46 protein-coding genes, 1 tRNA gene and 1 pseudogene (1 of these 48 only partly in view) are annotated in these 56,941 nt (G+C 75.2%); 19 read left to right on the forward strand and 29 right to left on the reverse strand.

Annotation, left to right across the window (positions count from 1 at the left end):
• Positions 1-66 precede the first annotated feature (66 nt).
• From AC3WT4_RS11710 to AC3WT4_RS11745, 8 genes are all read right to left on the reverse strand, one after another.
• Positions 67-1,497, reverse strand: coding sequence for a hypothetical protein (locus tag AC3WT4_RS11710; protein WP_492315502.1), 1,431 nt, complete (start codon positions 1,495-1,497; stop codon positions 67-69).
• Entirely contained in the window at positions 1,497-1,829 is a 333-nt protein-coding gene (locus tag AC3WT4_RS11715) for a PadR family transcriptional regulator (RefSeq protein WP_034651541.1), read from the reverse strand. Before AC3WT4_RS11715 ends, AC3WT4_RS11710 begins: the two co-directional genes overlap by 1 nt.
• A gap of 213 nt (positions 1,830-2,042) precedes the next feature.
• Complete coding sequence (locus tag AC3WT4_RS11720) at positions 2,043-3,077, reverse strand: Ppx/GppA phosphatase family protein (protein ID WP_492315503.1); 1,035 nt, start codon at positions 3,075-3,077, stop codon at positions 2,043-2,045.
• Between the two features lie 21 nt (positions 3,078-3,098).
• Positions 3,099-3,626 carry a DUF501 domain-containing protein gene (locus tag AC3WT4_RS11725; RefSeq protein ID WP_492315504.1) on the reverse strand — a complete coding sequence of 176 codons (528 nt, stop codon included), beginning with the start codon at positions 3,624-3,626 and terminating at the stop codon, positions 3,099-3,101.
• Between the two features lie 41 nt (positions 3,627-3,667).
• Complete coding sequence (locus AC3WT4_RS11730) at positions 3,668-4,489, reverse strand: FtsB family cell division protein (protein ID WP_492315505.1); 822 nt, start codon at positions 4,487-4,489, stop codon at positions 3,668-3,670.
• Positions 4,490-4,681: 192 nt separating this feature from the next.
• Positions 4,682-5,968, reverse strand: coding sequence for a phosphopyruvate hydratase (gene eno / locus AC3WT4_RS11735; RefSeq protein WP_021483383.1), 1,287 nt, complete (start codon positions 5,966-5,968; stop codon positions 4,682-4,684).
• A 207-nt stretch (positions 5,969-6,175) separates the two neighbouring features.
• Complete coding sequence (locus AC3WT4_RS11740) at positions 6,176-6,991, reverse strand: nucleoside triphosphate pyrophosphohydrolase (protein ID WP_492315506.1); 816 nt, start codon at positions 6,989-6,991, stop codon at positions 6,176-6,178.
• A gap of 107 nt (positions 6,992-7,098) precedes the next feature.
• Positions 7,099-9,294, reverse strand: coding sequence for a carbohydrate-binding module family 20 domain-containing protein (locus AC3WT4_RS11745; RefSeq protein WP_492315507.1), 2,196 nt, complete (start codon positions 9,292-9,294; stop codon positions 7,099-7,101).
• A 245-nt stretch (positions 9,295-9,539) separates the two neighbouring features.
• On the opposite strand from AC3WT4_RS11745, the gene AC3WT4_RS11750 reads away from it, so the two are divergent.
• A complete protein-coding gene (locus tag AC3WT4_RS11750; protein ID WP_043659410.1) occupies positions 9,540-9,758 on the forward strand; it encodes a PLD nuclease N-terminal domain-containing protein in 219 nt (72 codons plus the stop codon).
• 12 nt (positions 9,759-9,770) lie between these two features.
• On the opposite strand, the gene AC3WT4_RS11755 is transcribed toward AC3WT4_RS11750, so the two are convergent.
• Complete coding sequence (locus AC3WT4_RS11755; RefSeq protein WP_257418781.1) at positions 9,771-10,211, reverse strand: FAD synthase family protein; 441 nt, start codon at positions 10,209-10,211, stop codon at positions 9,771-9,773.
• 255 nt (positions 10,212-10,466) lie between these two features.
• Here AC3WT4_RS11755 and AC3WT4_RS11760 point away from each other — a divergent pair, with 255 nt between their 5' ends.
• Positions 10,467-11,171 carry an arsenate reductase/protein-tyrosine-phosphatase family protein gene (locus tag AC3WT4_RS11760; protein WP_051028577.1) on the forward strand — a complete coding sequence of 235 codons (705 nt, stop codon included), beginning with the start codon at positions 10,467-10,469 and terminating at the stop codon, positions 11,169-11,171.
• Between the two features lie 7 nt (positions 11,172-11,178).
• Here the strand turns inward: AC3WT4_RS11760 and mfd are convergent, their stop codons facing one another.
• Positions 11,179-14,943 (reverse strand): transcription-repair coupling factor, encoded by a 3,765-nt coding sequence (mfd, locus tag AC3WT4_RS11765; RefSeq protein ID WP_492315508.1) that lies wholly within the window; start codon positions 14,941-14,943, stop codon positions 11,179-11,181.
• Between the two features lie 110 nt (positions 14,944-15,053).
• A complete protein-coding gene (locus AC3WT4_RS11770) occupies positions 15,054-16,397 on the reverse strand; it encodes a lipopolysaccharide biosynthesis protein (protein ID WP_492315509.1) in 1,344 nt (447 codons plus the stop codon).
• 209 nt (positions 16,398-16,606) lie between these two features.
• Between AC3WT4_RS11770 and AC3WT4_RS11775 the strand changes: the two genes are divergently transcribed.
• Both AC3WT4_RS11775 and AC3WT4_RS11780 read left to right on the forward strand, forming a co-directional pair.
• Positions 16,607-18,124 carry a tyrosine-protein kinase domain-containing protein gene (locus AC3WT4_RS11775; protein WP_108049107.1) on the forward strand — a complete coding sequence of 506 codons (1,518 nt, stop codon included), beginning with the start codon at positions 16,607-16,609 and terminating at the stop codon, positions 18,122-18,124.
• Positions 18,121-19,428, forward strand: coding sequence for a hypothetical protein (locus AC3WT4_RS11780; RefSeq protein ID WP_492315510.1), 1,308 nt, complete (start codon positions 18,121-18,123; stop codon positions 19,426-19,428). The genes AC3WT4_RS11775 and AC3WT4_RS11780 overlap by 4 nt, the downstream gene beginning before the upstream one ends.
• A 60-nt stretch (positions 19,429-19,488) precedes the next feature.
• Here AC3WT4_RS11780 and AC3WT4_RS11785 read toward each other — a convergent pair whose 3' ends face one another.
• The 3 genes from AC3WT4_RS11785 to AC3WT4_RS11795 all read right to left on the reverse strand — a co-directional run bounded on the left by AC3WT4_RS11785 (position 19,489) and on the right by AC3WT4_RS11795 (position 25,653).
• The gene (locus AC3WT4_RS11785) at positions 19,489-23,808 is read right to left on the reverse strand and encodes a LamG-like jellyroll fold domain-containing protein (protein ID WP_492315511.1); all 4,320 of its coding nucleotides are present in this window, start codon (positions 23,806-23,808) and stop codon (positions 19,489-19,491) included.
• 127 nt (positions 23,809-23,935) lie between these two features.
• Entirely contained in the window at positions 23,936-24,676 is a 741-nt protein-coding gene (locus AC3WT4_RS11790; protein WP_492315512.1) for a hypothetical protein, read from the reverse strand.
• A complete protein-coding gene (locus AC3WT4_RS11795; protein ID WP_400113355.1) occupies positions 24,673-25,653 on the reverse strand; it encodes a glycosyltransferase in 981 nt (326 codons plus the stop codon). The genes AC3WT4_RS11790 and AC3WT4_RS11795 overlap by 4 nt, the downstream gene beginning before the upstream one ends.
• A gap of 205 nt (positions 25,654-25,858) precedes the next feature.
• Between AC3WT4_RS11795 and AC3WT4_RS11800 the strand changes: the two genes are divergently transcribed.
• The 4 genes from AC3WT4_RS11800 to AC3WT4_RS11815 are packed head-to-tail and all read left to right on the forward strand — an operon-like array spanning position 25,859 to position 29,970.
• On the forward strand, positions 25,859-26,620 hold the full coding sequence (locus AC3WT4_RS11800) for a CDP-alcohol phosphatidyltransferase family protein (protein WP_108051178.1): 762 nt from the start codon (positions 25,859-25,861) through the stop codon (positions 26,618-26,620).
• Positions 26,621-26,625: 5 nt separating this feature from the next.
• Positions 26,626-27,657, forward strand: coding sequence for a glycosyltransferase family protein (locus tag AC3WT4_RS11805; RefSeq protein WP_492315551.1), 1,032 nt, complete (start codon positions 26,626-26,628; stop codon positions 27,655-27,657).
• A complete protein-coding gene (locus tag AC3WT4_RS11810; protein ID WP_492315513.1) occupies positions 27,654-28,973 on the forward strand; it encodes a phenylacetate--CoA ligase family protein in 1,320 nt (439 codons plus the stop codon). Before AC3WT4_RS11805 ends, AC3WT4_RS11810 begins: the two co-directional genes overlap by 4 nt.
• Complete coding sequence (locus AC3WT4_RS11815; RefSeq protein WP_108051174.1) at positions 28,957-29,970, forward strand: glycosyltransferase family 2 protein; 1,014 nt, start codon at positions 28,957-28,959, stop codon at positions 29,968-29,970. Before AC3WT4_RS11810 ends, AC3WT4_RS11815 begins: the two co-directional genes overlap by 17 nt.
• Here AC3WT4_RS11815 and AC3WT4_RS11820 read toward each other — a convergent pair.
• The 8 genes and pseudogenes from AC3WT4_RS11820 to AC3WT4_RS11855 all read right to left on the reverse strand — a co-directional run bounded on the left by AC3WT4_RS11820 (position 29,901) and on the right by AC3WT4_RS11855 (position 37,972).
• The gene (locus AC3WT4_RS11820) at positions 29,901-31,079 is read right to left on the reverse strand and encodes a glycosyltransferase (protein ID WP_108051172.1); all 1,179 of its coding nucleotides are present in this window, start codon (positions 31,077-31,079) and stop codon (positions 29,901-29,903) included. The genes AC3WT4_RS11815 and AC3WT4_RS11820 overlap by 70 nt on opposite strands.
• Positions 31,076-32,200 carry a glycosyltransferase gene (locus AC3WT4_RS11825; RefSeq protein WP_492315552.1) on the reverse strand — a complete coding sequence of 375 codons (1,125 nt, stop codon included), beginning with the start codon at positions 32,198-32,200 and terminating at the stop codon, positions 31,076-31,078. Before AC3WT4_RS11825 ends, AC3WT4_RS11820 begins: the two co-directional genes overlap by 4 nt.
• A 39-nt stretch (positions 32,201-32,239) precedes the next feature.
• Positions 32,240-33,361 (reverse strand): annotated as a pseudogene (locus tag AC3WT4_RS11830) (DUF1972 domain-containing protein); the annotation flags it as partial.
• Positions 33,362-33,523: 162 nt separating this feature from the next.
• Positions 33,524-34,126 carry an aminoacyl-tRNA hydrolase gene (gene pth / locus AC3WT4_RS11835; protein ID WP_108051168.1) on the reverse strand — a complete coding sequence of 201 codons (603 nt, stop codon included), beginning with the start codon at positions 34,124-34,126 and terminating at the stop codon, positions 33,524-33,526.
• A 121-nt stretch (positions 34,127-34,247) separates the two neighbouring features.
• Positions 34,248-34,874, reverse strand: a complete 627-nt coding sequence (locus AC3WT4_RS11840) for a 50S ribosomal protein L25/general stress protein Ctc (RefSeq protein ID WP_043656011.1) — start codon at positions 34,872-34,874, stop codon at positions 34,248-34,250.
• 349 nt (positions 34,875-35,223) lie between these two features.
• Positions 35,224-36,366, reverse strand: coding sequence for an acyltransferase family protein (locus AC3WT4_RS11845; RefSeq protein ID WP_074807962.1), 1,143 nt, complete (start codon positions 36,364-36,366; stop codon positions 35,224-35,226).
• A gap of 161 nt (positions 36,367-36,527) precedes the next feature.
• Entirely contained in the window at positions 36,528-37,259 is a 732-nt protein-coding gene (locus tag AC3WT4_RS11850; RefSeq protein WP_492315514.1) for a GOLPH3/VPS74 family protein, read from the reverse strand.
• Positions 37,260-37,354: 95 nt separating this feature from the next.
• Positions 37,355-37,972, reverse strand: a complete 618-nt coding sequence (locus AC3WT4_RS11855) for an SIMPL domain-containing protein (RefSeq protein ID WP_286186267.1) — start codon at positions 37,970-37,972, stop codon at positions 37,355-37,357.
• Between the two features lie 137 nt (positions 37,973-38,109).
• On the opposite strand from AC3WT4_RS11855, the gene AC3WT4_RS11860 reads away from it, so the two are divergent.
• Complete coding sequence (locus AC3WT4_RS11860; protein ID WP_492315515.1) at positions 38,110-40,797, forward strand: hypothetical protein; 2,688 nt, start codon at positions 38,110-38,112, stop codon at positions 40,795-40,797.
• 3 nt (positions 40,798-40,800) lie between these two features.
• Here AC3WT4_RS11860 and AC3WT4_RS11865 read toward each other — a convergent pair whose 3' ends face one another.
• The 3 genes from AC3WT4_RS11865 to AC3WT4_RS11875 form a co-directional block, all read right to left on the reverse strand.
• Positions 40,801-41,784, reverse strand: coding sequence for a ribose-phosphate diphosphokinase (locus AC3WT4_RS11865; protein WP_021483711.1), 984 nt, complete (start codon positions 41,782-41,784; stop codon positions 40,801-40,803).
• Between the two features lie 68 nt (positions 41,785-41,852).
• Positions 41,853-43,532 carry a bifunctional UDP-N-acetylglucosamine diphosphorylase/glucosamine-1-phosphate N-acetyltransferase GlmU gene (gene glmU / locus AC3WT4_RS11870; protein ID WP_492315516.1) on the reverse strand — a complete coding sequence of 560 codons (1,680 nt, stop codon included), beginning with the start codon at positions 43,530-43,532 and terminating at the stop codon, positions 41,853-41,855.
• Positions 43,533-43,562: 30 nt separating this feature from the next.
• Positions 43,563-43,634 (reverse strand) — tRNA-Gln (locus AC3WT4_RS11875).
• Between the two features lie 319 nt (positions 43,635-43,953).
• On the opposite strand from AC3WT4_RS11875, the gene AC3WT4_RS11880 reads away from it, so the two are divergent.
• The 9 genes from AC3WT4_RS11880 to AC3WT4_RS11920 all read left to right on the forward strand — a co-directional run bounded on the left by AC3WT4_RS11880 (position 43,954) and on the right by AC3WT4_RS11920 (position 52,839).
• Positions 43,954-44,556 carry a TetR/AcrR family transcriptional regulator gene (locus AC3WT4_RS11880; protein ID WP_074807977.1) on the forward strand — a complete coding sequence of 201 codons (603 nt, stop codon included), beginning with the start codon at positions 43,954-43,956 and terminating at the stop codon, positions 44,554-44,556.
• 166 nt (positions 44,557-44,722) lie between these two features.
• Positions 44,723-45,328: a hypothetical protein gene (locus AC3WT4_RS11885; protein WP_492315517.1), complete on the forward strand. Its 606-nt coding sequence runs from the start codon at positions 44,723-44,725 to the stop codon at positions 45,326-45,328.
• Between the two features lie 149 nt (positions 45,329-45,477).
• On the forward strand, positions 45,478-46,464 hold the full coding sequence (locus tag AC3WT4_RS11890; RefSeq protein WP_175008925.1) for an ATP-binding cassette domain-containing protein: 987 nt from the start codon (positions 45,478-45,480) through the stop codon (positions 46,462-46,464).
• Entirely contained in the window at positions 46,461-47,675 is a 1,215-nt protein-coding gene (locus tag AC3WT4_RS11895; protein ID WP_492315518.1) for an ABC transporter permease, read from the forward strand. The genes AC3WT4_RS11890 and AC3WT4_RS11895 overlap by 4 nt, the downstream gene beginning before the upstream one ends.
• Positions 47,676-47,830: 155 nt before the next feature.
• A complete protein-coding gene (locus AC3WT4_RS11900; protein ID WP_083385168.1) occupies positions 47,831-48,331 on the forward strand; it encodes a MarR family winged helix-turn-helix transcriptional regulator in 501 nt (166 codons plus the stop codon).
• A 63-nt stretch (positions 48,332-48,394) separates the two neighbouring features.
• Positions 48,395-49,729, forward strand: a complete 1,335-nt coding sequence (locus AC3WT4_RS11905; RefSeq protein WP_074807992.1) for an MFS transporter — start codon at positions 48,395-48,397, stop codon at positions 49,727-49,729.
• A 143-nt stretch (positions 49,730-49,872) separates the two neighbouring features.
• The gene (locus AC3WT4_RS11910) at positions 49,873-50,820 is read left to right on the forward strand and encodes an ATP-binding cassette domain-containing protein (protein WP_492315519.1); all 948 of its coding nucleotides are present in this window, start codon (positions 49,873-49,875) and stop codon (positions 50,818-50,820) included.
• Entirely contained in the window at positions 50,817-51,638 is an 822-nt protein-coding gene (locus AC3WT4_RS11915; RefSeq protein ID WP_492315520.1) for an ABC transporter permease, read from the forward strand. The genes AC3WT4_RS11910 and AC3WT4_RS11915 overlap by 4 nt, the downstream gene beginning before the upstream one ends.
• Positions 51,639-51,822: 184 nt before the next feature.
• On the forward strand, positions 51,823-52,839 hold the full coding sequence (locus AC3WT4_RS11920) for a TetR/AcrR family transcriptional regulator (protein WP_492315521.1): 1,017 nt from the start codon (positions 51,823-51,825) through the stop codon (positions 52,837-52,839).
• A 69-nt stretch (positions 52,840-52,908) separates the two neighbouring features.
• Here AC3WT4_RS11920 and AC3WT4_RS11925 read toward each other — a convergent pair whose 3' ends face one another.
• The gene (locus tag AC3WT4_RS11925) at positions 52,909-53,511 is read right to left on the reverse strand and encodes an NADPH-dependent F420 reductase (protein ID WP_492315522.1); all 603 of its coding nucleotides are present in this window, start codon (positions 53,509-53,511) and stop codon (positions 52,909-52,911) included.
• Between the two features lie 118 nt (positions 53,512-53,629).
• On the opposite strand from AC3WT4_RS11925, the gene AC3WT4_RS11930 reads away from it, so the two are divergent.
• Positions 53,630-54,115, forward strand: a complete 486-nt coding sequence (locus tag AC3WT4_RS11930; protein WP_175008932.1) for a MarR family transcriptional regulator — start codon at positions 53,630-53,632, stop codon at positions 54,113-54,115.
• Between the two features lie 59 nt (positions 54,116-54,174).
• Here AC3WT4_RS11930 and AC3WT4_RS11935 read toward each other — a convergent pair whose 3' ends face one another.
• The 3 genes from AC3WT4_RS11935 to AC3WT4_RS11945 all read right to left on the reverse strand — a co-directional run.
• Complete coding sequence (locus AC3WT4_RS11935) at positions 54,175-54,501, reverse strand: hypothetical protein (RefSeq protein WP_074808004.1); 327 nt, start codon at positions 54,499-54,501, stop codon at positions 54,175-54,177.
• The gene (locus AC3WT4_RS11940; protein WP_108050079.1) at positions 54,498-56,351 is read right to left on the reverse strand and encodes an ABC-F family ATP-binding cassette domain-containing protein; all 1,854 of its coding nucleotides are present in this window, start codon (positions 56,349-56,351) and stop codon (positions 54,498-54,500) included. The genes AC3WT4_RS11935 and AC3WT4_RS11940 overlap by 4 nt, the downstream gene beginning before the upstream one ends.
• Before the next feature lie 97 nt (positions 56,352-56,448).
• Positions 56,449-56,941 carry the 3' portion of a carbohydrate ABC transporter permease gene (locus AC3WT4_RS11945; RefSeq protein WP_286186122.1) on the reverse strand. It continues 485 nt past the right edge of the window, so 493 of the gene's 978 nt are visible here — the last part of the coding sequence; its start codon lies off the right edge, out of view — the gene reads right to left on this strand; its stop codon occupies positions 56,449-56,451.

Genomic DNA, 56,941 nt, shown 5'->3' on the forward strand with positions numbered 1-56,941 from the left:
GGTTCGTGTGTGTGTGTTTCCCCCCCCCCCCCCCCCCCCCCCCCCCCCCCCCCCCGGGCCCGCTGGTCAGCCGATCGCGCCGACGACGGGCGTCGGGCCGGTCGGCGCGGGCGGCACCCCGCCCGCGGGCGGGGTCGCGGGCTCCTGCGACGGCGCGGGGTCGGTCGCCTCGCCCTCCGGCGTCTCGTCGGCCGGCGCCTCGCCCGTACCGCCCGTGCCCGACGACGTCTCCCCCGCCCCCACGCTCGACGGCACCGCGGTCGGTGCCTGGAGGAACGGCCACGGCATGTCGCGCGTGCGCGTCCCCGTCGCCGGGACGGGGCGGCCGTCGCCCTCGCGGTACTCGACGTCCTCCTCGGCGACCGCGCGCAGCGGGTAGACGTTCCACCGCTCGCGCCCGTCCGTCGCCAGGGCGGGCTGGAAGTACCACGTGCCCTCGACGTCCGGCACCGCCCACGGCCCGGAGGCACCCTCCTCGGTGACCGTGCGGACCTGGCGGCCGCGGTCGTCGAAGACCTGGACGTCGCGGAGCGGCTCGCCCGCCGCGTCGTAGACGAAGAGGTTGGACACCTGCGCACCGTCGACCCACACGCCCGCCGTGCCCGGGGAGTCGCCGCTCCCGAACGACACGCTGCTCACGAGGCCGCTGCTCGCGTCGCTCCGGCCCTGCTCGTAGCCGCGGTCCCACGCGTACGGGCTCGACGCGCTCGCCGAGGCGGCGACGAGGACGGCGGGCACGGCCGCGACGGCCGCGGCGACGGACAGCGGGCGGCCGACCTTCCGCAGCCCGCGCGTGGGGAGCCAGCGGCCCCTGCCCCACTGCACGCTCACGACGACCGCGAGCAGCACGACGACGCGCGCCGACAGGTCCGGCGGGAGCACGGCCACCGGGTACCCCGCGACCAGGGCGAGCAGGAGCGTCGCCACGACCCAGCCGCGCAGGATCCACCACGCGGGCGTGAGGGCGCGCAGGAACTCCGTCGTCGAGGCCCACTGCGGCGACGAGGTGACGGGCTGCCACCCCGCGCGCCAGTCGGCCGCGAGCGACGCGCCGAGGGCACGCACCCGGCGGCGCACCCCGGGCCGTGGGCCCCGGGTGCCGTCCGGGGCGACGGCGGGAGGGAGACCGGCGGCGGCGCGCAGCTCCGCGGCGTACTCGGCGGGCGGGCCGAAGAACGCGACGAGATCGAGGCCGATGTCGTCGAGCGCCTCCGGGGCGCCCGTGCCGACCGCGCCGTCGGGACCGCCGCCCGGAGCGTCGTCGGGACCGTCGACGGCGGGTGCCGACCCTGTCGTGCGGCGCGGGAGCGCCCCGGGCGCGTCGACGACCGCCTCGGCGAGGTCGGCCTCGAGCCCGTCGGCGAGCTCCTCGACCTGGTCCGGCCGCAGGTCGGCGAGGTGCGCGCGCACCTGCTGGGCGTAGGCGTGGACGTGCCCGTAGAAGGCCCGTCCGACGGGCGCGCCGGCGGGCGGCTGCGCGGGGGTCGTCGTGCTCATCAGGCGGCCACCTCTCCGGTCCGCAGCAGCGCGGACACGGTGCCCGCGAACGTCTGCCACTCCTTGCGGTGCAGGTCGAGCATGGCCCGGCCCTGCGGGTTGATCCCGTAGTACTTGCGGTGCGGCCCGGCGTCGGACGGCACGACGTAGGTGGTCAGCGCCCCGCCCGCGTACAGGCGCCGCAGCGTCCCGTACACGGACGCGTCCCCCACGTCCTCGAGCCCCGCCGCGCGCAGGCGTCGCACGACGTCGTACCCGTACCCGTCCTCGGCCTCGACCGCGGCGAGCACCGCCGCGTCGAGCACCCCCTTGAGCAGCTGCGTGGTGTCCATCCGTCCCTCCGTCGGGCGTGGCCCCGGTCCGTCCCGGTGCTCGGCCACCGGGATCACGGGATGCACACTACCGCGCGATGCGCAGTACCGCGCACACGACACGCTCCTCCCCCGGAGACGCCCGAGCCCGGGTCGCGGGCGCCCGGCGGTCCGGGTGCGGCACGACGCCGGGCTCGGCGGTCGGGCGGGGAGAGCGGGCCGGGTGTCCGCAGGTCAGGCGAGCGACCAGGCGATCCCGTCGAGGATGTCGTGCTCGCTCGTCACGACCTCGGTGAGCGACCCGCCCGCGGCGGCGACGTCGTCGCGCACGCGGCGCACGACCTCCGACCACACGAGCGCGCCCGCGCCGATGACGTCGACGCGCCCGGGGTGCATGAACCCGAGGGCGGTGCGCTCGGCGCGCGTGCGGTGCACCAGGTCGTCGCACGCCGCGAGCACGGTGTCGACGGGCAGGACGGACCCGTTGATGCGGTCGCGGTCGTACCGCGCGAGGCCGAGCGCGTGGGCCGTGACCGTCGTGACGGACCCGGCGAGGCCGACGAGCGTCGCCGCCTGCCCGAGCGGCACCACGCGGGCCGCGTCGTCGAGCGCAGCCCGCACGTCCGCACGGGCCGCTGCCTCCTCCGCGGGGGTCGGCGGGTCGGAGCGCAGGTGCCGCTCCGTCATGCGCACGCACCCCACGTCCATCGAGTACGCGGCGTCGGGCGTCGTCGTGCCGAGCACGAGCTCCGTCGAGCCGCCGCCGAGGTCCACCACGACGTAGGGGCCGGGGCGCACGGCCGCGACGGTCGACGTCGCCCCGCGGAACGACAGCGCGGCCTCCTCCTCGCCCGAGACGACCTCGGGCTCGACGCCGAGCGCGTCGAGGACGCCCGCGACGAACTCGTCACGGTTCTCGGCGTCCCGCGTGGCCGACGTCGCCACGAAGCGCGTCCGCGTCGCGCCCAGGTCGTCGATCACCTGCGCGTAGCGGCGCGCGGCGTCGAGCGTCCGCGCGAGCGCCTCGGGGGCGAGCCGCCCCGTGCGGTCGACGCCCTGGCCGAGCCGGACGACCTCCATGCGGCGGTCCAGGTCGACGAGCGTCCCGGCCTGCGGGTCGACGTCGGCGACGAGGAGGCGGATCGAGTTGGTGCCGCAGTCGATCGCCGCCACGCGCGACGCGCCGGGCGGGACGGGGGCGGGCGAGGTGGCCGGCGCGGCGGTCGCGCCCGGATCCCGGGTGAGAGGAGAGGTGGAGCCTGAGGTCATGCGTCCAAGCGTGCCACGCGGTCAGCAGGTGCAGCGGTCGGGGCGCCACACGTCGCGCACGCGCTCGAGCGCCTCGTCGCCCAGCGGGTTGACACCCGGGCCGGCCGCGAGCGCGTGACCCACGAGCACGTGCAGGCACTTCACGCGCGTGGGCATCCCGCCCGCCGAGATGCCGTCGATCTCCTCGACGTGGCCGAGCGCCTCGCGCTGCGCGAGGTAGTGCTCGTGCGCGCGCCGGTAGGCGGCGGCGAGCTCCTCGTCCTCGGTGAGCCGCTCCGACATCTCCTTCATGACGCCGTTCGCCTCGAGGGTCGAGGCGGCCGCGACCGCGCCCGGGCTCGTGAGGTAGAACGTCGTGGGGAACGGCGTGCCGTTCTCGAGCCGCGGCGCCGTGCGGACGACGAGCGGCCGCCCGCACGCGCACCGCGCGGCGATGCCGACGACGCCGCGCGGCGTGCGCCCGAGCTGCTCCGTGAGCGTCTCGAGGTCACGCTCGGTGACGACGGCGTCCGGGTCGTCGGCGGGGATGGCCAGGCGGGCGTCGGGCACAGGACTTCCTTCGGGTCGGTCGACGGCGTCGGGGCGACGCCTCACCCATTCTCCCCGCTCGGCGGCGCGTCCTCGTCGCCGGCCGGGTCCTCGCCCGCGGGCGGGGTCCCGTCCGACGTCCCCGCGTCCTCACCGGCGGCCGGGCGCGGCCCGCCCGCGACCTGCACCGACTCCCAGATGGCCTCGTACCAGGGCGTGCCCTCCGCATACCCCTGGACGGGGCCGTCCGTGATCGTCCGTCCGGTCTGCGGGTCGGTGTCGTCGACCACCGTCTCCGGGTCGAGCACGCGCCACGGCCGCTCCCCCGGCATGACGAAGTTGAGACGGTCCCGCGCCTCGCGCTCGACGTACGCCTGGTCGTCCCAGCGGGCGAGCTCGGCCTCGAGCTCGGTGTGCTCGGCCTGGGCCTGCTCGAGGCCGGCGCGCAGCTCGCGCAGCTCCCCCGTCTGGTTGACGTACGCGCGCAAGGTCGGCAGCAGGAGCACCGCGGCGAGGAGCACGACGACGGACAGGACCAGGGTCCGGACGGTCACCACCTCGGGCAGGAGGAACCCGTAGCGGCTCCGGCGCCGGTCCTCCGGCGCGGGGCCGGCGGCGCGGCGCGTCGACGTCGGCCTGCTCGGCCGCGCGGCGGGTCGGCGCGCGCCGGACGACGACGCGGTCCGGGCGGTCGAGCCACCGGCCGCGGGCTTGGCCGAGGAGCCCGACGTCGTCCGCGGGGCGCCCGGGGACGCCGCGCGCGGGCTCGCGGACCCGGACGACGTGGAACGCTTCGTGGGCTTCGTCCCGGACGTGCCGCGCGCGGGCCCGGAGCCCGGCCGCGCGGGGGCACCGGGGCGCGGAGGACGACGCGAGGACGGCATGCCCCGATTGTGCTGCCGCGAGACGCGGCACGCCGGGAGCACGCGCGGTGCGCCCGCGAACGTGAGGCGATCGACACGACTTCTTCACCCGCCCGGACGCGCCGGAGCCCGGCGGGCCGACGAGCGGCCCTCCGGGCTCCGGGTGCCGGGTCTCCCCGGCGGGGTCGTGCGCGACCGACGGTCAGCCGCAGGTCAGCCCTGCACCGTCCAGCGCGGGAACGCGCCACGGCCGGCGTAGCGGGCGGCGTCGTCGAGCGCCTCCTCGATGCGCAGGAGCTGGTTGTACTTGTTGATGCGCTCGCCGCGGGCGGGGGCGCCCGTCTTGATCTGGCCGGCGTTCGTCGCGACGGACAGGTCGGCGATCGTCGTGTCCTCGGTCTCGCCCGAGCGGTGCGACACCATCGCGGTGAAGCCGTTGCGCTGCGCGAGCTCGACGGCGTCGAGCGTCTCGGTGAGCGTGCCGATCTGGTTGAGCTTCACGAGGAGCGAGTTCGCCGCCTTGAGCTCGATGCCCTTCGCGAGGCGCTCCGGGTTGGTGACGAACAGGTCGTCGCCGACGATCTGGACCCGGTCGCCGACCTCGGCGACGAGCTGCGACCAGCTGTCCCACTCGTCCTCGGACAGCGGGTCCTCGATGGAGACCAGCGGGTAGTCGCGCACGAGCTGCTCGTAGTACGCGATCATCTCGGCCGGCGTCTTCGCGCCGCCCTCGAACTGGTAGGCGCCGTCCTTGAAGAACTCGGTCGACGCGACGTCGAGCGCGAGCGTCACGTCGGTGCCCGGCGCGAAGCCGGCCTTCTCGATCGCGACGAGGATGAGGTCGAGCGCCTCGCGGTTGCTCGCGAGGTTCGGCGCGAAGCCGCCCTCGTCGCCGAGGCCGGTGGCCAGGCCCTTCTCCTTGAGCACGGACTTCAGCGCGTGGTAGACCTCGGCGCCGGTGCGCAGCGCCTCGCGGAACGAGGACGCGCCGATGGGGGCGACCATGAACTCCTGGATGTCCACGTTCGAGTCCGCGTGCGACCCGCCGTTGAGGATGTTCATCATCGGCACGGGCAGGACGTGCGCGTTCGGGCCGCCGACGTAGCGGTACAGGTCGAGGCCCGCGCTCTTCGCCGCGGCCTTCGCGACGGCGAGCGAGACGCCGAGGATCGCGTTCGCGCCGAGCTTGCCCTTGTTCGGGGTGCCGTCGAGGTCGATGAGGGCGGCGTCGATGAGGCGCTGGTCCTCGGCCTCGAAGCCGATGAGCTCCGGGGCGATGTCGTCGATCACGGAGTTCACCGCGCCCTCGACGCCCTTGCCCAGGTAGCGGGACTTGTCGCCGTCACGACGCTCGACGGCCTCGAACGCACCGGTCGACGCGCCCGACGGCACTCCGGCGCGGGCGAACGTCCCGTCGTCCAGGACGACCTCGACCTCGACGGTCGGGTTTCCGCGGGAGTCGAGGATCTCGCGCGCTCCAACGGCTTCGATGCTGGCCACAGGTGCTCCTTCGGGGCAGGGCTGCGGGCGCTTCGAACGGTGGTGGCAGACCCGGGCAGGGAAACCCGGGACGCCGCGTGCGCGCCCGCGACGATGGTGGGTTTACGACCACAGCCTAGTGCCCGGTTGTGACCTGCGCCGCTGCGTCCGGTCCGTGGGCCTCGGGTCGGGGACCTGCGCGCCGACGATCGGGACGAACGTCCCGCCTCAGCCCTGCCCCGCCGGGCCCCCGTCCGCCCCGGTCTCCGCCTGCACTTCTGCCGACGTCGCCTCCGACGTCTCGGCCGCGACGATCCGCGCCTCGACGCGCCGCAGCTCGCCGCGCAGCGCGGCCTCGGCGTCGAGCCCGTCCGCCTCCGCACGGGCCACGAGCGCGAGCAGCTCGCGCCCGAGGCGCTCGTCGGGCGTCGGGCCGGCGCCGTCCTCGCCGGCCGCCGCGGGCCCGGTGCCCGACGGCGCCGCGAGCGCCGCGCCGACGACGTCGCCGAGGCCGCCGCGCCCGGCGCGGGACAGGACCTTCTGCGCGCGGGCGAGCGCCCCCTGCGTGTGCGAGATGCCCTCGAGCACCGACGAGCGCTGCTTCTCCGCCTTCTTGATCGCGTCCCACTGCCCGTGCAGGTCGGTCGCGTCGGCGTCCGCGAACACGTGGGGGTGGCGCCGCACGAGCTTCGCCGCGAGGTCGGCGGCGACGTCGTCGACGGTGAACGGGTCCGGCTCCTCGCTCGCGATGCGCGCGTGGAACAGCACCTGGAGGAGCAGGTCGCCGAGCTCCTCGCGCATCCCGGCGCGGTCGTCGGTCTCGATGGCGTCGGCGAGCTCGTGCGCCTCCTCGAGGAGGTACCGCACGAGCGAGGCGTGCGTCTGCTCGCGGTCCCACGGGCACCCGCCCGGGGAGTAGAGGCGGTCCATGACGGCGACGACGTCGCGCAGCGGGTCGGTCGCGGTGCCGGGCGCACGGTCGTGCGCGCGGTCGTGCGCGGGCTCGTGCGGGTGCGGGGCAGCCGAGGGCTCGGGGGCGGTCACCGCCTCATCGTAGGTTCGCCGGGCGTGCGGATCCCGCGCGCCGAGCACGCGGTCGTGGCCCGGTGGACGGGCAGCGACCGCGTGCTCGGCGGGTCAGCGGGCGCGGGTCACGACCGCCAGGTGTCCGACAGCGTCACGGAGCCGTCCGCACCGACCGTCGCCGTGCGGTTGCCGCCGCTCTCCCAGACGACGTTCCCGCCGCCGTCGCGCTTGACGTACTTGTACTGGAACGTCGTGCCGGCCGGGAGGTCGACGCGCGCGGTCCACACCGGGTAGGCCGACGACGACAGCGGCACCCCGTTCGCGGGCGCCCAGGAGCCGAGCGCGGGGATGCTGCCGACGACGTGGACCGTCTGGCCCCACGTGGTGGAGGCGGTGACGGAGAACGCCGCGTCGCCCTGCCCCTCGACCGGCCCGCCCGGCCCGCCCGGGGACCCGCCGCCGTCGCACGGGTTGCCCGCCGTGACCGTCCCGCCGGAGACGGCGACCGCGGCGCCGGACAGGGAGTAGTCCTTGCCGCCGTTGCTGTCCCAGGCGCCCGAGCCGTTCGTGAAGGCGGCGGTGACGGTCGCGGCGGCGCCCGTCGCCCCGCTGGGCAGCGTGATCTGCCGCGAGACCCAGCCTGTGCAGGCCGCGGCCATCGGGACCCCGGGGACGGCGGTCCAGGCGCCCGTGCCGACCTTGTAGTGGACGTTGTACGCGTTCCAGCCCTTGTCGGTCGCGTAGTAGACGGTCGTCGCGCCCGTCGGGTCGACCGGCCCGGGACCGCCGGTGCCGCCGTCGTCGCGCGCCCCGACGTGGAGCGCGAGCGCCCCGTACGCGGGCACCGTCGCGGTGAAGGTCCCCGAGCCGGTGACGGTGACCTTCTTCGAGCAGTCCTTCGACGCCACGACGTCGCAGTACGTCCCGGCGGGGAGCGAGGTCTGGTACGTGCGCGTCACGGCGTTCGCGGAGTTGTTGATCGTCACGTAGCCCTTGGCGCCCCGCCCGTAGGCGACGTGGTTGTTCCCGTCGTCCCACCAGTTCGTCACCGCGGTGCCCGCGACGGCGTTGTGGAAGCCGACCATGCCCGCGATCTCGGTCCAGCGCTGCGTGCAGACCCACGCGCTGCTCGCGCAGCTCGCGTCGGGCACGGAGGTGGCCGAGGCGCCGGGCGCACCCGCGTCCTTGTCGCTCCACGTGTAGCCCGAGTAGACGCTCGGTGCGCCGTAGGGCCACGAGAGCATGAACGCGTTGGCGAGCCGGTACTTGGCGCCCCACTTGTAGCTCATGGTCTCGCCGTTGCGCTCGGTGTCGTGGTTGTCGACGAAGACGCCCGCGCGGTCGGAGGGCAGCTTGTTGTCGCCGATCGTCCGCAGGTCCTTGATCTGGCCGTCGAACCGGGACTTCAGCTCGCGCGCGTAGAAGAACTCGTGCGAGTCGCCCGACCCGAGGTACTCCGCGGGCTGGATCGGCTCGCCGCTCGCGCCGATGACCTCGTGCACCCAGAAGACGTTCGGGTTCGTGAGCCGCGCCTTGATCGCCGCGAGGTCGGACGCCGGGATGTGCTTCGCGGCGTCGATGCGGAAGCCCGAGACGCCGAGCGACAGGAGGTCGTTGAAGTACCCCGCGATCTTGCCGCGGACGTAGTCAGAGCTCGTCCGCAGGTCCTGGAGCGAGACGAGGCGGCAGTTCTGGACGTTGTACCGGTCTCCGTAGTTGCTGATGTTCGACCGGCAGTCGTTGAAGTCGTTCGGCCCGTACGGGACACCCGGGAAGCTGTCCACGGCGTAGCTCGTCCCGCCGGTCCCGGTGCCGGACCCGGTGTCGGCGCCCGCCGTGTGGTTGACGACGGCGTCGACGATCACGCCGACCCCCGCCGCCTTGCACGTGCTCACCATGCGCTGGAACTCGGCCCGCGTGCCGAGCTTGGACTCGAGCTTGTAGCTGACGGGCTGGTAGGAGGTCCACCAGGCCGTGCCTTGGATGTGCTCCTGCGGCGGCGAGACCTGGACGTAGCCGAACCCGGCCGGGCCGATGGTGCTCGTGCACTCGGCGGCCACGGAGTCCCACGTCCACTGGAAGAGGTTGAGGATCACGTCGCCCCGGCCGTTCGGCGAGTCGACGACGGGCGTCGGCACGGGCGGCGCGGCCGCGGCGGGCGCGGCGACCGGGACCGTGGCCAGCGCCGCGGTCAGCGCGAGGGCTGCCGAGGCGCCGGCCGCGAGGACGCGGCGCAGGCGGCTGAGGCCCTGGCGGGCGGGGCGGCCTGCGGGGACAGGGGTGGGCGCCGGTGGTCCGGCGAGGTCGGTGGTGCGCGTCATTGCAGCTCCTTCGAGGATGCGGCCGCCGCGCGCTCGGCGTCGAGCACGGGCGGGCCACGCGGTGATGACGAGCGCCCAGGGGTGGCGGGCGCGACCGGAGCCTGCGGCGTTGCAGGATGTTTCCGGATGTTGCTGCAACCTTACAGAGACGGACGCGGCCTGTCACGACCCGTGTCGACGGGTCGTGCCGGTGCGGCGGCGGCCCGGACGGCATAGCGTCGGAGGACACGCCGAGAGGAGACGCCATGGGAACCAAGCGCCGGTGGAAGGACCTGACGAAGGGTCAGCGGATCGCCGTCGGGATCGTGGGGGCCGCACAGGTCACGCTCACCGCCGCGGCGTACCGGGACCTGGTGCGTCGGCCGGCCGAGCAGGTGAACGGGACCAAGCTCGCGTGGGGCCTCGCGCTCCTCGTCAACTGGGTCGGCCCGATCGCCTACTTCCTCGACGGCCGCAAGAGCTGACCGCCGGAGGGCTCAGCCCTCGACCGTGATCCCGGCCGCCGGCTCGAGCAGCGTCAGCGCGCGCCGCAGCGCCGTGCTCGACGTGTGCACCGTGTAGGGGAAGTAGACGACCTCGACGCCCACCTCGGCGAAGCGGCTCTCCAGCTCGGCGCCCTTCGGGGTACCGCGCCAGTCGTCGCCCTTGAAGAACACGTCGAACGGGCGCTGCCGCCAGGTCTCGAGCTTGTCGGGCTGGGTCTCGACGAACACCTCGTCGACGAACCGGACGTGGCGGACGATCTCCGCGCGCTCCGTGACGGGGACGACCGGGCGCCGGCCCTTGGCGAGCTCGAGCATGTCGTCGTCCACGACGCCCGCGACGAGGTAGTCGCACTCGCTGCGGGCGTGCCGGAGGACGTTGAGGTGCCCGACGTGGAACAGGTCCCACGCACCGGGGGCGTACCCGACCTTCATGCCCGTCCTCCCGTCCTCGGCCGCGCGCCCCGCACGGCGAGGGGGCCGCGTCCAGGCTAGGACCGGGAGGAGGCCCGGAACCACGCCCCCCGAGGGTGAAGAGTGCGGCCCACCGGGTGAATTGTGGGCCCCACGAGCGCGTGGGAGCGCACCCGCCCGTCCGCCCGGCAGGGCCCCGATCGCTGCGTGCTACCTTCGGTCGGTCGCCTTTCCGGACGACGTCCCCGCGCACCGGAGGGAGTGCCGACCTCAGTCATGCCGTCCCAGGTCCTCACCGTGTGCACCGGGAACGTCTGCCGCTCCCCCACCGCCGAGAGGCTGCTGAGCATCCGCAGCGACACGAGCGTCACGGTGTCGAGCGCCGGGACGCACGCGCTCGAGGGGGCCCCGCTCGACGAGCCGATGGCGCGGCTGCTCGCGGCACGCGGCCTGGAGGCGTCGACGCACACCGGCCGGCAGCTCACCGCGGCGATGATCGAGCAGGCGGACCTCGTCCTCACGATGTCCCGGGCGCAGCGAGCCGCCGTCGTCACCCTCGTCCCGCAGGCCGTGCGACGCACCTACACGCTCTTGGAGCTCGCCGCGCTGCTCTCGGCCGTCGACCTGCCCGTCGACCCGGACGAGACCGACGCCGACCGGATCGCCCGCCTCCCGGAGATCGCGAGCGCGCAGCGCGTCCGGACGATCACCCCGCGCACGCCCCTCGACATCCCGGACCCGCACGGCCGCTCCGAGCGGGCCTACCGGCAGGCGTTCACGACGATCGACACCGCGGTCGCGGCGGTCGCCCGCGTCGTGCACCCGCCCGCGGCCCGGCGCCTCGAGTGGTCCCCCACCCTCACCGAGCGCGGCGCGCGCACGCCGCCGTTCCCCGGCGCCGGCGACGGCACCGACCCCACCGGGCGCGGCGGCAGCAGCTCCCCCCGGCACGGCGGACGGCGGAGCTGGCGCCTGCGCTGACCGCGTGTCAGCGGGCCGACGACGTCCCCACCGTCGCGGCCGCGCTCACCTCGCCGAGCACCACGGCGTCGATGAGCTGGCGCGCCCACCCGAGGACCTCCGCGCCGCGCAGCGGACGGCCGCCGATGCGCGCCGTCGTCGGGTACGGCACGAGGATCGCGCGGATCGCGGGCTTGAGCAGCGTGCCCGGGTAGAGGCGCTTGAGCCGCAGCTGCGCCGACTCGGGGAGGTCGACCGGCGCGAACCGGATGAACTTGCCCTGCGCCGTGACGTCCGTGAGCCCTGCCCGGCGGGCGTGGTTGCGGAAGTCCGCGACGTCGAACAGCGCGGACGCGACGTCCGGGAGCGCGCCGTAGCGGTCGACGAGCTCGGCCCGCACCTCGGCGAGCTCCGGCGCATCGGCCGCGGCGGCGATCTTCTTGTACGCCTCGAGCCGCAGGCGCTCGGTCGCGATGTAGGACTCCGGCAGGTGCGCGTCGACCGGGAGCTCGATCGACACCTCCGGCTGCTCCTCGGGCCCGTCGCCGCGGTAGTTCGCCACGGCCTCCCCCACCATGCGCACGTACAGGTCGAACCCGACGCCCGCGATGTGCCCGGACTGCTCCCCGCCGAGCAGGTTGCCCGCGCCGCGGATCTCGAGGTCCTTCATCGCGACCTGCATGCCCGCGCCGAGGTCGGTATGGGCCGCGATCGTGGCGAGGCGGTCGTGCGCGGTCTCGGTGAGGGGCCGCTCGGGCGGGTACAGGAAGTACGCGTATGCGCGCTCGCGCCCGCGGCCCACGCGGCCACGGAGCTGGTGGAGCTGGGACAGCCCGAGCATGTCCGCGCGCTCGAGGATGAGCGTGTTCGCGTTGGAGATGTCGAGGCCCGTCTCGATGATCGTCGTGCAGACGAGGACGTCGAGCTCCTTCTCCCAGAACGCCCGGATCACCTGGTCGAGCTGGTGCTCGTTCATCTTGCCGTGCGCGACGCCCACGCGGGCCTCGGGGACGAGCTCGCGCAGCCGCGACGCGGTGCGCTCGATCGTCTCGACCTTGTTGTGCACGTAGAACACCTGGCCCTCGCGCAGGAGCTCGCGGCGCAGCGCGGCGGCGATCTGCTTCTCCTCGTACGCACCGACGTACGTGAGGACGGGGTGCCGCTCCTCCGGCGGGGTCGCGAGCGTCGACATCTCGCGGATGCCCGTGACGGCCATCTCGAGCGTGCGCGGGATCGGGGTCGCGGACATGGCGAGCACGTCCACGTTGGTCCGCAGCTGCTTGAGCGTCTCCTTGTGCTCGACGCCGAACCGCTGCTCCTCGTCGATGATGACGAGGCCCAGGTCCTTGAACCGCACGCTGCCCGTGATGAGGCGGTGGGTGCCGATGACGACGTCCACGGTGCCCTTGGCCAGCCCGTCCACGACCTCCTCGGACTCCTTGGCGGTCTGGAAGCGCGAGAGCGCCTTGACCGTCACGGGGAAGCCCGCGTACCGCTCGGAGAACGTCTCGAGGTGCTGCTGCACGAGCAGCGTCGTCGGCACGAGCACCGCGACCTGCTTGCCGTCCTGGACGGCCTTGAACGCCGCGCGGATCGCGATCTCCGTCTTGCCGTAGCCGACGTCGCCGCACACGAGCCGGTCCATGGGGACCGTCTTCTCCATGTCGGCCTTGACCTCGTCGATCGTCGCGAGCTGGTCGGGCGTCTCGACGTACGCGAACGCGTCCTCGAGCTCGCGCTGCCACGGCGTGTCCGGGCCGAACGCGTGGCCCTGCGTCGCCATGCGGGCCGAGTACAGGCGGATGAGCTCGCCCGCGATCTCCTTGACGTGCTTGCGCGCGCGGGACTTCGTCTTGGCCCAGTCCGACCCGCCCATCTTGTTGAGGCTCGGCGCCTCGCCGCCCGTGTACTTGGTGACCTGGTCGAGCTGGTCCATGGGCACGAACAGGCGGTCGCCCGGCTGGCCGCGCTTGCTCGACGCGTACTCGATCACGAGGTACTCGCGCGTCGCGGCGTTGCCGCCCGTGCCGAGCGTGCGCTGCACGAGCTCGACGAAGCGGCCCACGCCGTGCTGCTCGTGCACGACGAAGTCGCCCGCCTTGAGCTGGAGCGGGTCGACGACGTTGCGACGCCGGCTGGGCATCTTGCGCATGTCGCGCGTGCTCGTGCCGGCGCGGCCCGTGAGGTCGGCCTCGGAGAAGACGGCGAGGCGCAGCCCCGGCGCGACGAAGCCCTTGCCGACCATCGCCGGCGTGACGAGGACGATGCCGCCCTCGGGCTCGTCGTCGAGCCGCGGCACGAGGCGCGCGGGCGTGTCCGCCGCGCCGAGCTGCTCGACCATGCGCTTGGCCGGCCCGTGGCCCTCCGTCGTGAGCACGAGCCGCCAGCCCGCGTGCTGCAGGCCGCGCACGTCGTCGAGCGCGCGCGCCACGTCGCCGCGGTAGGACTCGACGTCGCGCGCGCCGAGCGTGAAGGTCGGCACGCCGTCGGCGCTCTCGCCGACGTGGGCGGCCGTCGTGCCCGCGCCGTCGCTCGCCGCGGCGGTGCTCCCGCCGGTGTTCCCGGCGGCGCTCCCGGCGGCGTCCGGCGGGACGTCGAGGTCGGGGTTGTCGAGCGCGAACGACGACAGCGTCCACCACCCCAGGCCGCGGCGCTGCGCGACCGCGCGCACCTCGGAGAACGTCTCGAACGACGCCGCCGACAGGTCCACCGGCGCCTTGCCGCCCGCCACCGCGCCCGTCCAGGCCGCGGCGAGGAACTCCTCCGTCGTCGCCACCAGGTCGTGGGCGCGACGGCGCACGCGCTCGGCGTCGTCCACGACGAGGAGCGCGTCGTCGGGCACGAGCTCCAGCACCGGGACCATGCGGTCCACCAGCACCGGCGCGAGGGACTCCATGCCCTCGACGGCGACGCCCGCCGCGAGCCGGTCGAGCATCTCCGTCGCGCCTGGCAGGTCCTCCACGAGCGCGGCGGCGCGCGCCCGCACCGAGTCCGTGAGCAGGATCTCGCGGCACGGCGGGGCCCACAGCCCGTGCTCGGCGATCTCCAGGCTGCGCTGGTCCGCGACCGCGAACCAGCGGATCTCCGACACCTCGTCGCCCCAGAACTCCACGCGCAGCGGGTGGTCCTCCGTGGGCGGGAAGATGTCGAGGATGCCGCCGCGGACCGCGAACTCGCCGCGCCGCTCGACCATGTCCACGCGCGTGTACGCCGCCGCGACGAGCCGCTCCGCGACGTCCGTGAGGTCCGCCGTCGTGCCCGCGTGCAGCTCGACCGGCTCGAGGTCCCCCAGGCCGTCCACGACGGGCTGCAGGAGCGCCCGGACGGGCAGGACGAGCACCCGGACGGGACCGGACGGGCCGACCTCCGGGTCCGGGTGCGCGAGACGCCGGAACACCGCGATGCGCTTGGCGACCGTGTCCGCGCGCGGGCTCAGGCGCTCGTGCGGCAGGGTCTCCCAGCTCGGCAGCACCGCGACGACGTCGCCGAGCTCGTCCGGCAGGTAGGCGCGCACGCTCGCGGCCAGCTCGTCGGCGTCGCGACCCGTCGCGGTGACCACGACGAGCGGGCGCGAGCCGGGGGCCCACGCCTGGCCGGCCCGGGCGTCGGCCGCCAGGGCCTCGGCGTCCGGCACCGGCCCCGTCGCGCGCGCCCCGGCCATCGCCGCGAGGAGCGGCGGGCGGACCCCGGCCGGGCCGACGACGTCGGCCTCGCCGCGTGCGCGCACGTGCTCGACCGCGGCCGCCGCGGCCTGGTCGGCGAGCAGCGCGGGCAGGATGCCGGTGAGGTTCATGGGGGTCCTTCGAGGAGAGGGCACGACAACGGTCCCGACCGGGGCGGGCGATCGGGTCCGGCGTCCACACTACGCGCGTGGACCCACATCGTTCCGCGCGTGGGCCTGCGTCAGGCCCCCGCCACCGGGGCCTCCTCCGAGCGGCCGGCCGCCGCGGCCCGCCGTCGGGCACGCAGGTCCCGGGCGACCCAGATCGAGTTCGGCACCACCTGGAAGACGAAGATCGCGACCGCCGACCCGACGACCGGCCCGGCCGCGCCCAGCGGCTCGATGAGCACCCACGAGAGCGCCACGTTGCTCACGGTCATGAGCAGGACGGGGACGACCTGGAACCGCAGGCCGCGCTCGTCGGTCATGTACATGCCCGGCGGGTAGTTGAGCGCCTGGACCGCCACGAGCGCGCAGTAGCCGAGGACGAGCGCGAGGGGCACGGTGATCTTGCCGTCGGCCACGACGTCCTGGAGGAACGGCAGGCACAGCGCGAGCACCGCGGACAGCAGCACGCCCCCGCCGAGGAACGCGAGCGAGATCCGGAAGGGGCTCATCACCTCGTCGCGCGCCCGCGCCTGCGCGAAGTAGGGCCACATGCTGACCCCCGCCGCGATGATCGCCTGCATGACGAGCCCGAAGAGCTGGGTCGCGAACGTGTACTGCGCGAGCGCCTGCGTCGTGGACAGGTGGGACAGGAGCAGCCGGTCGCTCTGCATCGCCACGGGCATCGCGACGGACTGCACGAGCATCGGCACCGCGACCGCCGCCACCGGGACCCCGGGCACCGCCCGGCGCCGCGGGACGTCGCGGAACGCCCGGCCGACCTGGGGCGCGAGCAGGCGCGCCGCGACGCTCACCGTGATGGCCGACGCGAGCCCCGCCGCGACGTAGGAGACGAGCGCGACGTAGTCGCCGCCCTGCCCCTTGCCCACGAGGACGAGCACGACGACGCCGACGAAGAAGAGCGGCGACACGATGCCCTGGAGGAACGTCTGGAGCACGTTCTGCTTGAGCCCGATGAGGACCCGGATGCCGATCCCGAGCGGGAGCGAGAGCCCGAACACGACGAGGCACAGGGTCGCGACGACGTCGCCGCCCGCGACGAGGCCGTCGCCGAGCAGGAGGGGCCACCACCCGAGGAGCTGGATCGCCACGCACACGGCGGCGATCGTCAGGCCCGACACGGTGAGGACGCGCAGCGCCGTCGTCAGCGTCCGGTGCACGCGCTCCGACTCGCGCGGGGACGACGCCTCCGCGATGGCGTTGATGACGACCGCGCCGATGCCCAGGTCGGCGAACGGCAGAAGGTTGCGCAGCCCGTTGAGCAGCCCGTACTGGGCGTACGACGCGACGCCGAAGTGCTCGATGATCAGGCGGCTGGTGACGATCCCGAGCAGGCCCGCCAGGCCCATCACGGCGACCTTGGCGCCGGCCGTCCCGGTCACCGAACGCCAGAGGCCCACTCGTCCTCCTCGTGCTCCCGGTGCGTCGCCCGCAGGCCCGAGCGCCGGACCGCTGCCCGGAATTCACGATCTTAGGACCTTCTCCACGAGATCCGACCGCCGCGGGAGGGTGAATCCCGCCCGACCTGCGGCGACCGTCCGGTGCGCCCGACTACGGTGGACGGCAGGGCCCGTCGCCGACGGTGCCGACCGGCCGCGGAGGGCGAGAGATGACGCTGCGCGAGTACGTGACCGCGGTGCTGCGCCACTGGATCGTGGTCGCCGTGTGCGCCGTCCTGGGGGCGGTCGCCGGGTTCGGCTACGCCCGCTCGGAACCGAAGGTCTACCAGTCGTCGGCGTCCGTGATGGTCGTGCCCGAGCAGGGCGAGAACGCCGCGGAGCTGGTGCAGGGCTCGAACTACGTGCAGAACCTCGTCGCGTCGTACGCGGTGCTCGCGCAGTCGCCGTACGTGCTCGAGCCCGTGATCGAGGACCTGGGGCTCGACACCACGCCCGCCCGTCTGGCCCGCAGCGTCAGCGTGAACACTCCGCTCAACACGGTCGTCATCGAGATCGCGGTGAGCGACACCTCGCCCGACCGCGCGCGCGAGATCGCCGACGGCATCAGCGACCAGCTCGCGCTGGCCGTCCCCGAGCTGTCGCCGCAGCTGGCCGACCGCTCGTCGGCCGTGCGGATCACGACGATCGCCCCCGCCCGCCAGCCGGTGAACCCCATCGCGCCCAACACGCGCCTGCTCATGATGGTCGGCCTCGCCGCCGGGCTCGCCGTCGGCGTGACGTACGCCGTCCTGCGCGAGCTGCTCGCGCGCCGCGTCGTCAGCTCGTCGTCGATCCAGTCGATGCTCGGCGTGCCGTTCCTCGGCGAGGTCGTCAAGGTCCCGTCGCGCACGTCGCTGCCCGCGGTCGTCGCCGCCGGGCCGGGGAGCCGCCCGTCCGAGAGCGTGCGCACGCTCGTCGCCAACGTCCGCTTCGCCGACGTCGACCACGGCCGCCGCGTGCTCATGGTCTCGTCCGGCGACGCGGGCGAGGGCAAGAGCTCGATCGCGATCAGCCTCGCGCTCTCGCTCGCCGAGGACGGGAGCAGCGTGCTCCTCGTCGACGCCGACCTGCGGCGGCCCTCGATCGCGCGCGTCACCGGGCTCGAGGGGTCGGTCGGCCTGACGAACCTGCTCGTCGGCGACGTGGCCCAGGAGGACATCGTGCTCCCCTGGACGCGCCCCAACCTCTTCGTGCTGCCGAGCGGCGTCCTGCCCGCGAACCCCGGCGTGCTGCTGTCCTCCGAGCGGCTCGTCGCCGTGATCGGCGACCTGCGCACGCACTACGACTACGTCGTGATCGACACCGCGCCGATCCTCCCGCTGAGCGACCCGCTCTGGCTCTCGCGCGCGGTGGACGGCGTGCTCGTCGTCGCCCGTGCGCGCAAGACCCGCATCTCGCGGCTGCGCCAGACGGTCGACAAGTTCGAGCGGGGCGAGGCCGACGTCATCGGCATCGTGCTCAACGACGTCAAGCCGCGCGGCCGCAGCGCCTACTACGTCAACGACTCCCGGGTCGGCGTCCCCGGCGCGTTCACGCGCGAGCCCGGGTCCCCGGACGTCCGGGCCGCTGCGGCGACCGGGGAGGCTGCGGCGACCGGGGACGCCTCGTCGGCCGGCGACGCGTCGCCGGCCGGGGGCGCCGCGGAGACGCGCGCCGTCGAGGACGCGGACCGCCGCACGCGGCCATGACGGCGCGAGCCGAGCCCGGCGCCGGAGCAGACGCCGGGGCCGGGGCAGAGGCCGGGACCGGGACCGTCCCCGCGGCGGCACCGCTGCCCGGGGTGTCCGACGTCGCCACGCGGATCGCGGCCGGCGCGGCCGCGCTCGCGTGCGGCGCCTGGATCTCGATCGTCGCGGGGATCACCCCGGCGATCGTCGTCGGGCTCGTGCTGCTCCCCGTGTGGCTCCCCGTCGTGCGCCGGTCCCGCCCCGGCCGGTGGTTCGTGGGGCTCGGCGTCCTCGCGCTGCTCAGCGGCGTCCTGCTCACCGAGCTCTCCGCACCGGACCGCGTGCTGTCCTCGCTGGCCCTGCGCGACGGCCTCATCACCCTCTCCGCGCTCGTCCTCGGCGCCGGCGTGCTCCTGTGGTGCCGCGCCGTCCTCGAGACGTCGACCGTCGCCGTCCTCTTCGGGGTCGGCGCGCTCGCCGCGGCCGTGCTCCGGACGGGGGGCGCCGACAACCCGTGGAAGTACACGTTCGGCATGCCCGTGACCGTGCTCGTGCTCGCGCTGTGCCTCAGCACGCGGTCGCGCGGGCTCCAGGTCGTCGCGGCCCTCGCGCTCGCCGGGGTCTCCGCCGTCAACGACTCGCGGTCGGCCGCGACCACGATGCTCATGGTCGCGCTCCTCGTCGCCTGGCAGGCGATGCGCACGGGCCTGCGCGTGCGGTCCGGCGGGGTGCGCGTCGCGACGCAGCTCGGCGTGCTCGCGCTCGTCGTCTTCCTCGGGATGCAGACCCTCGTGCTCGACGGCTACCTCGGCGCGGACGCGCAGCAGCGCACCGAGATGCAGATCCAGACGTCGGGCTCCGTCTTCACGGGCGGGCGGCCCGAGATGGGCGCCGCGACCGCGCTCGTGGCGGCCCGGCCCTGGGGGTACGGCGCGGGCGCCGTGCCCAACCTCGAGGACCTGCTCACCGCCAAGACCGGGATGGCGCGGCTCAACTACGACCCGAACAACGGCTACGTGGAGAAGTACCTCTTCGGGTCCGGCTTCGAGGTGCACTCCGTGCTCGGCGACCAGTGGATCCGGTTCGGGCTCGCGGGCATGCTGTTCGCCGTCGTGTGCGTCGTCGTCGTCTGGCGCGGCACGCTGGCCGACCTCGGCCGCAACGCGGCGTCCGCGCTCCTGCTCTACCTCGCGCTGTCGTGCGCGTGGGACCTGCTCTTCAGCCCGTTCTACTCGGTGTCCGCCACCGTCCTCATGCTCGGCGTGGCGATCGCGACCCCGTACACGCTGCCCGACCGCGGCAGCACCGCGATCGCCTCCCCCTAGGCGCGCCGGTGCCCCCGGGTCGAGGACCCGGGGGCACCGGCGGACGTGCGGGACGCGGGCCTACGGCTCGCGCACCACCTTGACGTCGTCGAACGACACGCGCGTCGTCGGGTTGGTGGACGCCGAGCTCACCGCCACCTTGATGCTCACCGTGCCGGGCGCCTGGAGCGCCGCCGTGGTGTCGGTCGCCTCGAGGTGCCACGCCTGCGCCGGGCCGGCCGTCGTGGGCCACACCTTGGCGGAGAGCGTCGTCGGGGACGTCCCGACCGCCGAGAGCGACACCGTGTACCGCGCACCGGGTGCGTACGTCACGGGGAGCAGCTGGTTCCCGAGGAGCGTCTCGTCCCGGAGCAGGTAGAGCCGCATGAGCCCGTTGGGCTCGAGCCGGACGCGCGCGGAGTACGTGCTCGTCCCGACCTGCCGCCCGATGAGCGTGACCGACGTCGTCCCGCCCACCGACGCGACGTCCGCCCAGAACGTCGTCTCGGTGCGGGCCCGCGACTCCGAGACTCCCGCCAGGCGCGCCTCGCGCGTCCAGGAGGGTGACAGCGCCAGCGTGCCGGCCGAGTCCGCGACCGAGAAGGCGGCGGCCCCGCCGAGCGCGGACCACGCCGCGCCCGACGTCGTCGTGCCCCAGCCGGAGGTCACCGCGCGGTCGAACGTGTCGCGCACGACGACGTTCTCGGCCGGCGCGGTCGCCACGACGTCGTGCGACACGGAGGACGTGCCCCCGCGGTCGTCCGTCACCGTGAGCGTGACCGTGTAGGTCCCGGCCTGCGCGTAGGTGTGCGAGGCCGTGGCGCCCTCCGCCGTCGCGTCGTCGCCGAAGCTCCACGCGTACGACGCGATCGTGCCGTCCGGGTCGCTCGACGACGAGCCGTCCACCGCGACGGTGAGGTCCGTCGTGGAGGCCGTGAACGCCGCCTGCGGCTCCACGTTCGGCGCGAGCACCTGCACCGAGGTCGTCGCCGTGGCCGTCGCCCCGCGGTCGTCGGTCACGTCGAGCGTGATCGTGTACGTCCCCGGCGCGTCGTAGGTGTGGGTCGCCGTCGCCCCGGTGCCGGTCGCGCCGTCACCGAAGTCCCACGCGTACCCGGTCAGCGTGCCGTCCGGGTCGCTCGAGCCCGACCCGTCGACCGACACCGTGAGGCCGTCGGCCTGTGCCGTCACGACCGCCTGCGGCGGGACGTTCGGCGTGGTGCCGGAGCCCAGCTGGTAGTGCTGCTTCACCTGGGCCGGCGTGAGCGCGACCGGGTAGACGGCCGCCTCGTCGAGGTAACCCTTCCAGTAGGTGTCGCCCTCCCAGCCGTTGTCGCCGCCGAGCCGCCAGTAGCCGGTGGTGTTCTCCGGCACGGCCTTGTCGTTCGACCCGACCAGCTCGCCGTCGAGGTAGAGCCGCATGCCCTCGCTCGACTGCGTCGCCACGACGTGGTGCCAGGCGTTGTCCCGGTACGAGCCCGTGGTGCTGAGCACCTGCTGCGCGCCGTCGTACGCGCCGAACTTCACCTTGCCGTCCGCCGACATGTACACGTGGCGGTCGTAGTTCGAGCTCGTGCCCGTCCGGCTGCTGCCGAACCCGATGAGCTTCCCGCCGGTCGTGGTGTCGGTCTTGAACCAGGTCTCGACCGAGTACACCGTCGGGTTGGCGTAGCTGCGCTGGCTCGCGACCAGCCCGCCGTTCCAGGTGCCGAAGATGTTCTTCGTCGGCTGGAAGCGCACCGCCTTGTCCGTGACGCCCGTGAGCGCGCCGGTCTGCGACTTCGTCACGGGGCCGGAGTACGAACCGTCGGACGCGTCGGGGCCGGAGTCCTTCGCGACCGAGCCCGAGGACTCGCCGAGCCGCCAGTACAGCGTCGGCTCGAGCGAGTAGACCGCCTGGCCGTACGCGTCCTGCGGCGCGGTGGCCCCGGCCGCGGGACGGCCGCTCGCCGTCCAGTGGTCGGAGACCTCGCCGCGGGTGAGCGCACGGTCGTACACGGCGACGTCGGAGATGGTGCCGTTGAAGAAGTTCGAGCTCCCGCTGTTCGGCCAGCCCGACTGGCTGTCCCCACCGACGCGCCAGTAGCCCGAGTAGGACTGCGCCGACGTCGTGTCGCTGCGCTGACCCGCCTTGACGCCGTCGACCCAGAAGGTCATGCCGGAGCCGTCGAGCGTACCGACCACGTGGTGCCACGCGCCGTCGTTGTACGAGCCGGCGGTCGTGATCTCACGGACCATCCCCGGGTGGACGCCGAACGTCAGGCGCCCCGAGTTGTTCATGTAGATGTGCCGGTCGTAGCTCGACGACGTGCCGGTCTTGGCGTTGCCGAAGCCGACGATCTTGCCGCCCGACGTCGAGGTCGTGCGGAACCAGGCCTCGACGGAGAACCGCTGCGGTCCCGTGGTCGCGGTCGGGGTGCTCCCGGAGACGCCGTTGGCGCCCGAGAAGCGCGTCGCCTTCGCCGTCGGCGGGACGTCCTTGCCGTCGACGCCGCGGGTCGTGCCGCTCGTGAGCGCGAGGTCGGACAGCGAGGCCCAGTCGGTCGCGCTGCTCCCGCTCGCCTCGTTCATCGGCCAGTAGCTCACCGGCGAGTCGCCGAGCACCGAGTCGTTGTAGGCCGTGCTCGACCCCTGCGCCGCGATCGTGACCGGCGTCCAGTTCGACACCGTGGAGTTGCCGTCGCCGTCGATCACCTTGACGCGGTACTCGACCGTGCTGCCCGGCGCGAGGCCGGAGTCGGTGTAGCCCATGGTCGGGCGCACCCAGTACGTGGACGACGCCTTCTGCGTGGAGATCGGGGCGGTCGTGCCGCGGCGGTACAGCTCGTAGGTCAGCTCGGCGTTGTCCTGGTCGATGTTCGCCGGCCAGGAGACGCGGGCGCTCCCGCTGACGAGGGACCGCGTCGAGATGACGTACTGCCCGCCCTGGATCGTCGGGCCGATCTTCGTCGGGGCGACGTCGCGCCGCGCGAACCGGACCAGGCCCTGCTGCCGGGCCCCGGCGACGCGCGTGAACTCGCCGCCGTACACGACGTACTTGTCGTTGGCCGTGATGTCCCACCCGGCCTGCGAGATCCCGGACGCGCTGCCCGTGCTCCACGTCGGGTACCAGTGCAGCAGCTTGCCCGCCGTCTGGCCCGTGAAGCTGCGGTAGCCCCAGATGTCCGGGGTGATCTTGCGGTCCGAGGGCTCCTTGGCGAAGGCCAGCGAGTGGTTCACCGTCCAGGGGTCCGTCTGCGGGAACTCGCCGATGTTGCCGCAGTAGTGCGCGTGCGTCGCGACGTAGACGGAGTCGCCGGCCGGGTACACGGAGTACGTGTCCCCGTGGCAGTCCTCCATCCAGACGATCGACCCGTCGGACCAGCTCGCACGGAACGAGCCCTCGAAGTCGTCCTCCGTCTTGCTGCCGCCGAAGTCGTAGCCCGAGCCGTAGACGCTGTCGCCGTCGGACGCGAGCGAGTAGATCGCGGCGTTGTCGCCGCCGTTGCGGATCACGGAGTTGACGGCCCACGGGAGCACGGTGCCCGTCGTCGCGTCGAGGGCCGCCATGCCCCGGCCCGGGTTCGTCGACCCGTTGGTGCTCGTGAACGAGCCCGCGACGACCACCTTGGCGCCGTCGGGCGAGATCTCGATCGCGCGGCCGCCGTACCCGCCGGCGAGCTCCGGCGCGAAGCCGAGCAGCGCACCCGTGGACGCGTCCAGGGCGGCGATGCGGGCGCGCGCGGTGTTGTTGACGTTGGAGAACTCGCCGGTGATGTAGACCGTGGAGTTCGTCGCCTTGATGTCGTAGACCGTGGAGTTGGTGCCCGGGTTCCAGCTCGAGACGAGCGCGCCGGTCGCGGTGTCGAACGCCGCGAGGCGGTACCGCGTCTGGCCGGCGATCTCGGTGAACGCGCCCGCGACGTACAGCCGCTTGCCGTCCGGCGACGACGAGATCGCGAGGACGCGGCCGTTCGTGCCCGGGTTCCAGGACCCGTCGAGCACGCCGGTCTCGACGTCGTACCGCAGGATGTTCGCGCGCGGGGTCTCGCCCGTCCCGGCCGCCGCACCCGCGGGGCGTGCCGAGGTGAACTGGCCGCCGGCGTACGCGCGGCCGCCGACGATGGTCTGCGCCCAGACGATCCCGTCGATCTGGGTCGTGGGCAGGGGGTCGGCGGTGACCGGCACGGTCGCGTCGGCCGGGGTGGCCGCAGCGGCCACCGGCGCGTCCGGCGCGACGGCGGCGGGGGCCGCGGCGGGCGCCGCGGTCTCGACCGCGCCGGCCGACGGGGCGACCAGCGCCGTCGCCACGAGGGCGGCGACGGTCAGCCCGGCGACCCGGCCGACGACGCGTCGTCGTCCCGGCGGCGCGCCCCGAAGAGAGCCCTGGACGACCGTCCGACTCACGTCATTGTTTTTCATGGGTCACTCTCTTCGTCGCGGACCCGCAGAAATGCCGGTCCATCAGCCGGACGTTGTGACTGTAGCGCCGGAGAACCGGCCGCAGAACGGCGCGAGCGGGCGAAATTTACCGCCCCTCCCGCGCGGGTCAGGACAGATCGCCGCGAAACACCACGGTCGACGTGCCCGGCGCGTACTCCACCGCGACGGTGACGTCGTCGCGGTCGGCGTCGGGGATGGAGAACAGGACGACACCCGTCCCGCTCTCGCCCGGGGCGAGCTCGCCCTCGAAGGGCCGGCCGCCGGGCTGCACGAGGCGCCCGGCCGGCACGCGGTCCTCGCCCGTGTAGGCGTTGACCACGGCGTAGGAGAGGTCCAGCGGGGCGTCGGTCCCGTTGGTGACCTCGACGGTGAGGCGGACGGCCGGACCCGAGGTCTCGCCCGCGGCCACGGCCTCGCCCTCGACGTGCTCGACCTGCGCGAGCCGCACGGCGACGCCGTCGGGCGCCTGGACCGTCTGGTCCGGCGCGGCCGGCTCGAACTCGGGGGCCACGGGCACGACGGCGGGGTCCGCCCCGTCGGTCTCGCCCGTCCCGCCGGCCGCGTCGCCGCCCGCCGCGGCGGCGCCGTCCCCGTCGCCTGCGTCGCCCGCGTCGTCCGCGGTCGCGTCCGCCGAGGCGTCGCCGCTCGCCTCCGGGGAGGCGACCGGTGCGGGCGTGACCGTCCCGCCCGGGGACGCGTCGCCGTCGGACCGCCACGGCTGCAGCACGACCAGGGTGACGGCGACCGCGAGCGCGACCGCTGCCCCGATCACCGCGACGACGCGGCGGGAGGGCCGCCGTGCCGGGGTGGCGCCACCCTCGGGGGCGCCGTCGTTCTCCGCGTTCATCGTCCGCCTCCGGTCGTGCTCCGTGCCGGCTCGCGCCGGTCCGCCGTCGCGGCGCCCTGCCGGGCCGCCCGACGGCCGTCGCGCAGCCCGCGCCAGGCCGCCCGCAGCGGGACGACCGGCCGCAGGAACTGGCGACGGCCGCCGCGCCGCAGGACCGCGCGGGCGTTGCCCGGCGCGCTGCGCCGCCAGCGCCGCACGGACACCTCGTCGAGGTGCTGCGCGGCGAACAGCATCCGGTTGCGGATGTTGTAGTAGTAGTACGTCTCCGACTTGGCCTCCGGCCGCTGCCGGCCGTCGCGGTGGGTCCCGCCCTCGTCGTGGACCGCGACGGCGTCCTCGACGACGGCGACCCGGCCGCCCGCGCGCTGCAGCCGGTAGGACAGGTCGACGTCCTCCCAGTAGAGGAAGTAGGCGTCGTCGAACCCGCCCGTGCGCTCCCAGACCTCCCGGGTGACGAGCAGGCACGCCCCGCTGAGCCACTCCACGCGCGCGGCGCCGGGGTGCTCGTCGCGGCGCGACGGCGCGCGGAACGTCCCGTCGTCGAGGTAGACGTCGAGGCCCCCGAACCAGCGGCGCCCCGCGGGCGTGAGGACGACCGGGGAGACGAGGAGCAGGCGGTCGTCGTCGACGGCCGCCCGCAGCGTCCGGACGTCGGCCGCGGCGATCGTCGCGTCGGGGTTGAGCAGGAGCACCTCGTCCGCGCCGGCGTCGAACGCCGCGCGCATCCCCAGGTTGGCGCCGCCGCCGAAGCCCAGGTTCTCCGCCGGGGCGAGCAGGTCCCAGCCGCGCTCGTCCGCCAGGCGCGAGACCCGCTCGCGCTCCGCCGTCGTCGAACGGTTGTCGACGACGAGCACGCGTGCCTCCCCGACCGCGCCGCGCGCGCCGAGGTTGCGCTCCAGGAGGGCGGCGGAGCCGTAGCTCACGACCACGATCGCGAGGTCGCCGGAGGCGTCCGAGACGTCGTCCACGGTCGTCACCTCCAGGTCCTGGCACGTCGGCCGTCGCGGCGATCCTAAGCCCGCCGCGCGGCCGTGACGCCGGAATTCACCCGGGCGAGATACAACCTCACCCGCTGTTCACCCGGCCCCGCCTGGATACGATTCTCGGCACGGTCGGGGGCGGGCAGACAATCCGTCGCCGCCGCTTCCCAGAAGCTCCCCCCGTCTCTTTCGCGAGGTGCCCATGTCCGAGTTCGGCGCGGCGATGACGCGACTGCACGACGCGCAGAAGTCCTCGAGCGGCGCGGCCGCGTACTCGCGCTTCGTCAACCGCCCGCTCGGCCGCCCGCTGGCCGCCGGCGCGTACGTGCTCGGCCTCACGCCCGACGCCGTGACGCTCGTCAGCGCGGCGACCACGCTCGCCGGGATCGCGACGATCGCGCTCGCCGAGCCGACGCTCGCGTCGTCGCTCGCGGCCGTCGTGCTCCTCGTCCTCGGGTACGCCCTGGACTCCGCGGACGGCCAGCTCGCGCGGCTCTCGCGGTCGGGCAGCGCGGCGGGCGAGTGGCTCGACCACTTCTTCGACGCGTTCAAGACCGTGGCGCTGCACCTCGCCGTGCTCGTCTGCTGGTTCCGGTACTACGACGTCGACGCGGGCTGGCTCGTCGTGCCGCTCGCGTTCTGCGTCGTGAGCAGCACGTTCTTCTTCGGGATCGTCGCGGTGGACCTGGTGCGCCGCGCGAAGGGCTCGCCGGGCGGGGCCGCGCACGGGACCGGGGGCCGGCTCCGCGAGCACCCGCTCTACACGCTCGCGGTGCTCCCTACCGACTACGGCTTCCTGTGCCTCTCGTTCGCGCTGCTGTGGCTCCCCTCCGCGTTCCTCGTCGTGTACACCGCGCTCGCCGTCGTGAACGCGCTCGTCCTCCCCGTCGCGGCCGTGCGGTGGTACCGGTCGCTCCAGGCCCTGGAACGCGGCGCGACGGCCACGGCAGGAGTCCCCTCGTGACGCGCATGCGGGTGATGCAGTCGTTCCGCGCGCCGCGGCCGACGACGAACCCGTACATCACCCAGCTCGACGCCGCCCTCGCGGCGGAGCCGTCCGTGGAGCACCTGCGCTTCGACTGGCGCACGGCGATCGTGGGCCGCTACGACGTCTTCCACTGGCACTGGCCCGAGGGCAAGCTCGAGGGCACCACGTGGTGGAAGGCCGCCGCGAAGCACGTGCTCGTCGCCGCGATCCTCGTGCGGCACCGCCTGAGCCGCGTGGTCGTCGTGCGGACGGTCCACAACGTCGAGCTGCCCGACGTCCCGCGCGTCTCGCGCTGGCTGCTGGTCCGCGTCGACCGCTCGACGGACCACCGCATCGTCCTCAACGAGACGACCGAGCTGCCCCCGGAGCAGCCGCGCACCACGATCCTCCACGGCCACTACCGCGACTGGTTCGCCCGGTACGCCCGGGACGAGCAGGTCCCGGGGCGCGCGGGCTACTTCGGCGGCGTGCGGCGCTACAAGAGCGTGGGCGACCTCGTGCGCGCCTACCGCGAGGCGCGCGCCCTGCGCGACGACCTGAGCCTGGAGATCGGCGGGCGCCCGTCGTCGGCCGAGCTCGAGTCCTCGCTGCGCGCGGAGACCGCGGACCTGCCCGGCGTCGAGCTGACCCTGCGCTTCCTCCAGGACGACGAGCTCGTCGCCCTCGCCTCGCGCTCGCAGCTCGTGGTGCTGGCGTACCGGTTCATGCACAACTCCGGGAGCGTGCTCGCCGCGCTGTCGCTCGACCGCCCGGTCCTCGTGCCGCGCAACGCGGTGAACGAGGCCCTCGCGAAGGAGGTGGGCGACGCGTGGGTGCTCATGTTCGACGACCGGCTCACGGGCGAGCGCCTCGTCGGGGCGCTCGCCGAGGCGGCCGCGATCCCGGACGGCGCGCGGCCGGACCTGTCGCGCCGCGAGTGGACGGACGCGGGGGCGGCGCACGCCCGCGCCTACCGCTCCGCCCTGGCGGGCCGGCGGTCGCGCCGACGCCCCGGGCAGGAGGGGGCCGCGTGATCGCCGAGGCGGCGTTCCGCGCCAAGGCGGCCGTCGTGGGCCGGGACAGCACGGCCCAGCTCGACGCGTTCGTGCGGCACGACGCCCTCCCGGGGCCGGCGCTCGAGCAGCTCTCGCGCGAGCGCGCCCTGCGGCACGCCCGGTTCGCGTCCGAGCACAGCCCGTTCTACCGGGACCTCTACCGCGACGCCGGGATCACGGCCGCCGACCTCCACGACGACGCGGTGCTCGACGCGCTCCCCCTCGTCGACAAGACCGCGCTGCGCGAGCACTTCGACACGATCCGCACCGACGAGGCGACGGACCGCACGTCGGCGACGTCGCGCACGGGCGGCAGCACGGGTCTCCCGCTGCACGTGCTGCGCGACCTGCGCTTCCCGGCGCGCGCGCTCGAGTGGCGCCTGTTCCGGTGGTGGGGCGTCGAGCCGTGGGAGGACCGCGGCATCATCACCCGGCACATGCTGGAGGGGCTCGCGCGCGTCCGCCACGACCTGCAGTGGCTCCCGAGCCGCCGCGTGCAGCTCGACGCGTTCCGCATCACGGACGAGACGGTCACCGAGTTCGCGCGCCGCTGGAACCGGCTCCGGCCGCCCTTCCTGCTCGGCTACGGCGGGGGCGTGCTCGAGCTGGTCCGCCGCACCGGGCGGCTGGGCATCGAGCTCGCGCCGCCGCGTGCGGTCGCGGTCACGGCCGCGCCGCTCGCCCCGGGCGTCCGTGCGGAGATCGCGACGGCGCTCCGGGCCCCCGTCTACGACCACTACCGCAGCGCCGAGGTGCCGTGGATCGCCGGCGAGTGCGCCGAGCAGTCGGGGATGCACGTGTTCTGGGACGTGCGCCGCGTCGAGATCCTCGACGACGACGACCGCCCGGTCCCCGACGGGCAGGAGGGCAACGTCGTCGTCACCGACCTGACGAACCGCGTGTTCCCCGTGGTGCGGTACCGCCTCGGCGACGTGAGCAGCATCCACCGCGAGACGTGCGCGTGCGGGCGGTCCCTGCCCCGGCTCGGCGCCGTCTCGGGGCGGGCGTCCGACGCCGTCCGGCTCCCGGACGGGACGACCATCGCCGGCGCGCTGGGCCACATCTTCGACCACGCGCCGCTCTCGGTGCGCCAGTTCGAGATCGTGCAGGGCCGTGACTACGCGGTGACGCTGCGCTGCATCCCGGCGAGCAACGAGCGCGCCGACATCGAGCGGGCCCTCGCGACGCTGCGCCGCGCGACGCGCGGGCTCGTGCCGGTGACGCTCGAGCTCGTCGACCACATCCCGCAGGTGGGCGGGAAGATGAGGTTCATCCGCAGTGACGCCCCCTCCTGAGCTCCGGCTGGTCGTCGCGGTCCCGACGTTCCGGCGCCCCGCGACGCTCGCCGGGCTCCTCGCGCGGCTGCCCGAGCGGGTGGCCGAGGTGGAGGGTGCCCGGGTCGAGGTGCTCGTCCTGGACAACGACCCCGCCGGGTCGGCGCGGCAGGTCGTGCGGGACGCCCCGCTGCCCGTGCGCTACGTCGTCGAGCCGCGCCCGGGCATCGCCGCCGTGCGCGACCGCGCGCTCGACGAGACGGCCGACGCCGACCTGCTCGCGTTCCTCGACGACGACGAGCGCCCGCGCGAGCGGTGGCTCGCCGCCCTCGTGGGCACGTGGCGCGACACGGGCCGGCCGGCCGCCGTCATGGGCCGCGTGATCTCCGTGTTCGCGCACGAGCCCGACCCGTGGCTGCTCGCGACGGGCGTGTTCCGCCGTCGTCCGCGCCCGACGGGGCTCGAGATCCCCGTCGCGGCGAGCGGCAACCTCCTGCTGGACCTGCGGCAGGTGCGGTCGCTCGGGACCCGGTTCGACGTCACGCTCGGCCTCGCCGGGGGCGAGGACACGCTCTTCTCCCGCGCGCTCGTCGCCGCGGGCGGCCGGATCGTGTGGTGCAACGAGTCCGAGGCCGAGGACCTCGTCCCGGCCGAGCGCATGACCCGGGCGTGGGCCATGCGGCGCGCGTTCAACGGCGGAAACGGCGCCGTGCAGGTCGAGCTCCGCCTCGCCCGGGGCCCCGTGCGTCGGGCGCTCGTGCGGGCGCGCGCCCTCGTCGGGGGCGCGGGGCGCACCGTCGCGGGCGCGGCGCGGCACGTCTGGGGCCGCTGGACGGGCGACGTGGAGAGCGACGCGCGCGGCCTGCGCACGAGCCACCGGGGCCGGGGCATGGTCGCCGGCGCGTTCGGGCACCTGCACCGGCAGTACGCCCGCGACGCCGTGGCGGCTCAGGGTGCGAGCCCCGCCTCCTCGGCGACCGGCTCGAACGACGAGACCGCGGCGGGGATCTCCGCCTGAGCGAGGAGCGCGCGCGTGAGCAGCACGTACCGCGCGACGTAGTCCTCCTGGCGCAGGCCCCGCGCCCGGACGTCGGCGGCGCTCGTCGCCTCCCCCGGGCCCAGCGCGTGCCGCACCGCGTCGGCGAGCGCGGCGGCGTCGTGCGGGGCGACGAGCAGGGCTCGCGTCCCGGCGACGTAGTCGCGCACCCCGCCCGCGTCGGTCACGACGAGCGCGCGGCCCGCCGCCATCGCCTCGACGCACGCCGTCGCCCCGGACGCGTGCCGGTTCTCGCGCAGCGGCACGACGACGACCCGGCAGCCCTCGTAGAGCCGTGCGAGCTCGGCGCGGCCCGCCGCGGGCGCGACGTCGACCCGGCCCGGGACCGCGACCCGGGCCGCCGCCGCCGACCGCGACGCGATGCGCGCGGTCACCCCGGGCAGCAGGTCGAGCGCGGCGCGCAGCACGGCCCAGTCCCGGTCGCGGTCGTTGCCCACGGCCAGCACCTCGGGCGCGGACGCGGGGCTCCCGGCCGCGCGCCCCTCCCCGGTCGCGGGCGCCGTCCCGAACGGGACGAGGACGACCCGCCGACCGGGGACGCGGTCCAGCGCCACGCGTCGGTTGACGTCGCTGTGCACCGCCTCGACCGCGTGCCCGCGCAGCACGGCCGCGAAGAGGCGGCGGCGGGCGCGGCCGAGGTCGTCCCACCGGTCCCAGAGCCAGACGGACTCCGCGAGGACGGCGGGCCGGCGGCGTCGCGGCAGGGTCGTGCGCACGAGGCCGACCGCGAGGTGCTCGCGCTCGGTGTGCGTCCACACGACGTCCGCGCTCCCCAGGAGCGCGCGGTTGCGCCACGCGTGCACGACGTCGGTCCCGATCCGCGCCGCGAGCGCGCGCCGGACGCGGGCCACGACCGGTCGCTCGCGGTGGGACACGCTCCAGGCGAGGTCGAACGCCCCCGCGGCGAGGTCGTAGCCGTAGGGCGTGCGGTCCAGGGTCTCCCCCGCCGCGTACCGCGCGCGCCAGGCCACCGGGTCCTGCTCGTGCGCGAGGTGCACGACGACGCGCGGCCGGGCCGCCGCCCGGGCGGCGGGGCGCTCGGTCCCCTGGGCAGCCGCGGGCCGCGTCACGGGACGAGCCCGCGCAGCCGTTCCACCACGCGGTCCCACTCGTACCGGGCGAGCAGCCGCTCGCGGGCCACGGGGTCCGGGGTCGTCCCCCAGGCGGCGTCCAGCGCGGCCGCGACGTCGCGCGACGGCGCGTCGAGCGGGACGAAGCGCGCGAGGCCGTCGGCGAGCTCACGGAAGACCGGGGTGTCGGCGAGCACGAGCGGCGAGCCGAAGTGCGTCGCCTCGAGCACGGGCAGCCCGAAGCCCTCGTCGCGCGACAGGAACGCCGTGACGGCGGCGCGGGAGTAGAGCCACGCGAGCTCGGCGTCGTCGATCGCGCCGAGCAGCCGCACCGCGCCGCTCGCGAGGAGCGCGTCCGTGCCGGGCGGGAGGTCCGGGGCGACGCCGGAGTGCTCGGCCCCCCCGACGACGAGGAGGGGCGCCGCAGGCCCCAGCCGCCCGGACAGCGGGACGGCGCGCAGCACGGCCTCGAGGTTCTTGCGGACGTTGAGGCGCCCGACGCACAGCGCGAACGGGACCCCCGGGTCGACGCCCGCGGGCGGGCGCGGGACGGCGTCGGTCAGGGCGCGCGGCACGCCGAGCCCCACGGGCGTGACCGGCCGGCCGGAGCGCCCCTCGATGCGCTCCGCCTCCGTGCGCGACGAGGTCGCGACCGCGTCCGCCGCGCGCAGGAGCGGGATCATCGGCGCGAAGTACGCGCGCTCGGTCCGCGAGAACCACTCGGGGTGGTCGCGGAACATCACGTCGTGGACGAACGTCACCGCCGGCACCCGCCCGAGCGGCGTGTAGTTGTGGGCGACGACGACGTCGGCGTGGACCGTGCGCGCGAGCCGCCCGAGCTCGACCGTGTTCGACAGCGCGTGCGGGTACAGGCGCGTCCCGATCGTCCGCGCGCCAGGCGGCAGGTCCGACGGCGCGGCGACCTCCCCGCCGCGGACGGCGAGCACGAGCTCGTCCTGCGGGAACCGCTCGTGCCAGTGGTGGATGAGCGCGCGCTGGACGGACCGGTTGGAGAACGGCCCGCGGTCCCACCAGTAGGCGTCGAACAGGACCCGGCGGGGCGGGTCACCGAGGGCCGGGTCGCCGAGGGCCGGGTCACCGGCGGCCGGGTCACCGGCCACTGCGGCGGGGCGGGGCGCGTCCTGCCGGTCCGCGGCGCCGGCGCGGCGCCGCGCCGTCCGCCACGGCCCGGGCGTCTGCCGGGCCGCGAGATCGTGCGCGAGCCGCTCGTACCCGTCGGCGACGTCGTCCCACGAGTAGTCCTCGGCGCGCTTGCGGTTCGCATGGCCGCGCTCGACCGTCCCGACGTCGTCGCGCTCGGCGTCCTCCAGGATCCCGTGGAGGTCGTGCGCACCGCGGAAGTAGAGGCCGGGGTCGCGCACCACCTCGCGGTTGAAGTCGACGTCGAACGCGACGACGGGCGCCCCGGCGCCGATGGCGCGCAGGAGCGACGGGTTGGTCCCCCCGACGGAGTGCCCGTGGACGTAGGTGAACGCGGACGCGTAGAGGTCGTCGAGGAGCTCCTGGTCCCACACCGCGCCGAGCAGGCGGACCCGCTCGTCCCCCTGCGCGAGCCGGTCGATGCGGTCGGTGTACTCCGCGGAGTACGGCGCGGAGCCGACGACCACGAGCGGCTTCGTCGCGGCGGACCGCACGTAGCCCTCGACGATCTCCTGCACGTGGTTCTCGGGCTCGAACCGCGCGACGACGAGGTGGTACCCCCCGGGCGCCAGGCCGAGCTCGGCGACGCGCGCGCCACGGTCGTCGTCGAGCAGCGGGGCGCCGTACGCGATGAGCGACGACGGCACGCCGTACTCGCGCGTGTAGTAGTCCTGGATGCCCCGGGCGTCGGCGATGATCGCGTCGGAGCACCGGACCGCCGTCGTCTCGGCCGCGCGGTAGTAGCGGCGGCCCGCGGGGCCCCACTTCGCACGCCGCCACTCGAGCCCGTCCACGTGGGTCGCGACCGGGATGCGCGCCGCGCGCAGCAGCGGCAGGAAGGGGGCGTTGGCCGCGTTGAAGACGAAGGCCGCGTCCGTGCGGTGCGCGACGAGGTGGGCGACCGACACGGCCGTGTGGCTCAGCGTCTCGAGCGAGCGGCTGCGGAGCGCGCCCGCGGTGACGACCTCCATGCCGAGGTGCTCGCGGACGACGTCCTCCGTGTTCCCCGTGCGCGTGTAGACGCGCACGCGGTGCCCGCGCGCCGCGAGGCGCGAGCCGACCTCCTCGACCGCCGTCTCGAAGCCGCCGTACCGTGCCGGGACGCCGCGCGTGCCCACCATCGCGATGCTCAGCGTCGCCGCCACCGTCACTCCCGCCCTGCCGCCCTGTGCCTTCCTGCGAGGCTAGTGGCGCGCGGGGCCCGCGCGGCCCGGTTCGCGGAGCCTCACCCGGGTGATTTCCGCAGGCGGGACGGGGTGGAGGGCCTCGGCGGGCGGGACCGGTCAGGCCCGGGCGTGGTACTTGCCCTGCGCGGCGAGCAGCCCCTCGGTGAGCAGCATCTCGACGGCGTCGGCCGCGTCGTCGAGGAGGAAGGGCAGCTCCTTCGCCTCGGTGCCCTTGAAGTCCTTGAGCACGTAGTCGGCGGTGTCCATGCGGCCGGGCGGGCGCCCGACGCCGCCCCGGACCCGCACGTAGTCCTTCGTGCCGAGCGCCTTGGTGATGTCGCGCAGCCCGTTGTGCCCGCCCTCGCCGCCGCCGATCTTCAGCTTGACGGTGCCGAAGGGGATGTCCACCTCGTCGTGGACCACGACCACGTGCTCGGGGTCGATCCCGTAGTACTTCGCGAGCCCTGCCACGGGTCCGCCCGAGACGTTCATGTACGTCGTGGGCTTCGCGAGCACGACGCGCGGCCCGGGACGCCCGCCGGGCAGCATGCCGAGGCGCGCCTCCGCGACGGCGGCCTGCGCGCGCGGGTGCCGCGCGAACCGGGCGCCCGCCCGGCCCGCGAGGACGTCCAGGACCATGTGGCCCAGGTTGTGGCGGTTGCCGGCGTAGCCGGGGCCCGGGTTCCCGAGCCCGACGACGAGCCACGGCTGGTCGCTCATGTGCACCGTTCCTTCGCTGACGTCCTGCACGGTCCCGGCTCCCGACGCGCGCGAGGCGTCCGGCACCAGGGTGCCGGACGCCTCGCCGAGAGCATGGCGCGGACGAGGTCCGCGCGGGGGGTCACTCGCCCGCGGTCGCCTCGGCGGCGGCCTCGGAGCCGGCAGCCTGCTCGGCAGCCTCGGCCTCGGCGGCCTCGATGTCCGCCGAGTTGTCCTGCGGCACGGAGATCGTCACGACGACGAGCTCGGCGTCGGTCGTGAGCGTCGCGCCGGAGGGGAGCTTCACCTCGCCCGCCGTGACGGTCGTGCCGGCCTCGAGGCCCTCGATGGAGACCTCGACGGACTCGGGGAGGTGCGTCGCCTCGGCCTCGATGGCGAGGGTCTGCAGGTCGACGAGGTGGATGGTGCCGGGGGCGGACTCGCCGGTGACGGCGACCGGGACCTCGACGGCGACCTTCTCGCCCTTCTTCACGATGAGCAGGTCGACGTGCTCGATGACGTTGCGGACCGGGTCGCGCTGGACGTCCTTGGCGATGGCGAGCTGGCCCTTGCCCTCGAGCTCGATCGAGAAGAGCGCGTTCGAGTGCTTGAGCGCCATCATCGTCTGGTGGCCCGGGAGGGTGACGTGCACCGGCGCGCTGCCGTGCCCGTAGAGGACCGCGGGGATCTTGTCGGCACGGCGGATACGACGGGCGGCACCCTTGCCGAACTCGGTACGGGCCTCGGCGGCGAGCTTGATCTCGGACACGTGGATCACTCCTGGAAGAACGTTGCGGGCCGGCCGCCAGTGGGGGACGGTCGGCTGTCCGGACGGTGAGAGGGCCTCCCGGACGGGCGGCTGCGTCGGCGCGGGACGTGTGACGGGCGCGCAGGAGGACGACCGCCCAGTCGATAACGGAGATCCAACAGGTCTGGCTGACACGTGCGGTCCCGCGCCGCCGGTGTGCTCACCGGTCCAGCGCTGCCGGCCGTCAGACGTCCCTCGCCGAGGCAACCTGATAACTGTACCCGGGCACGGCGCGAGTCGGAAACCCGCGCCCCGCCGCCGGACCCGGAACCACGGCCGCGAGGGCCTGCGTCCGTCGTCGGGAAGGACGTCAGGGCGTGGCGTCGGCCCGGGCGGTCTCAGGACGGGCCGCGGGCCGGCCGGCGAGCCGGCGCGCGAGGCCCCGGGGCAGCTCGTACAGCCAGTAGACCGGGGTCCGGGAGACGACGGCGTACACGCCCACCGACACCAACGTCGCCACGAGCGCGAGCACGGGCGGCGCGAGGGCGGCCACCGGGGCGGGCACGGCGTCGAGCGCCCCGCCGCCGACGAGCAGGATCGCGTGGATGACGAGCATGTGCGTGAGGTAGACGGGCAGCGTCCGCGTCCCGAGCGCGCGCAGGGGCCGCAGCCCGCTCGTCGCGACGCCGAGCACGATGCCCGCCGCGACGCCGAGCACGCACACGACCCACAGCAGGACGCCCGACGCCACGTGCGCCGCGAGGACGCAGCCGGCGACCCAGAGGGCCACGACCGCCGCGCCCGTCCACACCGTGAGGCGCTCGGCCAGCCCGAGGACGCGGTCGCGCAGGAGGAGGCCCCCGAGGAAGAAGACGAAGTACTTGGGCGCGCTGTCCCACGCGTTGTTCGGCAGCTCGAGCGCGAACGCGAACGCCGCGAGCGACACGGCCGCCGCGCCGACCAGCTGCACGCGCGGCGACAGCCGCGAGAGGAGCTTCGCGACGACGAAGAACACCGCGAGCGCCCAGAGGAACCAGCGGATCCCCGACGGCCACACCCACGCCGAGAGCGCCGCCGCGCCGACCTGCACGGCGGGGCCGCCGTCGTCGGCCAGGCCGGGCGGGAGCTCGAGCCCCACGAGCGCCTCGTGCACCGGGTCGGGGTCGCCCGCGACGACGGCCCCGAGGAGGTAGCCGAGCGCCCGGACGAACGGCCACAGGAGCAGGAGCCACGCGAAGAGCGCGACCTTCGACGCGAGCAGCGCGCGCCACGGCCCGCGCACCCACTTCCCGGCGAAGAGGCCGGCGACGGCGAAGAAGAGCGGCATGCGCATCGTGCCGAGCGCCGCGTTCACCCGGTCCCACCCGGCGAGCACCGTGCCCCAGGCGCCGGTGAGGTCGAGGTCCCCGAGCGCGCGCGTCGCGTGCAGCACGACGACGAGCAGGATCGCGAGGCCGCGCGCGGCGTCGGGCCAGCGCAGGCGCACGCGTTCGACGGGCTGCTGCCGGGGCACGTCGTCACCTCCGGACGCTGCGGACGGGACCGCGCGGGGACTGCCACGACCGGACCGGGAGACCCGATCGTCGGGACCGACGCGGACCGTGCGAACCTACCGTCGCGACGGCGGCGACCACGAGGGTCCCGCCGCCTTTTCACCCGGGCGAGATCGCGCGCTCAGCCCGTCACGGCCGTCGTCGTCGCGACGGTCGTCGCGACGGTCGCCCCGACGAGGATCACCGCGGTGACCTCGTCGACGTACGCGCGCACGGCCTCGCTCGCCCAGCTCTCGCGCGCGATCTCGCGCGCCTGGGCGTCGACGTCGCGGCGGCCCGCGGGGGTGCGCTCGGGCCCGCCGTCGGCGTCGGCGCCGGACCCGCCGGTCGCGAGGACCCGGCCGGCCTGGCCCGTCGCGGCGAGCAGGGCGACGATCGCCGCCGCGCGCGCGTCCGGCACCTGCCCCTCGACGAGGACGCGCCGCAGGTCCGCGCGCACGGCGTCCTCGTGGCGCGAGTCCGCCGCGGGCCAGCGCGTCGTGGGGAAGATCCCGAGCACGCGACCCTCCTCGCGCCGCAGGACACCGCGCTCCGCGAGCGCCGCGACCGCGCGGGCGGCGGGCCGGAGCTTCGCGATCGGCGCGACGAGCGCCTTCGGCGTGGAGCCCTCCTTCGCGCGCACGACGTCGAGCGCCTCGTCGAGCAGCGCGTTGCCCGTCGGGGACGCGTCCCGGACGACGATGCGGCCCACCCGACCGCCGTCGCCGTCGCCCGCGAGGTCCGCCCGGCCCAGCAGGGCCAGCTCGACGAGCAGCGCGCCGGCGGCGACCTGCTCGCGGAACGAGGCGTCGACGACGGCCTTCCCGGTCACGTCGTCGAGCGTGAGTAGCAGGTAGTCCTCGAGGATGAGCATGCGTCCACGCTAGGACCGCGCGACGGGGCCGGGCACCTGCCGTTTGTCACCGGTGCGCGGTGCAGGTCTCACGCCGTCGGCGACGCCGGGCCCCGTCACGCCGGGTCGGCGAGCTCCCACCGGACGGTGACGGTCGCGCGGACCTCCTGGCTGCCGGGCTCCACGACGAGCGCGTCGCTCGTCGCCTTCGCCGCGAGGACGCGTGCCACCGGGGCGGGCGCGCCGTCGTCCTCGCGGACCTCGACGACCGGGCCGAGCGAGCGGCCGGCGAGGCGGGCGTACTGCTCGGCGCGTGCGCGCGCGTCGGCGAACGCGGCCTCGCGCGCCGCGGCCGCGAGCGGGCCGGGGTCGCCCACGGCGAGGCTCGTCGAGTCGAGCCGGCCGACCGGGCCGGCGGCGTCGAGCGCGGCGCGCACGACCTCGCCGCTCGCCCCCACGTCGCGCAGCGTCGCGCGCAGCGTGAGGCGGGCGGTCGTGCGCGGGCCGTCCTCGCGCTGCTCGGTCCACGTGGACGTCTGCGACGTGCGCAGGTCGGACGGCGCCACGCCGTGCGCGACGAGCGCGTCCCGCGCCGCGGCGAGCCCGGCGTTGGCGCGGTCGAGCGCGTCCTGCACGCCGGGCGCGCTCGCCTCGGCGCCGAGCTCGACGACGGCGACGTCGGGCGTGGCCGTCACCGCTCCCTGACCGGTGGTCGTCACCCCAGAGCCGTTCATGGCCGCCATGCTCGCACGGACCCCCGGGGCTCGCTCCCGTTTCACCCGGGCGGGCGCGGCACGGACGGCCTGCCGCCTGCCACTCTCGTGTCAGGGGGGCACGACGTCGTGCCCGTCACCGCACCCGGGAGGTCCGCGTGAGACGTCTCCTCACGCTCACCGCGCTGCTCGTCGCGCTCGCACCCGCCCCGGGGGCGGCCGCCGCGGACACCGACCCGGCCGCCACGACGCCGCGCGCGTGCGCCGACGCGGTCGCGCTGCTCGACGACTCTCGCCCCCGGGACGCCCTCGGGCTGATCGACGCCTACCGCGCGACGGCCACGTCCCCCGCGGACCCGGCGGCGCGCGCAGCGGCGTGCGCCGACGCGCGGGACGCGGCGGTCGCCGCGCGGGACACCGCGGCCACCCTCGCCGCGGAGGCGGAGGCCCTCGAGCCCGGCGGGGCGCCGCCGACGTCCGGGCAGCCCGAGTCCTGGGCCGCCGCGCGAGACCGCGCGGAGCAGGCGCTCGCGCTCGACGCCCAGGACGCGCAGGCCGCCGCCGTGGTCCGCGCGGCGCAGGAGGAGGAGACCACGGTCCCGGACCGCGCGGCCTCGGCCTGGGACGGGCTCGTCGAGGCGGTGTCTCCCCTGGGTCCGCCGCTGCTCGCGCTCCTCGTCGGCGTCCTCGTGCTCGTCGTCGTGGCGCGGCTCGTCGTGCCCGTGACCCTGCGCTGGCCCGTGCTGTCCGCGGGCGAGCGCGTGCGCGCGGGCGCCGCCGGGTGGGGAGCGCTCGTCGCCGGCGCGGCCCTCCTCGTGTGGGGGCCCGGCGCGAGCACGAGCACGTGGACGGGCTCCGGCGTCGCGGGCACGACCCTCGCGGGGGTGGTCCTCGTCCTCGGGTTCGTCGCCGGGGTCGTCGCGGTAGGGCTCGCCCTCCCCCGGCTCGTCGCCCCGGGTGCCCGCCACGACCGCGCCCGCTGGTGGGCGTGGGCGTCCGCCGTGGCCGGCGTCGCCGCGGTCGCGGCCGTCGTGCTGCTGGCCCTCGGCGGCGCGCGGACGATCGGCGCGGGGCCGCTCGCGACGGGGTCCGTCGCGGCCGGGGCCACCGTGGCGGTGCTCGGCGTGCTCCTCGTCGCCACGGTGCTCGCGACCCGGCTGCGGCTGACGATCGAGGTGACGTCGGGCCGCTCCGCCGACCGGACGACGTCGCACGAGGGGACGGGCGGCGCGCGCCTCGTCGCGCTGCTGGGCGAGCTGGGCGCCGAGCCGCCGCGCGGGCTGGAGGTGCCCCGCGGCACCGACATCAGCGCCCTCAGCGGGTCCGCGCTGTCCGAGCTGCCCCAGGGCGCGTTCGTCAAGGCGGTCGTCAGCCTGGCCCAGGGCGTCGTCGGGTCGGTCCCCTGGCGGGTCACGGTCGAGGAGCGGGACGCCGACCACCTGGCCGTCGTCGTCACGAGGAACGGACGGGCCGCGGGCTCGGCCGCGCTCGACCGCGCCGGGCTCCTGCGGTTCGACGCCGCGGACCCGACGTCGGTCGCCGCCGCGGCGCAGGTCGACCTCTACCGTGCCGCCGCCGCCGTCGTGCTCCTGACCCTGGCGCGCCACCACGCGGGCTTCGACGGGCTGTGCGGTGCGACGTCGTGGCGCAGCCTCGCCCTCCAGTACGTCGCCCAGAGCGACCTCGCCGCCGCGCCGGACCGGGAGCGGGAGCTCCTGGCGCGCGCCGTCGACGTCGACCCGCGCAACGACCTGGCCCAGGTCGCCCTCGCGCACGCCGAGGGTCGGCACCACACCCTGCGCGAGGACCTCGACGCGTACGGCCGCTGGCTCGACCGGTTCGTCGCGCGGACGGCGGGCCGCAGCGGGTACCGCGCGCTGCGGCTGCGGGCCCGGTACTCGCGCGCCGCGACGACCGTCAACGCGTGCTTCGCACCGCGGCGCGACGGGGGCGACCCCGCGGGCAGGCTCGACGCGACCGCCGTCGACGCCGTCCGCGCGCTGCTGGAGGCGCTCGCGGCGGAGCGTGCCGCGGGGCGGGAGGACGCGCTCGTCGTCCGGCTCCAGGACGCCGTCGAGAGCCTCTACCGCCAGGCGGAGGACGCGGCCCGGGAGCGGGAGCCCGTGCGGGCGCGGGGGGCGCCGCCGGTCCCGGGGACCGGGCCGACCGAGCCCACGGAGCCCGCCGAGCCGAACGAGACGCCCCGGCAGCGCCTGCGGCGCGCCTACCGGGCCGCCCTGGCCCGCGACCCCGACGACGGGGACCCGCCGCCCCCCACCACGCCGACCGGCGAGTACAACCTGGCGTGCACGTACGCCGTCCGCGCGGACCCGCTCGACGCCGAGGACGCGCTCCGCACGACCGACCACCTGCGGCGCGCGGTCGTGCTCGCGGACCTGCGCGCGTGGCTCCACGACGACCCGATGCTGGCCGCGTACCGCGAGCGGCCGGAGTACGCCGCGGAGTTCGGCCAGGACCCGCTCGACCTGCTCGCGGTCGCGCCGTTCGCCCGGTACGCGCCGGCCCTGCGCGCGTGGGGCCTGACGACGGAGCAGCGGATCGTGCCGGTCCCCCTGCCCGACCTCGCGGCGCTCCTCGGGACGACGCCCGAGGAGGCCGCGAGGGTGCGCGCCGCCGCGCACCTCGCGGCGGACCTCCCGGCGCTCCCGGGCCGCTGCGACGTGCTCGACGTGCTGCTCGCGCACGACGTGGGTGCCCTGCCCCCGGCCGGGCAGGGCCTCCCCGACGACGTCGCCCGCGCCCTGCGGTCCCGCGTGACGCGCCTACGGCTCACGCCGTCGGAGCGCGACCGGCTGCGGGCCGCGCTGGCCGCGTGGCTGGACTGAGCCTCAGCTGTTGCCGTCGAACAGCGAGGTGACCGAGCCGTCGTCGAACACCTCGCGGATCGCGCGCGCGATGAGCGGCGCGATGGAGAGCACCGTGAGCTGCGGGAACTGCTTGTCCGCCGCGATGGGCAGCGTGTCGGTGATGACGACCTCGCTCGCCCCGCACTCGGACAGGCGCTGGGCCGCCGGGTCGGACAGCACGCCGTGCGTCGCGGCCACGATGACCGACCGCGCGCCCGCGGCGAGGATGACGCGCACGGCCTCGGCGATCGTGCCGCCGGTGTCGATGAGGTCGTCGACGAGGACGCAGTCGCGGCCCTCGACGTCGCCGACGACGCGGTTCGCGACCGCCTGGTTCGGGCGCGTGACGTCGCGCGTCTTGTGGACGAACGCGAGCGGCCCGCCGCCGAGCTTCGCGGCCCACTGCTCCGCGACGCGGATGCGGCCCGCGTCGGGCGAGACGACCGTGACGTTCGACGTGTCGACGCGCGAGCGCACGTAGTCCGTGAGGATCGGCATCGCCCACAGGTGGTCGACCGGCCCGTCGAAGAAGCCCTGCGTCTGCGCGGCGTGCAGGTCGACGCTCATGAGGCGGTCGGCGCCCGCGGCGGTGAACAGGTCGGACATGAGGCGGGCCGAGATCGGCTCGCGCCCGCGGTGCTTCTTGTCCTGGCGGGCGTACCCGTAGAACGGCTGCACGACCGTGATCGTGCGGGCCGAGGCGCGCTTCGCGGCGTCGACCATGAGCAGCTGCTCCATGATCCACTGGTTGATCGGCGCGGTGTGGCTCTGGAGGATGAAGACGTCCGAGCCGCGCACCGACTCGCCGAACCGGACGTAGATCTCGCCGTTCGCGAAGTCGTACGCGGTCGTGGGCAGCAGGTCGATGCCCAGCTCCCGCGCGACGTCGTTGGCCAGCTCGGGGTGCGCGCGCCCCGAGGCGAGGACGAGGGACTTCTCCCCGTTGCCGGCGATCGTGCTGCTCATACCAGTGGGTTCCTTCGGTGGGGTTTCCGGGTGCGGGGTGAGGTCTGAGGTCGGCTGGCCGGTCGCGGTCAGTCTGTCGTGGTGGCGGGGCGACCGCCACGCAGCGCCTCGAGCGTGTGCTCGAGCTCGGGCGCGGGCGGCGGCGGGGTGGGGCGGTCGGCCGTCGCGGCGGCGCTCTGGTCCGCGAGCTGGGCCTGCGCCTGCGCGCCGAGCGGGGGCGCCTCCGGGTCCGCGGCGCGCGCGGCGGCCGCGGCCTCGGCGGCGGGCGTGCCGGCGCGACGGCGCTCGACCCAGCCCTCGATGTTGCGCTGCTGGCCGCCGCTCACGCCGAGCGCGCCCGCGGGCACGTCGCGGCGGATGACGGACCCGGCGGCGGTGTACGCGCCGTCGCCGACGCTCACGGGCGCGACGAACATGTTGTCCGCGCCGGTGCGGGCGTGCGAGCCGATGACGGTGCGGTGCTTGTGCACGCCGTCGTAGTTGACCGTGACCGACGCGGCACCGATGTTCGTGTGCTCGCCGATCGTCGCGTCGCCCACGTAGGACAGGTGCGGGATCTTCGACCCCTCGCCGATCTCCGCGTTCTTCGTCTCGACGAACGTCCCGATCTTGCCGTGCGCCCCCAGCACGGTGCCGGGCCGCAGGTACGCGAACGGCCCGACGGACGTCCCCGCGCCCAGGACCGCGAGCGAGCCGTGCGTCCGGGTCACGGTCGCGCCGGCGCCGACCTCGGTGTCCGTGAGCGTGGTGTCCGGGCCGACCGTCGCACCCTCGGCGACGACCGTCGCGCCGTGGAGCTGCGTCCCCGGGAGCAGCGTCACGTCGCGCGCGAGCTCGACGTCGACGTCGACCCACGTCGTGGCCGGGTCGACCACGGTCACGCCCGCGCGCATCCAGTCCTCGAGGATCCGACGGTTGAGCTCGGCGCGCAGCGTCGCGAGCTGCACGCGGTCGTTGACGCCCTCGACGACCGTCGGGTCGTCCGAGACGAGCGCCCGCACGACGCCGCCCTCGGCGCGCGCCGCGGCGACGACGTCCGTCAGGTAGACCTCGCCCTGCGCGTTGTCGCGGCCGAGCGTGCCGAGCCCGCGCCGCAGGACGGCGGCGTCGAACACGTAGATCGACGCGTTGATCTCGCGGATCGCGAGCTCGTCGGCCGACGCGTCCTTGTGCTCGACGATGCGCAGGACGTCGCCCGTCGCGTCGTCGCGCACGACGCGACCGTAGCCGGTCGCGTCCTCGAGCTGCGTCGTCAGCATCGTCACCGCGTTGCCGTCCGCGACGTGCGCCGCGAGCAGCTGGGCGAGGGTGCCGCCGTCGAGCAGCGGGGTGTCGCCCGCCGTGACGACCACGGGGCCCTCGAGGCCGTCGCCGACGCCGCGCCCCTCCTCTCCGTCGGGCACGCCGTGGACGAGCGCCTGCGCGTGCGCCTTCGCGTCGAGCGCGGCGAGCGCGCACTGCACGGCGCGGCCCGTCCCCGGGATCTCGTCCTGGTCCACGACGACCGCGTCCGGGTCGACCGACACGGCGTGCTCGGCGACACGGTCGCGCTCGTGCCGCACGACGACGGCGAGCAGCGCCGGGTCGAGCGAGCGTGCCGCGACGAGCACGTGCCCGAGCAGGCTGCGACCCGCGAGCGTGTGCAGCATCTTGGGGGTGGACGACTTCATCCGCGTGCCCTCGCCTGCGGCGAGGACGATCACGGCAGCGGGGGCGACGGTGGTGTCGGTGCCCTGCTGAGCTTCCATGGGTGTTCCCCTCGGGATCGGTGGCACGAGCTCCGCCCCCAGGACTCGAACCTGGACCAAGGGCACCAAAAACCCTTGTGCTGCCGATTACACCAAGGCGGACCGGACCCGGCGACGCCGTGCTCGTCACGTGCTCGTCACGTGCGCGTCACCTGCCCGTCGCCACGCCCCCGGTACGACCCCGGGCCGCGGCGGGCGGGCCGGGTCCGGGAACAGTCTGCCAGGTCGGTCCCCGTGCCCGACGCCGCGCGTGCCCGTCTCGCCCCATCCGCGCCGGACGCGGGGCGTGGCCCGCGCCACACCCGTGCGCGCACCCGCCGGACGACGCCCGCGCCGGCGGGCGCGGACCCTCCGGCTGCGGCGAGCGCCCGCGCGGCATGATGGACCCGTGGCCGACTCCAGACGCACCCCCCGATCCCGCATGACCGCGAGCCAGCGGCGCGAGCAGCTGCTCGCGGTCAGCCGTCGGCTGTTCGCCGAGAAGGGCTTCGAGGGGACGAGCGTCGAGGAGATCGCCGCGCGCGCCGAGGTGTCGAAGCCCGTCGTGTACGAGCACTTCGGCGGCAAGGAGGGCATCTACGCGGTCGTCGTGGACCGCGAGGTGCAGGCGCTCACCGCGGCGCTGTCGGGCGCGCTCGACGAGGGCGGCCACCCGAAGGTGCTGCTGGAGCGCACCGCGCTGGCGCTCCTGTCCTACATCGAGGCGTCCGAGGACGGCTTCCGGATCCTCGTGCGCGACTCCCCCGTCGCGCAGGCGACGGGCACGTTCTCGAGCCTCATCGGCGACGTCGCGACGCAGGTCGAGCACCTCCTGGCGAACCAGTTCCGCACGCGCGGCCTCGACCCGAAGGTCGCGCCCATCTACGCGCAGATGCTCGTCGGCATGGTCGCCCTGACCGGCCAGTACTGGCTCGACGCCCGCTCTCCCAAGAAGACGGAGGTCGCGGCGCACCTCGTCAACCTGGCCTGGAACGGCCTCGCGGACATGGAGAAGCGGCCCCACCTCATCACCACGAGGTCCTGACGCAGATCCGGCCCCGAAACCCGCGTCATGACAGCGGGGTCAGCCCGTCTCTCTGGCGGCAGAGCAGAACGACGGAGCGGGGCAGCGGATGCACGGGCACGACCGGTCGACCGACCAGGTGTACGGCGACCCACGGGACGAGATCCGTCCCACGGTCTGGGGGTACGTGACCTGGACGACCGCACGCTGTCTGCAGGGCGACGTCGCGGGCGCGCCCGCGCGCGTCGTCCAGCGCACCGACGTGCTCGTCCCGGGCCTCACGCCTCGCGAGCTGGACCGGGTGCGCCGGCACGCCGAGTGGCGCGCGTCGGTCGACGTGGTGCGGGTCGGTCTCGTCGCGGGCGTGACCACCGCGCTCGCCGCCCTGGTCGCGGGACGGCACCTGACCGCGCCCGAGACCCTGCTCCTCGCCGCGGTCCTCGGGCTCGTGGCGGCGCTCCTCACCGTCGCCCTCCTGCACGTGACGGGCCCGCGCCTCACGCGGGTCGAGCGTCGCGCGCTGCGCCGGGCCGTGGAGATCCGGCGCGTGCGGGTCGCGCCCCCGACGTCGGCCGTGATGCGCGTGCTCGTCGCGATGAGCGCCGTCGAGTCGGTGTCGGGGCGGCTCGACGAGCAGGACGCCGCGCTCGCCCGCGAGCTGCTCTGGGTCTCGCTCGACGCCGTGCAGCGCGACGACGCCGCGGCGGTCGACGAGGCGACCGGGACGATGCTGCGCCTCGCCGTGCGGGCCGCCCGGACGTCGCCCACGGTGCGCGACGAGCACCTCGGCTGACCGGCGGTCGCGGCCGCCACGCGCAGGGTGCCCGCGACGGCCCGCTCCGTCGGGCCCGACCTCGGCAGGGGGCACCCCCTGCTCCGGCACGGCCAGGACGTGACATCTGTCCCGTGCCGCCCGCCCCAGCGCGTGGTTGTCTGGGGCGCATGGCGACACTCGAGATCGACTCGCTGACCAAGTCCTACGGCGCCGTGCGCGCCCTGCGCGGCACGTCGTTCGACGTGCGCGCCGGGGAGATCTTCGGCTTCGTCGGCTCGAACGGCGCCGGGAAGACGACGACGATGCGCATCGTCCTCGGCGTCCTCGCCGCCGACGGCGGCGAGGTCCGGTGGGAGGGGCGGCCCCTCGACCTGGCCGCCCGCCGTCGCATCGGCTACATGCCCGAGGAGCGCGGCCTCTACCCGCGCATGAAGGTCGGCGAGCAGCTCGTCTACCTCGCCCGGCTGCACGGGCTCTCCGCCGCCGGGGCGAAGGACGCGATGGAGCGCTGGACCACCACGCTCGGTGTCGAGGCGCGCCGCGACGACGAGGTGCAGAAGCTCTCGCTCGGCAACCAGCAGCGCGTCCAGCTCGCCGCCGCGCTCACCCACGACCCCGAGCTGCTCGTGCTCGACGAGCCGTTCAGCGGGCTCGACCCGGTCGCCGTCGACGTCATGAGCGGGGTGCTGCGCGACCGCGCCGACGCGGGCGTGCCCGTCGTGTTCTCGTCGCACCAGCTCGACCTCGTGGAACGGCTGTGCGACCGCGTCGGCATCATCAAGGACGGCGCGATGGTCGAGGTCGGCACGATCGACGAGCTCCGCCGCACCGAGCAGGAGCGCTGGGTCGTGGACGGCCCGCCCGGGGCGACGTGGATCGGCGCCGTGCCCGACGCGCGGGCCGTCAGCCTGGAGGGGTCGCGCACGGTCGTCGAGCTCGCGCCCGGCGGTCCGCCCGGTGCCGGGACCGGTGACGGTACCGGGGGCGTCCCCGGCGGGCGCGAGCAGGCCGTGCTGCGCGCGGCGCTCGCCGCCGGGCCCGTGCACGAGTTCGCGCTCGTCCGGCCGTCGCTCACCGAGCTGTACCGCGACGTCGTGAGCGCCGAGGAGAAGCCGGCCGCGACGGCCGCCGAGACCGTGGAGGTGGGGGCATGAGCGCGGGCCAGGGCACGTCGCTGACGTCGTGGGGCGCGATCCGCCTCGTCGCGGGCCGCGAGATCATGACGCGGCTGCGCTCCAAGTCCTTCGTGTGGCTGACCGTGATCCTCGTGGGCGCCGTCGTGCTCGGCGGGGTCGTGCTGAACCTCGCGAACGGGTCCGGCCCGAGCGCCGAGCGCGTCGGGGTCACGCCGCAGACCGCGGCGCTCGCCGAGGCGATCGAGAGCACCGGGAGCACGCTCGGGACCGACGTCGAGACCGTCGACGTCACCGACGACGCCGCGGGCGAGGCCCAGGTGCGCGACGGCGACCTCGACGCCCTCGTCACCGGGAGCGCCGGCTCCCCCACCGTCGTCGTCGACACCGAGCTGTCGTCCGGCCTCACGGCCGTCTTCACGACGCTCGCCCAGCAGACCGCGCTGTCCGACGCCGTCGCCAGCCTCGGGGGCGACCCCGCCCAGGTCGCGGGCGACGTCGCGACGGCCGCGCCGGACGTGCGCACCATCGGCGAGCCGAGCGAGTTCGACCCCGCGCGCTACGTCACCGGCCTGGTCACCGGCATCCTGCTCTTCATGGCCATCATGATCAGCGGCCAGCTCATCGCGCAGGGGGTCGTCGAGGAGAAGACGAGCCGCGTCGTCGAGCTCCTGCTCTCGACCGTGCGCCCGTGGCAGCTCATGGCGGGCAAGGTCCTCGGCATCGGCCTCGTCGGGCTCGGGCAGGTCGCGCTCGTCGTGCTCGCGGGCGTCGGGACCGCGCTCGGCCTCGGCCTCGTCGACACCTCGACGATCGACCTCGGGACCGCCGCCGCCTGGGCGCTCGTGTGGTTCGTCGTCGGGTTCGTCAGCTACGCGCTGCTCATGGCGGGCCTCGGCGCGCTGGTCTCGCGCCAGGAGGACGTCGGCGCGGTCACCACGCCCGTCACGTTCCTCATGATCGTGCCGTACATCGTGGGCGTCTCCGTCGCGCCGTGGGCGCCGGACAACCCGCTCGTCGTCTGGCTGTCGTACGTGCCGCTGTGCTCGCCGCTGCTCATGCCGGTCCGCATCGCGCTCGGCAGCGCCGAGACGTGGGAGGCCCTCGTCGCGCTGGGTCTCTCCGTCGCGGTCATCCCCCTGCTCGTGTGGCTCGCGGCGAAGATCTACTCCAACGCCGTCCTGCGCACCGGCGCCCGCGTGCGCCTCAAGGACGCCCTCCGCACGTCCTGACCGCGAGGGAGAGGCCAGGTCCACCGAGGTAGAGCCGCGGCTCTACCTCGCGAGGCCCCGGCTCTTCGCGCGGGCGGCGGTCGTCGCGGCGCGCCGCGACGACCACGGAGCCGTCAAGAGTCTTGACGTCGAGACACGTCGAGTACCCTCGCGTCATGGACCAGCAGCACGAGGACGAGGTCGACCGCATCGTCGCGGCGTGGCAGCGGGAGCGGCCGGACCTCGACGTCGAGCCGCTCACCGTGTTCTCCCGGGTCGACCGGCTCGCCCGGCACCTGGACCGGGCGCGGCGCACGGCGTTCGCGCGCGGGCACCTGGAGACGTGGGAGTTCGACGTCCTGTCCGCGCTGCGCCGCGCGGGCGAGCCGTACCGCCTCTCCCCCGGGGCGCTCGTCACCCAGACGCTCGTGACGAGCGGGACCATGACGAACCGCATCGACCGGCTCGAGGAGCGCGGGCTCGTGGTGCGCCGCCGCTCGCCCGACGACCGGCGCGGCGTGCTCGTCGAGCTCACGGCCGAGGGCCTGGAGCGCGTGGACACGGCGATGACCGACCTCCTCGCCGTCGAGGCCCGCATCCTCGACGCGCTCGAGCCCGGCGAACGACCTGCGCTCGCGGCGCTCCTGCGTACAGTCGGAGGACAGTTCGACGACTGACCGACGGCCCGGACGACCGGGCGGGCGTCGCCGCACGCGCCCGCACCCGGAGGTCCCCGCCCGATGCCGTCGTCACGGCCGCCCCGCCCGAGCACCTTCCGCGGCGGGATCGACGGGGTCCTGCTGGTCGCCGTGCTGCTCGTGGCCGTCAACCTGCGGGCGCCGCTCACCGCGCTCCCGCCCGTCGTCGCGGACGTCGCGGCCGACCTCGACCTCACCGCCGCCGCGGCGGGCCTGCTCACCGGCATCCCGGTGCTCTGCTTCGCGCTGGCGACGCCCGCGGTCGCGGGCCTGCTCGGGCGGTCGTCGCTGCGGACGGCGATCGCCGTCGCGCTCGCGCTGATCTTCGCCGGGACGGTCCTGCGCTCGGCGGACCTCGCGGCGCTCGGCGCGGCCGGGACGTTCGCGGGCACGGTGCTCCTCGGGCTGGGCATCACGACGGCGAACCTCGCGGTGCCGATGATCGCCCAGCGCGACTTCCCCGGCCACGTCGCGACGGTGACGGGCCTCTACACGGCGGCGATCAACGTCGGGACCGTCGCGACGACGGCGCTCACCGCGCCGCTGGCGGACGCCGTCGGGTGGCGCTGGGCGCTCGCGTCGTGGTCGGTGCTCGCGGTCGTCGCGCTCGTGTGGTGGCTGCGCGCGGTGCCGCGCGAGGCGCGCGAGCCCCGGGGCGGCCCGGCGGAGCGCGCGCCCGGCCCGACGGCGGCGGGGACGAAGGCTGCGGCCGCGGGGACGAAGGCTGCGGCTGACGAGGACGCGCTGGCGGCGGCCGCGGCGGAGGGGGTCACGGGCACCGACCCGACGACGGCCCGCGAGCGCCACGTCCTCGCGACCCCGTTCACGTGGTGGCTGTGCGCGATGTTCGCGCTCCAGTCGTCGAGCTTCTACGCGCTCACGGCGTGGCTGCCGTTGATCCTCGAGGACCTCGCGGGCATCCCGCGCTCGGCGTCGGGCGGGGCGGCGTCGCTGTTCCAGGGCTTCGCGATCGTCGGTGGTCTCGCGGTGCCGCTCGCCGCGCGTCGTCTCAGCCTGCGGCAGACGTTCGTGGGGATCGCGGTGCTGTGGCTCACGCTGCCCGTGGGCCTGCTCGTCGCGCCGGGGCTCTGGGCGGTGTGGGCGTCCGCGGCGGGCGTCGCCCAGGCGGCGAACTTCGTCGTGATCTTCACGCTCGTCGCGCAGCGGTACCCGACGGTCCGGCGCGGCCGGCAGGCGTCGGCGACGGTGCAGTCCGTCGGGTACTGCCTCGCCGCCGTCGCGCCCACCGCGGCCGGGGCCCTGCAGACGGCGACGGGGACATGGACCGTGCCGGTCGCCGTCGTGCTGGGCGCGCTCGTGGTGATGACCGGGATCGGGCTGGTCCTCACCGGCGCGCCCCGTCGTCGCGCGGGCTGAGCACCGGGCCCGACCCTCCCCGCCTGGCATCTCCTCGAACCCTTGACCCTCGGCTCCACACCTGTTTATGGTGTACACACAGTTTATGCCACACACATGGCGTGTGCGCCGCACACGGACGTCCGACGGAGAAGGAGAAGGCGATGACCGGAGCCATGATCGCCGCGCAGGGGCTGGAGAAGTCCTACGGCGGCCACGCCGTGCTGCGCGGCGTCGACCTCACCGTGCGCCGCGGCGAGATCTTCGCGCTGCTGGGCCCCAACGGCGCGGGCAAGACGACGACCGTCAACATCCTCACCACCCTCGTCCGGCCCGACGGCGGCACCGCGCGCGTCGCGGGCGCCGACGTCGTGCACGACGCCGCCCGGGTGCGCGAGACCATCGCGCTCACGGGCCAGTACGCGTCGGTGGACGAGTTCCAGACGGGCCGCGAGAACCTCGTGATGATGTGCGAGCTCGCCCACCTGCCCCGCCGTGCGGTGCGCCCGCGCGCCGCCGCCCTGCTCGAGCGCTTCGACCTCACCGACGCCGCGGACCGGCGGGTCGGGACCTACTCGGGCGGCATGCGCCGCCGCCTCGACCTGGCGATCAGCCTCGTGGCCGACCCGGCGGTGCTCGTGCTCGACGAGCCGACGACGGGCCTCGACCCGGCGTCGCGCGCGCAGCTCTGGGAGGTCGTGCGCGGCCTCGCCGCCGACGGGACGACCGTCCTGCTGACGACCCAGTACCTGGAGGAGGCGGACCGCCTGGCCGACACGATCGCCGTCCTGCACGACGGCCGCGTCGCGGCGCGCGGCACGGCCGCCGAGCTCAAGGCGCTCGTCGCGGACGACCACGTGCGCGTCGCGTTCGACGACCCGGAGAGCCTGGCCGCCGCCGTCGGGCTCGCCGCATCGATCGGGCTGGCCCGCACGACGACCGACGAGAAGGACCTCTCGCTCACCGCACCGAGCGACGACCCCGTCCGCACGGTCCGCGACGTGCTCGCGGCCGCCGACGCCCACGGGCTCGCGGTCGTGGGGGTCAGCGTCGTCCGGCCCACGCTCGACGACGTGTTCCTCGCCCTGACCCGGAAGGAGGGCGCCCGATGAGCGCCGCACCCACGACCACCCTGTCCCGACCGTCCCGCACCGCGCCGCCGCGCGTCCGACGGACCCCCGCCACCGCCGCGCGCGACGTCCGGACGATGGTCGGGCGCGAGACGCGCCGCCAGCTCCGCAGCGTCGACGGGCTCGTCACGGCCTTCGCACTCCCCGTGATGATCATGCTCGTCTTCGTCGTGATCTTCGGCGGGGCGATCGGCGGGGACGACTACATCGACTACGTCGTGCCCGGCGTGCTCGTGATGTGCCTGGGGTTCGGCTCCGCGACGGCGGCGGTCGGCGTCGCGCAGGACATGACGTCCGGGACGATCGACCGGTTCAAGACCCTGCCGATCTTCGGGCCGTCCGCCCTGTGGGGGCACGTCGTGGCGAGCGTCGTGCGCAACCTCGCGTCCGCCGTCGTGGTCGTGGGGGTAGCGCTCGCGCTCGGCTTCCGGCCCGACGCCGGGCCTGCCGACTGGGCGGGGCTCGTCGCGTTCGCGGTCCTCGCCGTGCTGACGTTCACGTGGCTGAGCGTGGCGCTGGGCCTCGTGCTGAGCGTCGAGGCGTCGCAGTCGGTGAACTTCCTCTTCCTGTTCGTGCCCTACCTCAGCTCGGGGTTCGTCCCGATCGGCACGATGCCGTCGTGGCTGCACGGGTTCGCCGAGAACCAGCCGTTCACGCCCGTCATCGAGACGTTCCGCGCGCTGCTCGCGGGCGCGCCCGACGCGTCGACGGCCCTGACCGCCGTCGCGTGGCTGGCCGGCTTCCTCGTCGTGAGCTGCGCCGCCGGCTCCGTGCTCTACCGCCGGCGGACGGCCCGCTGACCCCGCCCGCCCCTCCTGACCCGCCCACCCCCGCCCACCCCCCGCCCACCCCCGCGCCGCCGAGCAGGTGGTCCTGGTGCGTCCTGCCGACCGGACGCACCAGGACCACCTGCTCGCGCCACCGGGAGGGCCTGCTCGGCACGGCTGCGACCCACGTCCGGGCGCCGTCGGGGAGGATGAAGCCATGACGGACGCACCCGACCTCCCGCCCCGGCTCGCGCTCGCGTGGGGCGTGGCCGAACGCCCCGAGCGCGCGCCGAAGCGCGAGCTGAGCATCGAGCGGATCGTCGACGCGGCCATGGGGATCGCCGACGCCGACGGGCTCGGGGCCGTGTCCATGGCGAAGGTCGCGCAGAGCCTCGGCTTCACGACGATGTCGCTCTACCGGTACGTGACGAGCAAGGACGACCTGCTGCTCCTCATGCAGGAGGCGGCGCTCGACGTCGAGTACCCGCCGGCGCACGAGCCCGCCGACTGGCGCGCCGAGCTGCGCGAGTGGGCGCAGTTCACGATGGCGGTGTTCGCGTCGCACCCGTGGTTCCTCGACATCCCCGTGACCGGCGCGCCGCTCACGCCGAACAACCTGCGCGGCGCGGACACCGGGCTGCGCGCGCTGCGGTCCACGCCGCTCGACGACGAGGAGAAGATGTCCGTCATCCTCCTCGTCAGCGGGTACGCCCGGAACGCGGCCCGGCTGCAGACCGACCTCGCGCGCGCCGTCGCCGCGGCCGGCGGCGACGAGGCGGTCCAGGGCGGCGCGTGGGCCGACGCGCTGCGCGGGCTCGTGGACGAGGTGCGGTTCCCCTACCTGCGGCCCCTCGTCGAGGCGGGGACGTACGCGGGCGAGGGCGAGATCGACGACACCGCGTGGGGCCTGGAGCGGGTGCTCGACGGGATCGCCGTCTACGTCGACGCGCGGGCCGCCGGGGCGCCCGGTGCGGGGCGCGCGCCCGGAAAGCAGCCCGCCACGGCCACGGAGCCCGCACCGGCGGCGGACCCGCGCGACGCCGTCGCACCGGTCGAGGTCGCGGTCCACGTCAAGGACCCGCGGGTCAAGAAGGCGACGCTCCGGCGGCGCGACGCGGAGCGGCGCGTGCGCGAGGCGCAGAAGAAGGTGCGCGAGCTGGAGAAGGCGCTGCGCGAGGCCCAGAAGGCGGAGCACGAGGCGGCCCGCGCCGCCGTCGAGAAGGCGCGCGGCTGACCCTCCGCGCACGACGACGGCCGGTCACCCCGCGGGGTGGCCGGCCGTCGTCGTGCGGGAGCGGGTGGGTCACTCGGCGAGCGCGAAGCCCGTCGTCCAGGAGGTCTTCTCCCCCGCCGCGAGCGTGAGCTGCAGGAAGCCGAGGGCCTCGAGCTCGTGCGCGCGCTTCAGCGAGCCGGCGTCGACGACGCGCACCCCGGACACGGCGCTCGCGAGGGCGGCCTTCGCGTCGGCGTCGTCGCCCGCGACGAGGACCGTCGTCGGGAGCGGCCCGACCTGACCGGTGGCGAGCGTCGCCGCGAAGCTCGTGTTGAACGCCTTGAGGACGCGCGCGTTCGGGACGCGCTCCTGGATCTGCGCCGCGGCCGACGAGCCGGCGGGCACGACGAGGGAGTCGAACGTCGCGAAGTCGACCGGGTTGGTGATGTCGACGAGCACCTTGCCGTCGAGGCGGCCCGCGTAGGCACCGAGGACGTCGTCGAGCGCACCGTACGGGAGCGCGAGGACGACGACGTCGCCCGTGATCTCGTCGCCGACCCTGCCCGCCGTGACGCGCGGGTCGACCTCGGTGGCCTCGCGGGTCAGGACCTGCACCTGGCTGCCCGCGGCGAGCGCGAGACCGGCGATGGCCGAGCCCATGTTCCCGGCGCCGATGATGGTGATGCTGCTCATGGTGGCTTCCCTTCCTCCGCCGGCCCGACGGTCGGCTATTAGTTGTTGCTACAACTAACACCGTACGCCGCTAAACTTGTACCGTCAACTATGTGGATCGCCGGACGGAGGAGGAGTGATGGCGACGGAACCCCGCTGGCTCGACGACCAGCAGCTCGACGCGTGGAAGCGGCTGGTGGCGGTCGTGGAGCTGCTGCCGGGCGTCCTCGACTCCCAGCTCCGGCGCGACGCCGACCTCAGCCACTTCGAGTACTACGTGCTGGCCATGCTCTCGGAGGCTCCGCGGCGCACGCTGCGCATGACCGACCTCGCGGGCGCCACGAACGCCACGCTCCCCCGGCTGTCGCACGTCGTCGCGCGCCTCGAGAAGCGCGGCCTCGTCGAGCGCGTGCCGTGCCCCGAGGACCGCCGCGCGACGAACGCGCACCTCACCGACGCCGGCTGGGAGAAGGTCGTCGCGACCGCGCCCGGGCACGTCGCGACGGTGCGCGACCACGTGATCGACGCCCTCACCGACGAGCAGGTCGAGCAGCTCGACGCCATCGCGGGCGCCATCCTCGAGCGCGTCGACCCCGACGACCGCATGGGCTTCCTCCGGCGCTGAGCCGTGCGGCCGCGCCCCCGGCGCTGCGACCCGGGCGCCCGGACGCAGGCCCCCGGCGGTCAGCGGGTCCGCACGGGCCCCGCGAGGACGAGCCTCCCGCCCGGCGCGAGCGCGCCGAGCGCCGCGAGCGGGTCGTCCACCGCGAGCTCGACCCGCCCGGGCAGGGCGGCGAGCACGTCGTCCCACTCCGGGGCGGCGTCGTCCACCTCGACGCTGTGCCCGTTCACGAGGTCGAACGACACGTACCGGGCGGTGCCGCCCGGGCCGCCGAGCGCGAACGCGGTGACGCGGCGCACGTCCGCCCAGGGCGCGAGGACGCCGCCCTGACCGTCGTCGACCTCGACGCCGCGCGCGGACACCGCGACCCGCATGCGGTCGGCCGTCACCCGGCGACCTCCGCCGCCTCGAGCCACGCCGCCTCGAGCTCGTCCTTCTCCGCCGCGAGCGTGCGCAGCTCGGCGTCGAGCTCCGCGACCGCCGCGAAGTCCGTCGCGTTCGCCGCGATCTTCTCGTGCAGCCGGCCCTCGACCTCCGCGATCTTGCTCAGGCGCCGCTCGATGCGGTTGATCTCCTTCTTCGCCGCCCGCACCTCGGCCGCGCTCGGGCCCGGGGCCTCCGCGGCCGGCCCCGCGTCCGGCGTCGCGTCGGCGCCGCCCGTGGGTGCGAACCCGGTCGACGCGGCGCCCGCGCCCGCGAGCGCCGCGCGCCGCAGCTCGAGGTACTGCTCGACGCCGCCCGGCAGGTCGCGCACCTGGCCGTCGCCGAGCAGCGCGACCTGGCGGTCCGCGACGCGCTCCAGCAGGTAGCGGTCGTGCGAGACCACGATGAGCGTGCCGGGCCAGCCGTCGAGCAGGTCCTCGAGCGCGGCGAGCGTGTCGGTGTCGAGGTCGTTCGTCGGCTCGTCGAGCAGGAGCACGTTGGGCTCGGCGACGAGCAGGCGCAGGAGCTGGAGGCGGCGCCGCTCGCCGCCCGAGAGGTCGCGCACGAGCGTCTGCGACCGCTCGCGCGTGAAGCCGAGCCGCTCGACGAGCTGGGACGCGGAGAGCTCCTTGCCGTCCACGACGACCGAGCGCTTCTCGTCCTCGATCACCTGGATCACGCGCGCCCCGGCGATGTCGTCGAGCTCGCCGACGTCCTGCGACAGCTCGGCGACGTGGACGGTCTTGCCGCGCTTGACCCGCCCGGAGTCGGGCTCGCGCCGTCCGGCGAGGAGCGCGAGGAGCGTCGTCTTCCCGGCGCCGTTGACCCCGACGACCCCGTACCGGTCGCCGGGCCCGAGGCGCCACGTGACGTCGTCGAGCAGCACGCGCTCCCCCTGGCCGTCCTGGCGCGGGACGGCGACGGTCACGTCCTCGAGGTCGAGCACGTCCTTGCCGAGCCGCTTGGTCGCGGTGCGCGTGAGCTCGAGCGTGTCGCGCGGGGGCGGGACGTCGGCGATGAGCGCGGCGGCGGCGTCGAGCCGGAACTTGGGCTTGGACGTGCGCGCGGGCGCGCCGCGCCGGAGCCACGCGAGCTCCTTGCGCAGCAGGTTGTCGCGCTTCTCCGCCGCGACGGCCGCGGTGCGCTGGCGCTCGGCGCGCGCGAGCACGTACGCGGCGTACCCGCCCTCGTAGCCCTCGACCTGGCCCGAGCCGTCGCCGCGCACCTCCCACATGCGCGAGCACACGGCGTCGAGGAACCAGCGGTCGTGCGTGACGACCACGAGAGCGCCCTTCGCGCCCGGGCGGGCGAAGCGGTCGCCGAGGTGCGCGGCGAGCCACGCGACGCCCTCGACGTCGAGGTGGTTCGTCGGCTCGTCGAGGAACAGCACGTCGTGGTCGGCGACGAGGAGCGCCGCGAGCGCGACGCGGCGCCGCTGCCCGCCGGACAGCGTGTCCGCCGGGGCGTCGAGGTCGAGGTCGCCCAGCAGCCCCGCGTGGACGGTGCGGATGCTCGCGTCCGACGCCCAGGCGTGGGTCGCGGCGTCGCCGTGCACGAGGTCGCGGATCGTCGCGCCGGTGCCGACGTCGTCGCGCTGGTCGAGCAGGCCCACCCGCAGCCCGCCCACGCGGGTGACGCGGCCGCCGTCGGGCTGCTGCGTGCCCGCGAGGAGGCGCAGGAGCGTCGTCTTGCCGGCCCCGTTGGGGCCGACGATGCCGACGCGGTCGCCGTCGTCGAGGCCGAGCGAGACGTCGTCGAGCAGGGTGCGGGTGCCGACGGTCAGCGAGATGCCGTCGGCGCCGAGAAGGTGAGCCACGCGGTCGAGCCTAGGCCGCCCCCGGTGAGTGCATGAAATAGTCGCCGATCCTGGGCAGGATGGCGACCATTTCATGCACTCACGGGTGGGCGGTCAGTCAGCCCTTGAGGCCCGTGTGCGCGAGGCCCTGGACGAACTGCTTCTGCGCGACGAGGAACACCGCGAGCACGGGCAGCACGGTGAGCGTGGTCGCGGCGAGCTGCACGTTCCACATCGGGCCGCCGTAGGCGTCGACGTACTGCGTGAGCGCCTGCGGGAGCGTGAACCGGTCCTTGCTCGAGAGGTACACGATCGGCTCGAGGTAGAGGTTCCACGACTTGAGGAACGTGAAGATCGCGACGGCCGAGATCGCCGAGCGCGACAGCGGGAACGCGATCCGCCAGAAGATCCCCCACCGCCCGAGGCCGTCCATGCGCCCCGCCTCCTCGAGCTCGCCGGGGAGCCCGAGGAAGAACTGGCGCATGATGAACGTCGCGAGGACGCTCGGCGCCCCGAGGATCGGGATGACCACGAGCGGCCAGTGCGTGTCGATGAGCCCGAGCGAGTTGACCATCCGGAACAGCGGGACGATCGTCACCTCCGACGGCACG

Source organism: Cellulosimicrobium sp. EB106-03-01-XG111, from assembly GCF_058792115.1.

Excerpts from the sequence above, each read along its gene's own strand:
- AC3WT4_RS11710 (WP_492315502.1), bottom strand. The coding sequence starts at position 1,497 with ATGAGCACGACGACCCCCGCGCAGCCGCCCGCCGGCGCGCCCGTCGGA.
- AC3WT4_RS11715 (WP_034651541.1), bottom strand. The coding sequence starts at position 1,829 with ATGGACACCACGCAGCTGCTCAAGGGGGTGCTCGACGCGGCGGTGCTC.
- AC3WT4_RS11720 (WP_492315503.1), bottom strand. The coding sequence starts at position 3,077 with ATGACCTCAGGCTCCACCTCTCCTCTCACCCGGGATCCGGGCGCGACC.
- AC3WT4_RS11730 (WP_492315505.1), bottom strand. The coding sequence starts at position 4,489 with ATGCCGTCCTCGCGTCGTCCTCCGCGCCCCGGTGCCCCCGCGCGGCCG.
- AC3WT4_RS11745 (WP_492315507.1), bottom strand. The coding sequence starts at position 9,294 with ATGACGCGCACCACCGACCTCGCCGGACCACCGGCGCCCACCCCTGTC.
- AC3WT4_RS11750 (WP_043659410.1), top strand. The coding sequence starts at position 9,540 with ATGGGAACCAAGCGCCGGTGGAAGGACCTGACGAAGGGTCAGCGGATC.
- AC3WT4_RS11755 (WP_257418781.1), bottom strand. The coding sequence starts at position 10,211 with ATGAAGGTCGGGTACGCCCCCGGTGCGTGGGACCTGTTCCACGTCGGG.
- AC3WT4_RS11760 (WP_051028577.1), top strand. The coding sequence starts at position 10,467 with ATGCCGTCCCAGGTCCTCACCGTGTGCACCGGGAACGTCTGCCGCTCC.
- mfd (WP_492315508.1), bottom strand. The coding sequence starts at position 14,943 with ATGAACCTCACCGGCATCCTGCCCGCGCTGCTCGCCGACCAGGCCGCG.
- AC3WT4_RS11775 (WP_108049107.1), top strand. The coding sequence starts at position 16,607 with ATGACGCTGCGCGAGTACGTGACCGCGGTGCTGCGCCACTGGATCGTG.
- AC3WT4_RS11780 (WP_492315510.1), top strand. The coding sequence starts at position 18,121 with ATGACGGCGCGAGCCGAGCCCGGCGCCGGAGCAGACGCCGGGGCCGGG.
- AC3WT4_RS11785 (WP_492315511.1), bottom strand. The coding sequence starts at position 23,808 with ATGAAAAACAATGACGTGAGTCGGACGGTCGTCCAGGGCTCTCTTCGG.
- AC3WT4_RS11790 (WP_492315512.1), bottom strand. The coding sequence starts at position 24,676 with ATGAACGCGGAGAACGACGGCGCCCCCGAGGGTGGCGCCACCCCGGCA.
- AC3WT4_RS11800 (WP_108051178.1), top strand. The coding sequence starts at position 25,859 with ATGTCCGAGTTCGGCGCGGCGATGACGCGACTGCACGACGCGCAGAAG.
- AC3WT4_RS11805 (WP_492315551.1), top strand. The coding sequence starts at position 26,626 with ATGCGGGTGATGCAGTCGTTCCGCGCGCCGCGGCCGACGACGAACCCG.
- pth (WP_108051168.1), bottom strand. The coding sequence starts at position 34,126 with ATGAGCGACCAGCCGTGGCTCGTCGTCGGGCTCGGGAACCCGGGCCCC.
- AC3WT4_RS11850 (WP_492315514.1), bottom strand. The coding sequence starts at position 37,259 with ATGCTCATCCTCGAGGACTACCTGCTACTCACGCTCGACGACGTGACC.
- AC3WT4_RS11855 (WP_286186267.1), bottom strand. The coding sequence starts at position 37,972 with ATGAACGGCTCTGGGGTGACGACCACCGGTCAGGGAGCGGTGACGGCC.
- AC3WT4_RS11865 (WP_021483711.1), bottom strand. The coding sequence starts at position 41,784 with ATGAGCAGCACGATCGCCGGCAACGGGGAGAAGTCCCTCGTCCTCGCC.
- glmU (WP_492315516.1), bottom strand. The coding sequence starts at position 43,532 with ATGGAAGCTCAGCAGGGCACCGACACCACCGTCGCCCCCGCTGCCGTG.
- AC3WT4_RS11880 (WP_074807977.1), top strand. The coding sequence starts at position 43,954 with ATGACCGCGAGCCAGCGGCGCGAGCAGCTGCTCGCGGTCAGCCGTCGG.
- AC3WT4_RS11890 (WP_175008925.1), top strand. The coding sequence starts at position 45,478 with ATGGCGACACTCGAGATCGACTCGCTGACCAAGTCCTACGGCGCCGTG.
- AC3WT4_RS11895 (WP_492315518.1), top strand. The coding sequence starts at position 46,461 with ATGAGCGCGGGCCAGGGCACGTCGCTGACGTCGTGGGGCGCGATCCGC.
- AC3WT4_RS11900 (WP_083385168.1), top strand. The coding sequence starts at position 47,831 with ATGGACCAGCAGCACGAGGACGAGGTCGACCGCATCGTCGCGGCGTGG.
- AC3WT4_RS11905 (WP_074807992.1), top strand. The coding sequence starts at position 48,395 with ATGCCGTCGTCACGGCCGCCCCGCCCGAGCACCTTCCGCGGCGGGATC.
- AC3WT4_RS11910 (WP_492315519.1), top strand. The coding sequence starts at position 49,873 with ATGACCGGAGCCATGATCGCCGCGCAGGGGCTGGAGAAGTCCTACGGC.
- AC3WT4_RS11915 (WP_492315520.1), top strand. The coding sequence starts at position 50,817 with ATGAGCGCCGCACCCACGACCACCCTGTCCCGACCGTCCCGCACCGCG.
- AC3WT4_RS11920 (WP_492315521.1), top strand. The coding sequence starts at position 51,823 with ATGACGGACGCACCCGACCTCCCGCCCCGGCTCGCGCTCGCGTGGGGC.
- AC3WT4_RS11925 (WP_492315522.1), bottom strand. The coding sequence starts at position 53,511 with ATGAGCAGCATCACCATCATCGGCGCCGGGAACATGGGCTCGGCCATC.
- AC3WT4_RS11930 (WP_175008932.1), top strand. The coding sequence starts at position 53,630 with ATGGCGACGGAACCCCGCTGGCTCGACGACCAGCAGCTCGACGCGTGG.